Origin of the sequence: Flavobacterium branchiarum, assembly GCF_030409845.1 — a bacterium.
Taxonomy (GTDB): domain Bacteria; phylum Bacteroidota; class Bacteroidia; order Flavobacteriales; family Flavobacteriaceae; genus Flavobacterium; species Flavobacterium branchiarum.
The window spans coordinates 2,249,185-2,306,855 of the sequence record NZ_JAUFQQ010000005.1 but is presented as its reverse complement, the minus strand read 5'-3'; the positions used below and the strand labels follow the sequence as shown (position 1 = coordinate 2,306,855).

At 32.9% G+C, this 57,671-nt stretch carries 56 protein-coding genes and 1 pseudogene (2 of these 57 only partly in view); 20 read left to right on the top strand and 37 right to left on the bottom strand.

Features of this window, described 5'->3' with window-relative positions; translation table 11 throughout:
* Together QWY99_RS21985 and QWY99_RS21980 are read right to left on the bottom strand one after the other, a co-directional pair.
* A protein-coding gene (locus tag QWY99_RS21985) for a hypothetical protein (protein ID WP_290268184.1) crosses the window boundary here: on the bottom strand, positions 1–589 show its start. Its footprint begins 1,397 nt before the window's first position; the window shows 589 of its 1,986 coding nt (coding positions 1–589); its start codon is at positions 587–589; the stop codon falls past the left edge of the window.
* Between the two features lie 24 nt (positions 590–613).
* Positions 614–814 (bottom strand): hypothetical protein, encoded by a 201-nt coding sequence (locus QWY99_RS21980; RefSeq protein ID WP_290268182.1) that lies wholly within the window; start codon positions 812–814, stop codon positions 614–616.
* 62 nt (positions 815–876) lie between these two features.
* On the opposite strand from QWY99_RS21980, the gene QWY99_RS21975 reads away from it, so the two are divergent.
* Positions 877–1,623, top strand: a complete 747-nt coding sequence (locus QWY99_RS21975) for a S24 family peptidase (RefSeq protein ID WP_290268180.1) — start codon at positions 877–879, stop codon at positions 1,621–1,623.
* Between the two features lie 708 nt (positions 1,624–2,331).
* Here the strand turns inward: QWY99_RS21975 and dnaE are convergent.
* Positions 2,332–6,873 (bottom strand): DNA polymerase III subunit alpha, encoded by a 4,542-nt coding sequence (gene dnaE / locus QWY99_RS21970; protein ID WP_290268176.1) that lies wholly within the window; start codon positions 6,871–6,873, stop codon positions 2,332–2,334.
* 111 nt (positions 6,874–6,984) lie between these two features.
* Positions 6,985–7,404: a DUF417 family protein gene (locus tag QWY99_RS21965; RefSeq protein WP_290268174.1), complete on the bottom strand. Its 420-nt coding sequence runs from the start codon at positions 7,402–7,404 to the stop codon at positions 6,985–6,987.
* 550 nt (positions 7,405–7,954) lie between these two features.
* On the opposite strand from QWY99_RS21965, the gene leuC reads away from it, so the two are divergent.
* The 4 genes from leuC to leuB all read left to right on the top strand — a co-directional run bounded on the left by leuC (position 7,955) and on the right by leuB (position 12,860).
* Positions 7,955–9,349, top strand: coding sequence for a 3-isopropylmalate dehydratase large subunit (gene leuC, locus QWY99_RS21960; RefSeq protein ID WP_290268172.1), 1,395 nt, complete (start codon positions 7,955–7,957; stop codon positions 9,347–9,349).
* 87 nt (positions 9,350–9,436) lie between these two features.
* Entirely contained in the window at positions 9,437–10,033 is a 597-nt protein-coding gene (gene leuD / locus QWY99_RS21955) for a 3-isopropylmalate dehydratase small subunit (RefSeq protein WP_290268170.1), read from the top strand.
* A gap of 130 nt (positions 10,034–10,163) precedes the next feature.
* On the top strand, positions 10,164–11,684 hold the full coding sequence (locus QWY99_RS21950) for a hydroxymethylglutaryl-CoA lyase-like TIM-barrel protein (protein WP_290268168.1): 1,521 nt from the start codon (positions 10,164–10,166) through the stop codon (positions 11,682–11,684).
* A gap of 114 nt (positions 11,685–11,798) precedes the next feature.
* Positions 11,799–12,860 carry a 3-isopropylmalate dehydrogenase gene (gene leuB, locus QWY99_RS21945; RefSeq protein WP_290268166.1) on the top strand — a complete coding sequence of 354 codons (1,062 nt, stop codon included), beginning with the start codon at positions 11,799–11,801 and terminating at the stop codon, positions 12,858–12,860.
* A 124-nt stretch (positions 12,861–12,984) separates the two neighbouring features.
* Here the strand turns inward: leuB and rbp are convergent, their stop codons facing one another.
* The gene (gene rbp / locus QWY99_RS21940) at positions 12,985–13,341 is read right to left on the bottom strand and encodes an RNA-binding regulator (protein ID WP_229988829.1); all 357 of its coding nucleotides are present in this window, start codon (positions 13,339–13,341) and stop codon (positions 12,985–12,987) included.
* A gap of 139 nt (positions 13,342–13,480) precedes the next feature.
* Entirely contained in the window at positions 13,481–13,969 is a 489-nt protein-coding gene (locus QWY99_RS21935; protein ID WP_290268161.1) for a DUF6252 domain-containing protein, read from the bottom strand.
* A 200-nt stretch (positions 13,970–14,169) separates the two neighbouring features.
* On the opposite strand from QWY99_RS21935, the gene QWY99_RS21930 reads away from it, so the two are divergent.
* Genes QWY99_RS21930 through QWY99_RS21920 form a run of 3 tightly spaced genes read left to right on the top strand, consistent with a single transcriptional unit; the run spans position 14,170 to position 16,023 of the window.
* Positions 14,170–14,712 (top strand): 30S ribosomal protein S16, encoded by a 543-nt coding sequence (locus tag QWY99_RS21930; RefSeq protein WP_290268159.1) that lies wholly within the window; start codon positions 14,170–14,172, stop codon positions 14,710–14,712.
* 15 nt (positions 14,713–14,727) lie between these two features.
* On the top strand, positions 14,728–15,252 hold the full coding sequence (rimM, locus tag QWY99_RS21925) for a ribosome maturation factor RimM (protein ID WP_290268157.1): 525 nt from the start codon (positions 14,728–14,730) through the stop codon (positions 15,250–15,252).
* Between the two features lie 57 nt (positions 15,253–15,309).
* A complete protein-coding gene (locus QWY99_RS21920; RefSeq protein ID WP_290268154.1) occupies positions 15,310–16,023 on the top strand; it encodes a tRNA1(Val) (adenine(37)-N6)-methyltransferase in 714 nt (237 codons plus the stop codon).
* A gap of 46 nt (positions 16,024–16,069) precedes the next feature.
* On the opposite strand, the gene QWY99_RS21915 is transcribed toward QWY99_RS21920, so the two are convergent.
* The 10 genes from QWY99_RS21915 to mobA all read right to left on the bottom strand — a co-directional run bounded on the left by QWY99_RS21915 (position 16,070) and on the right by mobA (position 29,572).
* The gene (locus QWY99_RS21915) at positions 16,070–17,365 is read right to left on the bottom strand and encodes an HlyD family secretion protein (RefSeq protein WP_290268152.1); all 1,296 of its coding nucleotides are present in this window, start codon (positions 17,363–17,365) and stop codon (positions 16,070–16,072) included.
* Positions 17,366–17,368: 3 nt separating this feature from the next.
* Positions 17,369–19,315 (bottom strand): peptidase domain-containing ABC transporter, encoded by a 1,947-nt coding sequence (locus tag QWY99_RS21910; protein WP_290268279.1) that lies wholly within the window; start codon positions 19,313–19,315, stop codon positions 17,369–17,371.
* A gap of 245 nt (positions 19,316–19,560) precedes the next feature.
* Entirely contained in the window at positions 19,561–21,993 is a 2,433-nt protein-coding gene (locus tag QWY99_RS21905; protein WP_290268150.1) for an AAA family ATPase, read from the bottom strand.
* Positions 21,977–22,165: a hypothetical protein gene (locus QWY99_RS21900; RefSeq protein ID WP_139420202.1), complete on the bottom strand. Its 189-nt coding sequence runs from the start codon at positions 22,163–22,165 to the stop codon at positions 21,977–21,979. Before QWY99_RS21900 ends, QWY99_RS21905 begins: the two co-directional genes overlap by 17 nt.
* 8 nt (positions 22,166–22,173) lie before the next feature.
* On the bottom strand, positions 22,174–22,629 hold the full coding sequence (locus tag QWY99_RS21895; RefSeq protein ID WP_139420204.1) for a GIY-YIG nuclease family protein: 456 nt from the start codon (positions 22,627–22,629) through the stop codon (positions 22,174–22,176).
* Between the two features lie 4 nt (positions 22,630–22,633).
* Complete coding sequence (locus tag QWY99_RS21890) at positions 22,634–24,625, bottom strand: site-specific DNA-methyltransferase (protein ID WP_290268143.1); 1,992 nt, start codon at positions 24,623–24,625, stop codon at positions 22,634–22,636.
* Positions 24,625–27,342 carry a restriction endonuclease gene (locus QWY99_RS21885; RefSeq protein ID WP_290268141.1) on the bottom strand — a complete coding sequence of 906 codons (2,718 nt, stop codon included), beginning with the start codon at positions 27,340–27,342 and terminating at the stop codon, positions 24,625–24,627. The genes QWY99_RS21890 and QWY99_RS21885 overlap by 1 nt, the downstream gene beginning before the upstream one ends.
* A complete protein-coding gene (locus tag QWY99_RS21880) occupies positions 27,342–27,659 on the bottom strand; it encodes a helix-turn-helix domain-containing protein (RefSeq protein WP_290268138.1) in 318 nt (105 codons plus the stop codon). Before QWY99_RS21880 ends, QWY99_RS21885 begins: the two co-directional genes overlap by 1 nt.
* Before the next feature lie 205 nt (positions 27,660–27,864).
* Positions 27,865–29,133, bottom strand: a complete 1,269-nt coding sequence (mobB, locus tag QWY99_RS21875; protein ID WP_290268136.1) for a conjugal transfer protein MobB — start codon at positions 29,131–29,133, stop codon at positions 27,865–27,867.
* Between the two features lie 4 nt (positions 29,134–29,137).
* Positions 29,138–29,572: a conjugal transfer protein MobA gene (gene mobA / locus QWY99_RS21870; protein WP_290268134.1), complete on the bottom strand. Its 435-nt coding sequence runs from the start codon at positions 29,570–29,572 to the stop codon at positions 29,138–29,140.
* 539 nt (positions 29,573–30,111) lie between these two features.
* On the opposite strand from mobA, the gene QWY99_RS21865 reads away from it, so the two are divergent.
* The 4 genes from QWY99_RS21865 to QWY99_RS21850 all read left to right on the top strand — a co-directional run bounded on the left by QWY99_RS21865 (position 30,112) and on the right by QWY99_RS21850 (position 32,170).
* Positions 30,112–30,606: a DUF3408 domain-containing protein gene (locus tag QWY99_RS21865; protein ID WP_078677552.1), complete on the top strand. Its 495-nt coding sequence runs from the start codon at positions 30,112–30,114 to the stop codon at positions 30,604–30,606.
* Between the two features lie 508 nt (positions 30,607–31,114).
* On the top strand, positions 31,115–31,495 hold the full coding sequence (locus QWY99_RS21860) for a hypothetical protein (protein ID WP_290268129.1): 381 nt from the start codon (positions 31,115–31,117) through the stop codon (positions 31,493–31,495).
* A 100-nt stretch (positions 31,496–31,595) separates the two neighbouring features.
* A complete protein-coding gene (locus QWY99_RS21855; protein WP_031504736.1) occupies positions 31,596–31,892 on the top strand; it encodes a helix-turn-helix domain-containing protein in 297 nt (98 codons plus the stop codon).
* Positions 31,889–32,170 carry a helix-turn-helix domain-containing protein gene (locus QWY99_RS21850; protein WP_034979496.1) on the top strand — a complete coding sequence of 94 codons (282 nt, stop codon included), beginning with the start codon at positions 31,889–31,891 and terminating at the stop codon, positions 32,168–32,170. Before QWY99_RS21855 ends, QWY99_RS21850 begins: the two co-directional genes overlap by 4 nt.
* A 127-nt stretch (positions 32,171–32,297) precedes the next feature.
* Here the strand turns inward: QWY99_RS21850 and QWY99_RS21845 are convergent, their stop codons facing one another.
* From QWY99_RS21845 to QWY99_RS21830, 4 genes and pseudogenes are all read right to left on the bottom strand, one after another.
* Entirely contained in the window at positions 32,298–32,627 is a 330-nt protein-coding gene (locus tag QWY99_RS21845; protein ID WP_078677549.1) for a DMT family transporter, read from the bottom strand.
* Positions 32,628–32,687: 60 nt separating this feature from the next.
* Entirely contained in the window at positions 32,688–33,251 is a 564-nt protein-coding gene (locus tag QWY99_RS21840) for a Crp/Fnr family transcriptional regulator (protein WP_078677550.1), read from the bottom strand.
* A gap of 83 nt (positions 33,252–33,334) precedes the next feature.
* The gene (locus tag QWY99_RS21835) at positions 33,335–34,585 is read right to left on the bottom strand and encodes a site-specific integrase (RefSeq protein WP_078677551.1); all 1,251 of its coding nucleotides are present in this window, start codon (positions 34,583–34,585) and stop codon (positions 33,335–33,337) included.
* A 259-nt stretch (positions 34,586–34,844) separates the two neighbouring features.
* A pseudogene (locus tag QWY99_RS21830) lies at positions 34,845–35,129 on the bottom strand (cysteine peptidase family C39 domain-containing protein); the annotation flags it as partial.
* Positions 35,130–36,380: 1,251 nt separating this feature from the next.
* Here QWY99_RS21830 and QWY99_RS21825 point away from each other — a divergent pair.
* Positions 36,381–37,112 carry a peptidase associated/transthyretin-like domain-containing protein gene (locus tag QWY99_RS21825; RefSeq protein ID WP_290268118.1) on the top strand — a complete coding sequence of 244 codons (732 nt, stop codon included), beginning with the start codon at positions 36,381–36,383 and terminating at the stop codon, positions 37,110–37,112.
* A 344-nt stretch (positions 37,113–37,456) separates the two neighbouring features.
* On the opposite strand, the gene QWY99_RS21820 is transcribed toward QWY99_RS21825, so the two are convergent.
* The 9 genes from QWY99_RS21820 to QWY99_RS21780 form a co-directional block, all read right to left on the bottom strand.
* Complete coding sequence (locus tag QWY99_RS21820; RefSeq protein WP_290268116.1) at positions 37,457–37,627, bottom strand: hypothetical protein; 171 nt, start codon at positions 37,625–37,627, stop codon at positions 37,457–37,459.
* Positions 37,628–37,711: 84 nt separating this feature from the next.
* Positions 37,712–37,870: a hypothetical protein gene (locus QWY99_RS21815; protein ID WP_290268114.1), complete on the bottom strand. Its 159-nt coding sequence runs from the start codon at positions 37,868–37,870 to the stop codon at positions 37,712–37,714.
* Positions 37,871–37,904: 34 nt separating this feature from the next.
* A complete protein-coding gene (locus QWY99_RS21810; RefSeq protein ID WP_290268112.1) occupies positions 37,905–38,063 on the bottom strand; it encodes a hypothetical protein in 159 nt (52 codons plus the stop codon).
* Positions 38,064–38,135: 72 nt separating this feature from the next.
* Complete coding sequence (locus QWY99_RS21805; protein ID WP_290268110.1) at positions 38,136–38,282, bottom strand: hypothetical protein; 147 nt, start codon at positions 38,280–38,282, stop codon at positions 38,136–38,138.
* 54 nt (positions 38,283–38,336) lie between these two features.
* Positions 38,337–38,510: a hypothetical protein gene (locus QWY99_RS21800; protein WP_290268108.1), complete on the bottom strand. Its 174-nt coding sequence runs from the start codon at positions 38,508–38,510 to the stop codon at positions 38,337–38,339.
* A gap of 78 nt (positions 38,511–38,588) precedes the next feature.
* Positions 38,589–38,756: a hypothetical protein gene (locus QWY99_RS21795; protein ID WP_290268106.1), complete on the bottom strand. Its 168-nt coding sequence runs from the start codon at positions 38,754–38,756 to the stop codon at positions 38,589–38,591.
* A gap of 109 nt (positions 38,757–38,865) precedes the next feature.
* The gene (locus QWY99_RS21790) at positions 38,866–39,078 is read right to left on the bottom strand and encodes a hypothetical protein (protein ID WP_290268105.1); all 213 of its coding nucleotides are present in this window, start codon (positions 39,076–39,078) and stop codon (positions 38,866–38,868) included.
* A 70-nt stretch (positions 39,079–39,148) separates the two neighbouring features.
* A complete protein-coding gene (locus tag QWY99_RS21785; RefSeq protein ID WP_290268103.1) occupies positions 39,149–39,319 on the bottom strand; it encodes a hypothetical protein in 171 nt (56 codons plus the stop codon).
* 368 nt (positions 39,320–39,687) lie between these two features.
* Complete coding sequence (locus tag QWY99_RS21780) at positions 39,688–41,253, bottom strand: vitamin K epoxide reductase family protein (protein ID WP_290268101.1); 1,566 nt, start codon at positions 41,251–41,253, stop codon at positions 39,688–39,690.
* 252 nt (positions 41,254–41,505) lie between these two features.
* Here QWY99_RS21780 and QWY99_RS21775 point away from each other — a divergent pair, with 252 nt between their 5' ends.
* Positions 41,506–41,670 (top strand): hypothetical protein, encoded by a 165-nt coding sequence (locus QWY99_RS21775; RefSeq protein ID WP_290268099.1) that lies wholly within the window; start codon positions 41,506–41,508, stop codon positions 41,668–41,670.
* 35 nt (positions 41,671–41,705) lie between these two features.
* Here the strand turns inward: QWY99_RS21775 and QWY99_RS21770 are convergent, their stop codons facing one another.
* Positions 41,706–43,463, bottom strand: coding sequence for an AraC family transcriptional regulator (locus QWY99_RS21770; RefSeq protein ID WP_290268097.1), 1,758 nt, complete (start codon positions 43,461–43,463; stop codon positions 41,706–41,708).
* A 195-nt stretch (positions 43,464–43,658) separates the two neighbouring features.
* On the opposite strand from QWY99_RS21770, the gene QWY99_RS21765 reads away from it, so the two are divergent.
* The 3 genes from QWY99_RS21765 to QWY99_RS21755 all read left to right on the top strand — a co-directional run bounded on the left by QWY99_RS21765 (position 43,659) and on the right by QWY99_RS21755 (position 46,519).
* Positions 43,659–44,837 carry an acyl-CoA dehydrogenase family protein gene (locus QWY99_RS21765; RefSeq protein ID WP_290268095.1) on the top strand — a complete coding sequence of 393 codons (1,179 nt, stop codon included), beginning with the start codon at positions 43,659–43,661 and terminating at the stop codon, positions 44,835–44,837.
* Positions 44,838–44,925: 88 nt separating this feature from the next.
* Positions 44,926–45,708 carry a DUF3050 domain-containing protein gene (locus QWY99_RS21760; RefSeq protein WP_290268092.1) on the top strand — a complete coding sequence of 261 codons (783 nt, stop codon included), beginning with the start codon at positions 44,926–44,928 and terminating at the stop codon, positions 45,706–45,708.
* Positions 45,709–45,772: 64 nt separating this feature from the next.
* Positions 45,773–46,519: an SGNH/GDSL hydrolase family protein gene (locus QWY99_RS21755; RefSeq protein ID WP_290268090.1), complete on the top strand. Its 747-nt coding sequence runs from the start codon at positions 45,773–45,775 to the stop codon at positions 46,517–46,519.
* A 38-nt stretch (positions 46,520–46,557) separates the two neighbouring features.
* Here the strand turns inward: QWY99_RS21755 and QWY99_RS21750 are convergent, their stop codons facing one another.
* The 4 genes from QWY99_RS21750 to QWY99_RS21735 form a co-directional block, all read right to left on the bottom strand.
* The gene (locus tag QWY99_RS21750; RefSeq protein ID WP_129540061.1) at positions 46,558–46,875 is read right to left on the bottom strand and encodes a 2Fe-2S iron-sulfur cluster-binding family protein; all 318 of its coding nucleotides are present in this window, start codon (positions 46,873–46,875) and stop codon (positions 46,558–46,560) included.
* Between the two features lie 70 nt (positions 46,876–46,945).
* Positions 46,946–47,425, bottom strand: a complete 480-nt coding sequence (locus tag QWY99_RS21745) for a hypothetical protein (protein WP_290268087.1) — start codon at positions 47,423–47,425, stop codon at positions 46,946–46,948.
* A 316-nt stretch (positions 47,426–47,741) separates the two neighbouring features.
* The gene (locus QWY99_RS21740; RefSeq protein WP_290268085.1) at positions 47,742–47,981 is read right to left on the bottom strand and encodes a NifU family protein; all 240 of its coding nucleotides are present in this window, start codon (positions 47,979–47,981) and stop codon (positions 47,742–47,744) included.
* Positions 47,982–48,089: 108 nt separating this feature from the next.
* Entirely contained in the window at positions 48,090–49,220 is a 1,131-nt protein-coding gene (locus QWY99_RS21735; RefSeq protein WP_290268083.1) for an Mrp/NBP35 family ATP-binding protein, read from the bottom strand.
* 338 nt (positions 49,221–49,558) lie between these two features.
* Between QWY99_RS21735 and QWY99_RS21730 the strand changes: the two genes are divergently transcribed.
* Positions 49,559–51,172 (top strand): L,D-transpeptidase family protein, encoded by a 1,614-nt coding sequence (locus tag QWY99_RS21730; RefSeq protein WP_290268081.1) that lies wholly within the window; start codon positions 49,559–49,561, stop codon positions 51,170–51,172.
* Positions 51,173–51,327: 155 nt separating this feature from the next.
* Here the strand turns inward: QWY99_RS21730 and QWY99_RS21725 are convergent, their stop codons facing one another.
* The 3 genes from QWY99_RS21725 to QWY99_RS21715 form a co-directional block, all read right to left on the bottom strand.
* Positions 51,328–53,757, bottom strand: a complete 2,430-nt coding sequence (locus QWY99_RS21725) for an ABC transporter permease (RefSeq protein ID WP_290268079.1) — start codon at positions 53,755–53,757, stop codon at positions 51,328–51,330.
* Between the two features lie 127 nt (positions 53,758–53,884).
* On the bottom strand, positions 53,885–54,586 hold the full coding sequence (locus tag QWY99_RS21720) for an ABC transporter ATP-binding protein (protein WP_290268077.1): 702 nt from the start codon (positions 54,584–54,586) through the stop codon (positions 53,885–53,887).
* 67 nt (positions 54,587–54,653) lie between these two features.
* Positions 54,654–55,895 (bottom strand): efflux RND transporter periplasmic adaptor subunit, encoded by a 1,242-nt coding sequence (locus tag QWY99_RS21715; RefSeq protein WP_290268074.1) that lies wholly within the window; start codon positions 55,893–55,895, stop codon positions 54,654–54,656.
* A gap of 158 nt (positions 55,896–56,053) precedes the next feature.
* Here QWY99_RS21715 and QWY99_RS21710 point away from each other — a divergent pair, with 158 nt between their 5' ends.
* Together QWY99_RS21710 and QWY99_RS21705 are read left to right on the top strand one after the other, a co-directional pair.
* On the top strand, positions 56,054–57,403 hold the full coding sequence (locus QWY99_RS21710) for a sigma-54-dependent transcriptional regulator (protein WP_290268072.1): 1,350 nt from the start codon (positions 56,054–56,056) through the stop codon (positions 57,401–57,403).
* Positions 57,403–57,671: the beginning of a sensor histidine kinase gene (locus QWY99_RS21705; protein ID WP_290268070.1), read on the top strand. It continues 1,057 nt past the right edge of the window; only the first 269 of its 1,326 coding nucleotides appear in the window; it begins with the start codon at positions 57,403–57,405; its stop codon lies beyond the right edge, outside the window. The genes QWY99_RS21710 and QWY99_RS21705 overlap by 1 nt, the downstream gene beginning before the upstream one ends.

The following is a 57,671-nucleotide window of genomic DNA, read 5'->3' as shown; positions in this document are numbered from 1 at the left end:
CTTCTCCTTTATGAAGAAAAACTTCGTAACCATTTTTTAAATACTCATCGTATTTAGCTTTTAATCTTCTAGGATTCCCTGGTAATGAAAAACTCCATTTTTTTGGATTGATCGCATTTACTGCTTCGCTAATATTTTTCCAAATCTCAGTAGGCTTTCTGCCAAATGTTTTAGATTTCGCTAAACGATCATTAAGAACTATTCGAATGGCATTTAAAACTATCGCGTTCGTTGCTTTTACTCTCTGATCTTCAAGTGAAATTGATTTGCCACAGGGTTTGCGATGTTCTGCAAAAAACCTTATTGCTTTTACATCTGGAATAATGTAGTTTTCTAATTTATTGCGAACAACAACCTCTTTAGGATCTCCCAATCCTTCTATACATAGCTTCTTAAAATCTACACCTTTATGTACTGGTAAATCATGAAAACTTACGAACGGCTCATTACCTGGTCCACGCCCTTCTTTGGTGCGTACTAATTTTCCGCGGGTGCATAATTGTAGATAATTATTGTAAGTAACCAATCCCCAGTCTTCATAAAGAAGTTTGGCAGGAATTGAGAGTATATTATTGTGATATTCGTACATAATTTAAACGGTGTTTAAATAGTATTAAAGTTCATTTATTGCTTTGTTAATGGCTTTGGTCATCAGTTTATAATCTTCACAGATTTTTAAAGAACTATCACTAGTGCGGTCACCTCGAAGAGATGCATTAATAAACTGAGTAGTCATACCGTATTTTGTTTTTAATTTTTGGATAATTAGGGGGTTGTAACTTGCGTACTCCTTTTTTTGTTTATTTTTGTCCATGGTCTTATTTGTTTCAAATTGCTGTACAAATATAAAGACAAAATTTCATCATAAACAAATATATGGACAAAATTTCAGCACCAATTAAGCAAAGAATCATTAAATATATTGAATTTAAAGGCTTTGAGAAGTTAAAATATTTTGAAACCTTAGGCGTTGCCGCATCGAATTTCAGAAGTTCCAGCTTAAAAAGTGAGGTAGGTGGTGAATTAATTGCTAAAATTTTGTCTCTGAATAGTGATCTTTCCCCTGATTGGCTTCTAATTGGCAAAGAACCAATGATAAAAGATAAAAAAGACACTCTAAACGAATTCCAATCAACTTACGATCGTGAACAAAAAAAACTCATTCCTTTGTATGACGGTGTAGTAACAGCAGGGAATTATGAAACCGCAGTATTAGATCCAACGCGAGAACCTGTTGAAATGATTGATGCAGGAGATTGGTTTCGCGATGCTACTGCAGCTATGCGTGTTCATGGAGATAGTATGTATCCAGAATATAAGTCTGGTAGTATTGCAGCTTTACGAGAGGTTCAAAATAAACGTTTAGTTGTTTATGGTCAGGACTATCTAATAGAAACATCTGAGTACAGGGTTATTAAACGACTTCAAAAAAGTGATCTCCCGCAAAACTGGTTAGCGTGCTCGGTTAATGAAGAAAAATACGAGAGCACCGGGCGTTTAATTCATGAGCCCTTCGATGTGCATATTGATGACGTCACAAGACTCTATCAAGTACTAGGAAACGTGAAGAGAAACCAAAGTAGTACCGTCATACATACTAGCAAATCCAATAAAAACAACTAAAAACCCTTATAATCAGTTATTTACAAATGCAATAAGTACTATTCTTATGTATTTACACCCCTTAACTCAAAGTGTTTTTTAATACTAAATCGTTTATTTGTGTAGTTTCAATATTAATTCGAGCATTATTTTACCACTTTTTTGTCCACCTATTTGTCCACCTATTTGTCTATGTAATGTGTTTTTTACCTAAATAGATGTTTTTGGTGTATTTTAGGTTTAGGTATAAAAAAAGCCTGCCAGTATAGGCAAGCTTTGTTCTAAAATAAGCCATTTAAGACTTATAAACAGTGGTTTTATGTATATTTGTATCTCTTAGTAGTAGTTAGTACTTTATATGGTAATTAATAGCTGTTTCAATGGTAGTAAAGCGGTAGTTAATAGTACAATAATGTACATTTTATATTTTTCGACCTTTCTCCCTTTTTAGTTGTAAAGTACTGATTTTATTGATGTTTTCGACCTTTTTTATATTATGTATTTGAGTACAATTCATTTAATAGCCCTTAATAAAAAAAGATTCTTTTTCATAATTTTTTTCTTAAATAATATATTTAGTATAAAATAATTTAACAGAATGTTCTCTTTTGCTCTGGGGCAATGAGAGCGCAATCGTTGTAATTGAAAGCAATAATACTAAAAAATTACTATGCACGCATAATTTTACCGTTAAAAAAACGCATTATTTAAAATTTTAACTTTTTACATCTAATTTAACTTAAAGTTTATCTGCATTTTCTCTAATTCCTGCAATAACTCTGTACTTATTTTAATCTTCAACCTTCTACTTGGCATTGTCAACTTCGTAACCACGTTTACCTCCTCTACCTCAGTAACTTCAGTTGCCTTTGTACTCATAACATCATCGGCATCTTGATCTTCACCCTCATCTACAAAAACTGCATCTTCGGCTTCCTCAAACTCCGTTGTAGTTTCAACTTGGACTAAACGTTTGATTTTTTCCAATTCCATGATTTCAAAAGTCACCGTATTATCTCCTTTATTTTCGCTAAACAAATGACTTAACTTATGAATAAATTCTTCTTGTAAATCTTTTATATTCAACAACAAAATCAGTTTTTTAGCAAAAGCTTCTAAAATGTCTTGCAATTGCCTAATTTCTACAAACTGTAATCTGGGGTCGGATTTTTTACCTGTATCATGATTCACCCATCCATCTTTAATTAATATTTTCAAGAAGGCAAAATTATTCTGAATCAAGAAATGGCGGAACTTTAAGTATTCTTCACCAAAAATCTTGAACTCATAACTTTCATCATAGCCTTCTAAATTAAAGACAGCCCAACCTTTTCCATTCTTTGCTACACGATGTTGCACGTTATTTATAATTCCTGCAAAGTTTAAATTTTTACCCACATATTCATTCATGCTTTTCAGCGCTTCTAAACGGGCATTACAGAAATATTTCATCTCGAATCTAAAATCATCGAGCGGGTGCCCTGAAATATAAATCCCTACAACTTCTTTCTCTTTTGCCAATTTTTCCATTGTACTCCAATCTTCACAAGGAGGAACAACAGGTTCAGCAATTTGCACTTCACTCGCTTCACCAAACAAACTCACCTGAGACGAATTTTCATTTTCCTGAAATTTCGATCCGTAACGCATTGCTTTTTCGTAAAATGTAATTCCGTCTCCATCATCATGAAAATACTGCGCTCTTGTAGTTCCTTCAAAAGAATCAAACCCACCAGCAAGTGCTAAATTTTCGATTGCTTTTTTATTAGCGGCACGTAAATCAATTCGCTTAGCCAAATCAAAAATCGATTTATATCTTCCGTCTTTTCTTTTCTCAACAATTGTTGCCACAGCTCCAGAACCAACTCCTTTAATGGCTCCCATTCCAAAACGAACTGCATACTCGTCATTTACAGTAAACTTATAAAACGACTCGTTTACATCTGGGCCTAATACCTGTAATCCCATTCGTTTACATTCCTCCATAAAAAATGACACTTGTTTAATATCATTCATATTATTAGAAAGAACCGCCGCCATATATTCCGCAGGATAATGCGCTTTTAAATAAGCAGTCTGATACGCAATCCAAGCATAACAAGTGGAGTGCGATTTATTAAAGGCATAACTCGCAAAAGCTTCCCAGTCTTTCCAAATTTTCTCTAATACTTTCGCATCATGCCCTTTTGCGGCAGCTTGCTCCACAAACTTAGGTTTCATTTTATCAAGTACTTCCTTTTGTTTCTTACCCATCGCTTTACGTAAAACGTCGGCCTCACCTTTGGTAAAACCAGCTAACGATTGCGACAAAAGCATTACTTGTTCTTGGTAAACTGTAATCCCGTAAGTTTCTCCTAGGTATTCCTCACAAGCATCTAAATCGTATTTGATTTCCTCTTCTCCGTTTTTTCTTCTAACGAAAGACGGAATATACTCCAAAGGTCCTGGACGATATAATGCATTCATCGCAATTAAATCTCCAAAAACTGTTGGCTTCAGATCCTTCATGTATTTTTGCATTCCGGGTGATTCATATTGAAAAATACCAACCGTTTCTCCCCTTTGGAAAAGCGCATACGTTTCTTCATCGTCAATCGGGAATTCATCAGGATTTAAATCAACTCCATTTCTATATTTTACCAGCTTTACGGTATCTTTTATCAACGTAAGGGTCTTCAGACCCAAGAAGTCCATTTTAAGTAATCCTGCACTTTCTGCAACCGAGTTATCAAACTGTGTTACATATAAATCAGAATCTTTTGCCGTTGTAACTGGAACGAAATTCGTAATATCCGATGGCGTAATGATTACCCCACAGGCGTGAATTCCGGTATTTCGCATTGATCCTTCAAGGATTTTTGCTTGTTGAATTGTTTCTCCTGCCAAATCATCTTCATTGGCAATCGCAATTAATTCTTTTATATTATCGAACTCATCCGAACGAAGCGCTTTCTTAACATCTTCTTCGCTTTCTGAAATAAAACGCGCCAAATTCCATTTTGACGGCATCATTCCCGGAATCAGTTTAGCAATTCTATCAGCTTCAAACAACGGTAAATCTAGTACACGAGCCGTATCACGAATCGCCGACTTAGTCGCCATTTTACCATAAGTGATAATTTGTGCAACCTGATTTTTACCATATTTATTAATTACATATTCCATTACTCGACCACGACCTTCATCATCAAAATCGATATCAATATCGGGCATGGATACACGATCAGGATTAAGGAAACGCTCAAAAAGCAAATCGTACTTAATCGGGTCAATATTGGTAATCCCTAAACAATATGCTACTGCTGAACCCGCTGCAGATCCACGACCTGGCCCTACCGAAACATCCATATTTCTAGCTTCGGCGATGAAATCCTGACAAATCAAAAAGTAACCCGGATATCCAGAATTCGAAATCGTTAACAACTCAAAATCTAAACGTTCTTGAATGGATTCTGTAATTTCACCATATCGCCTTTTTGCCCCTGTCATGGTTAGGTGTCGCAAGTATTTATTTTCTCCACGAACGCCACCATCAGCCTCATCTTCTACCACCAAAAACTCTTCAGGAATATCAAACTTAGGAAGTAATACATCACGGTAAAGTGAGTAAATCTCAACCTTATCAACAATTTCTTGAATATTAATAATCGCATCAGGCAAGTCCGAAAAAAGCTTTTTCATCTCATCTTGCGACTTGTAATAATACTCTTGATTTGGTAATCCGTAGCGATACCCACGACCACGACCAATTGGCGTAGCTTGTTTTTCACCATCCTTTACACACAACAAAATATCGTGCGCATTGGCATCTTCTTTATTTAAATAATAGGTGTTATTAGTACCTATTAACTTGACATTATGTTTTCGAGCAAACTCAATCAACGTTTTGTTTACACGATTTTCATCTTCTTGATTATGACGCATGACTTCAAGATAGAAATCATCACCAAACTGTTCTTTCCACCAAATCAGAGCTTCTTCTGCTTGATGTTCTCCAATATTCAGAATTTTACTTGGAATCTCTCCGTATAAATTCCCAGACAAAACCATGATATCTTCCTTGTATTGCTCTACAATTTTTCGGTCAATTCTTGGAACATAATAAAATCCATCCGTAAAAGCTATCGACGACATTTTCGCCAAATTATGGTAGCCTTTTTTATTTTTAGCTAACAAGACAACTTGATTACCATTGTCTTTTTTACTTTTATCCAAGTGATTATCACAAACATTAAATTCGCAACCCACAATTGGTTTTATTTCTGTTTCTGTTGGTTCTTCACCACTTTCAACTAAAGCTTTATTTTTACCAGAAGCTGCTTTATTATGATTCATAACAGCACTCACAAAGTGAAAAGCCCCCATCATATTTCCTGTATCGGTCATCGCAACGGCTGGCATACCATTTTTAGCTGTAGCCGAAACAATATTACCAATTCCAATAGTCGATTGGAGAACAGAAAACTGAGTATGATTATGTAAATGCGAATATTTTGCTGCTTTAAAACCTTCAATATCTAATTCTGAAACCGTTTCTTGTTTATCATCAGATTCTAAAGCTCTTAATTGCTCTCTGATTTTATCAGAAGCCGCTTTTAAATTAATATGTTTTAGACCAATAAGCTTGATCTCTTGCGGGTTTTTATTTTGAAATTCTCCAAAATAATCCTTCTGAACATCTAATTCTTCTTTAGTAAAAACCTCTCTTCTTATCAACTCTAGAAAACAACGTGTCGTTGCTTCAACATCGGCAGTTGCGTTGTGCGCTTCTGAGAATGGTTTATTAAAAAGATAACTATGTAATTCGGTTAACGTAGGTAATTTAAATCTTCCTCCACGACCTCCTGGTAATTGTAATAATGAAGCAGTCACTTCCGTACAAGTATCAAGAACCGGCATGGTACTCATAGGCGAATCAACACTCATTCGGTGAAATTCGGCCCCCATAATATTAACATCAAAACCTAAATTTTGACCTACAATAAATTTAGTTTTGCTTAAAGCAATATTAAATTTCTCTAAAACTTCTTGCAATGAAATTCCATCGGCTTCAGCCAATTCTGTCGAAATCCCGTGAATACGTTCTGCATCATACGGAATATTAAATCCGTCTGGTTTAACCAAATAATCCTGATGTTCAATAAGCGTTCCCATCTCGTCATGCAACTGCCATGCGATTTGTATACAGCGAGGCCAGTTATTAGAATCAGTAATAGGCGCATCCCATCGCTTAGGAAGTCCAGTAGTTTCAGTATCGAATATTAAGTACATAATTGTAAATGAAGTGATTGCAATTTTATAAAATTACAAAAATTGAACTTCAAATTTAGTCTTTTTTTAGAGAAAGAAAAACGGATATTACATCTTATTCCAGAAGATTTTTTATTCTTTACTTTTAACATAAACTAGTAAGGAAATAGCCAAATATGGAATATCCTTAAGAATAAAGAAATCGGTAACAGGAAAATTATCGACTAACTTAAAAACTCCTGGAGTCGTAAATAAAAAACTTAATGTGGTAACAAAAATAACCATTGATGCCAAAGCCGAATACATCGCAATCTTTTTATTAAAAAATGACAACGCCAATCCTATTCCTGTAACAACCTCAAAAACTCCTATTATATTCGAAACCTGCTGAACGGACATTACTTTATACATCCAACCCATAGCAAAATGATTTTCGACTAGGCCTTTTATTGCATCTGCCTCCACAGCAGTAAACTTAAAAAGCCCCACCCAAAGTAAAATAATAACAGTTCCAAAAACACCAATTCTGTAAGCGATCTGATTCAAATTCATAATTTTTATTTTATTATTAGAAACTTCAAAATTAAGAGCTTATTCATAAAGCAAATGTCAGGTAGTTGTCATAACCAGTCATTTTGTATTTTACAACAACATTATCTTCAATTTTCATTCTAAAAAAAAGATTTTTTTTCTTTTGGATGCCGTAGTATTTGAACAAGAAATACACCCATAAAAACCTCCGTTTATTCATTCTAAAAAGACAACTTATCAGTAGTTGAAAACGAAAAATAAACTTATAATTATTACAATTCCATCTTGTCATTAATCCACAAAACACCTTAAAACCAACAAAATAGACTAAAATCACTAATTTATAAATATCAAAAACTATTAGAAATTTTTCGATTAAAAAAGTAAACAAAACAAGAGTATAAAACACCAGTACAAAACCAAAAAACAACAAAACTAATTGGCTAGCAATGAGTAAAACGGTTTGGGTATCGTATATAATCAAATATGCCAATTTTTGCACTTGTTTCTTTTTCTAATTTTGTTATCCTCTTATAATTACATGGAAATTACAATTAAAAAATAGTTAAAAATGAGTACTACATTATTCGACAAAGTATGGGATTCGCACGTAGTGCGCAAAATTGAAGATGGACCAGATGTGTTTTTCATTGACCGTCATTTCATTCATGAAGTTACAAGTCCTGTTGCTTTTTTAGGATTAAAATCCAGAGGCATCTCGGTTTTATACCCAGAACGCACTTTTGCAACTGCCGATCATAACACGCCAACTATAAATCAACATCTACCTGTACAAGATGCTTTATCTGCCAATCAGTTAAAAGCACTTGAAGATAATGCAGCTGAATATGGAATTTCTCACTGGGGACTAGGTCACCAAAAAAACGGAATTGTTCACGTTGTAGGTCCTGAAAACGGAATTACACTACCAGGCGCAACTATTGTTTGTGGAGATTCTCACACTTCTACTCACGGTGCCTTCGGAGCTATTGCTTTCGGAATCGGTACTTCTGAGGTTGAAATGGTTTTATCTACTCAATGTATCATGCAACCGAAGCCAAAGAAAATGCGTATCAATGTAAATGGCGAATTAAGTAAAGGCGTTGGTCCGAAAGATGTTGCTCTTTATATTATTGCTCAATTAACTACCTCAGGAGGTACAGGCTATTTTGTAGAATATGCTGGAGATGTTTTTGAAAACATGTCTATGGAAGGCCGTATGACTGTTTGTAATTTAAGTATCGAAATGGGTGCTCGTGGAGGAATGATTGCTCCTGACCAAAAAACTTTTGATTTTCTTGAAGGAAGGCTTTACGCACCAAAAGGGGAAGCTTGGACAAAAGCTGTTGAATACTGGAAAACTCTAAAAACGGATGCTGATGCTGTTTTTGATGCAGAACTAAACATCAAAGCATCGGACATTGAACCAATGATTACTTATGGTACTAATCCTGGAATGGGGATTGGTATTTCTAAAAATATTCCGAATGCCAATCAAGTTGAAGGTGGTGAGGAAACTTATAAAAAATCTTTAGCCTATATGGGCTTTCATGAAAATGACGTAATGATTGGAAAACCAATTGACTTTGTTTTCTTAGGAAGTTGTACTAATGGTCGAATTGAAGACTTTAGAGCCTTTACTGAAATTGTAAAAGGACGCAAAAAAGCTGACAATGTAACCGCTTGGTTAGTTCCAGGTTCTCATGTTGTTGAAGCACAAATTAAAGAAGAAGGTCTTTTAGATATTTTAACCGAAGCTGGTTTTGTATTACGTCAGCCAGGTTGTTCAGCATGTTTAGCAATGAACGATGATAAAGTTCCTGCTGGAAAATATGCAGTAAGTACATCTAATAGAAACTTTGAAGGTCGCCAAGGCCCTGGATCAAGAACGCTTTTGGCAAGCCCGATTATGGCTGCTGCTGCTGCCGTTACAGGTAAACTAACAGATCCTAGAGAGCTTTTTTAATCCAACAACAAAACATTTTTTAAATTTTAAGACAACTTCTTTTTAATAGAAAAGCTAAAAATCTAAAAAATCTAAAAATCTAAAATAATGGCATACGATAAATTTAATATACTTACCAGCAGTGCAGTGCCACTGCCAATTGAAAACGTAGATACCGATCAAATCATTCCTGCACGTTTCTTAAAAGCTACAAAACGCGAAGGTTTTGGAGACAATCTTTTTAGAGACTGGAGATACAACGGAGATGATTCTCCAAAAACAGATTTCGTTTTAAACAATGCTACTTACTCAGGAAAAATTCTTGTTGGAGGAAAAAACTTTGGCTCAGGATCATCAAGAGAACACGCAGCTTGGTCAGTTTACGATTATGGGTTTCGCGCTGTAGTTTCTAGTTTCTTTGCTGATATCTTTAAAGGAAACTGCTTAAACATTGGAGTATTACCAGTACAGGTTAGCCCTGAATTTGCTGATACTATCTTTAAAGCAATTGAAGCTGACCCTAAAACCGAATTAGAAATTAACTTACCTGAACAAACGATTACTTTATTGACTACTGGACAAAAAGAATCTTTTGACATCAATGGATACAAAAAAAACAATATGATTAATGGCTTTGATGACATTGATTACTTGCAAAACATTAAAGGAGATATCGTGACTTTTGCCGATAAACTTCCTTATTAATACTACAAATAAAAAGCAGTTACATAGACTTCCGCTTTAGTGCTGGGTTTAGTAACTGCTTTTATGATTTTTATTTCAAACCACTTATACGACTTCAAACAAAGAAATCCGTATTAGCACCCAGTTTATAATGAAAAAAAGAAAAATTGAAATAATGGATACGACACTTCGTGATGGCGAACAAACATCAGGAGTGTCTTTTTCTGCTGCAGAAAAATTAACCATTGCACAATTACTGTTAGAAGAATTAAACATTGATCGAATAGAAATTGCTTCGGCACGTGTGAGCGAAGGCGAATTTCAAGGCGTAAAAGGCATTATGTCTTGGGCAGAAGAAAAAGGATACACTAACAGAATCGAAGTTTTGACTTTTGTTGATGGCGGACTTTCTATTGAATGGATGAAAAAATCAGGAGCTAAAGTTCAGAACTTACTAACTAAAGGTTCTTTAAATCACCTGACGCATCAATTAAAAAAAACACCTGAACAGCATTTTTCCGAGATCGCAGAAACTATTGCACTCGCAAAAGAAAACAATATTGAAACTAATGTTTACTTAGAAGACTGGAGCAACGGAATGCGTAATTCTCCTGAATATGTATTTCAGTATTTAGATTTTCTAACACAACAACCTGTACAAAGAATCTTGCTTCCGGATACACTTGGCGTATTGATTCCATCAGAAGCTTTTGATTTTATTTCAAAAATTACAACTAAATATCCTCATATTCATTTTGATTTTCATGCGCACAATGACTACGATTTAAGCGTTGCCAACGTAATGGAAGCCATAAAAGGAGGAATATGCGGTCTTCACGTTACGGTAAACGGAATGGGAGAACGCGCCGGAAATGCTCCTCTTGAAAGTACAGTTGCCGTTATAAATGATTTTATGCCAGACTACTTCATCAATATCAAAGAAACCTCTTTATATTCTGTAAGTAAACTAGTTGAAACATTTACTGGATATAGAATCCCTGCTAACAAGCCTATTGTAGGAGACAATGTATTTACTCAAACTGCAGGAATTCATGCTGATGGCGACAATAAAAACAATTTATATTTTAATGATTTACTCCCAGAACGCTTTGGAAGAAAACGTAAATACGCACTCGGAAAAACTTCTGGAAAAGCTAATATCGAAAAAAATCTTCAGGAATTAGGATTAAAACTAAATCAACAAGATTTAAAATTGGTTACCCAACGTATTATTGAATTAGGTGACAAAAAAGAAACTGTTACTAAAGAAGATTTACCATACATCATTTCTGACGTTTTAAACAGTCACACCTATCAGGATAAAATCACCATTGACTCTTATATGCTTGTTCATTCTAAAGGAATGCGACCATCAACAACTTTATCTCTAAATTTAGATGGTGAACTCATAGAAGAAAGTGCACAAGGTGATGGCCAATTTGATGCCTTTATGAATGCCTTGACGAAAATCTATAAAAGCAAAAAATTGACTTTGCCAAAACTAATTGATTATGCCGTTCGAATCCCACCAGGAAGTAGTTCTGATGCATTATGCGAAACTATTATTACTTGGATTAATAACGGAAAAGAATTTAAAACAAGAGGATTGGATTCTGATCAAACAGTTGCCGCTATTATTGCCACTCAAAAAATGCTGAATGTAACTACTTAAATATAGCGACAAAGGCACAAAGTTCCAGAGAAAAAAAGACTAAAAAGCTTTCAATCCAACACCTTTGTGCCTTTGAACCCTAAACCTTTGAACCTTAAAAAATAAAAATAAATAATGAAATTTAACATAGCCCTTTTAGCAGGAGACGGAATTGGTCCTGAAGTAATTAATGAAGCTGTAAAATTATCTGATGCTATTGCAAAAAAATTCAATCACGAAATAACATGGACACCAGCACTTACAGGTGCTTGCGCAATTGACGCTGTTGGAATTCCTTATCCAGATGAAACTCACGAAATCTGCATGAAAGCAGATGCTGTTTTATTTGGAGCAATTGGTCACCCAAAATATGATAATGATCCAAGTGCTCCCGTTAGACCTGAGCAAGGTTTATTGCTGATGCGTAAAAAACTAGGGTTATTTGCTAATGTTCGACCAACATTTACTTTCCCTTCATTAATAGACAATTCGCCTTTAAAAAGAGAAAGAATTGAAGGAACTGACCTGGTTTTCTTAAGAGAATTAACTGGCGGAATTTACTTTGGAGAAAAAGGAAGAAAGGATGGTGGTGAAACTGCTTTTGACAATTGTGTTTACACCAGAGCCGAAGTACAACGTTTGGCTAAAAAAGGCTTTGAACTAGCAATGACACGTAGTAAAAAATTATGTTGCGTAGATAAAGCAAACGTATTAGAAACATCTCGTTTATGGAGAGAAACGGTACAAGCAATGGAAAAAGATTATCCAGAGGTTACTGTTTCTTATGAATTTGTAGATGCTGTTGCAATGCGATTAGTACAATGGCCAAACTCATATGATGTATTAATTACAGAAAACTTATTTGGAGATATCTTAACTGATGAAGCATCTGTAATTTCAGGTTCAATGGGATTAATGCCCTCTGCATCTGTTGGTGAACATACTTCATTGTACGAGCCAATTCATGGTTCTTACCCACAAGCAACAGGATTAAATATTGCTAATCCATTGGCTACTGTATTATCTGCAGCCATGATGTTTGAAGATGCTTTTGGACTAAAAGACGAAGCAGAAGCAATTAGAGCAGTTGTTAATAAATCACTTGAACAAGGAATTGTTACAGAAGATTTAGCCCCAAAAGGAACCAAAGCGTACAAAACCAGCGAAGTTGGAGATTGGCTAGTTGCAAACCTATAAAGTTTATTTTATGTTTCAGGTTTCACAACGTGGAACTTGAAACATAAAGACTTAAAACAAAATTCTATAACGCAAAAAAGGTGTCAATAAATTGACACCTTTTTTTATATCTTAGAAAAAAATATTAATATCCTCCTCTGTTTCCACCTCCACGGTTGTCTCCACCACGGTTGTTTCCACCATAACCACCACGGTTGTCTCCACCACGGTTGTTATTAAAACTTCTTCTTTCGCCTTCTGGTTTTGGCTCAGATTTGTTTACAACAATTGCACGTCCTTGAACAGTAGCTCCGTTCAATTCGTCAATCGCTTTTTGAGCCTCATCATCATTTGTCATTTCAACAAAACCGAATCCTTTACTTCTTCCAGTAAATTTATCAGTAATGATTTTAACTGAATCAACTGCTCCGTAAGCCTCGAAAGACTCTCTTAAATCTGCTTCCTCAATACTGAATGGAAGGCTTCCAACAAAAATATTCATATGTACTATTTTATAATATGCAACAAATGTAATCTTATTTTTTTCTAATCTACTATAAATTAGCTTATTTATGTTTTTATTATCAATAAAAAAAGTAAGAAGACTCACAAATACTTTTTTTTATATCATTTAAAATTTTCTAATCAGTCGAATTAGATAATGTAACTGGCACTTTATAAAAAACACCTTCTTTAAAACGAACCGATTTCTCAACTGCCATGATATCGCCTTCATTTGGTGCTACAAATGTAAAGGTTCCAGAAACAGTACTCGTTTCTTTATTAAACTGAGTAATAATTATCTGACCTCCCCCTAATTCCTTTCCTGTTTTATACAAAACTTCTTTTTTTAATAATGTACTTGTATAGGTGGCTGTCGAAATATTATCAATACCCAAAGCGTAACTTTGAACTTTTGCAAGAGCAGTTTGTAAAACAACGCTGTCATTACCCAACTTACCTATCACTGTAAGCTTACCAGCGCTATCAATATTAGCACTAAAACTCGTAGCTCTCCAAAAAACTTCATTATTTAAAGATTGAAAAGCAGGGTTATTAACCACCACCTCTTCTTTATCACAAGACACCAACAACACTAGTATAGACAACAAAAAGAACCATTTTCTCATAATTCTATTAAAATTTTGGCAAAATTAACAATTAAAAAAACAAAATCATCAGAATTCGCTCTTAAAAGAAGCATAAAATAATGGAGAATAGCCCCTTAAATATTTAATCACAAATAAGAAATTGTAATTCAGAATTTAAATTATATCTTTGCACCCTTAATTAATAGAGGTCGAGTACCTCAAAATTTAATCACACGATTATGTCAGTAAAAATTAGATTACAAAGACACGGTAAAAAAGGAAAACCTTTTTACTGGGTTGTAGCTGCAGATGCACGCGCAAAAAGAGATGGTAAATACTTAGAGAAAATCGGTACTTACAATCCAAACACAAACCCAGCAACTATCGACTTAAACCTTGATAGTGCAGTTAAATGGTTAAACAACGGTGCACAACCAACTGATACTGCTAAAGCAATTCTTTCTTACAAAGGAGCTTTGTTGAAACATCACCTAGAAGGTGGTATTCGCAAAGGTGCTTTAACTCAAGAACAAGCTGATGCAAAATTAGCTACTTGGTTAGAAGCTAAAACTGGAAAAGTTGATGCTAAGAAAGACGGTTTAACAAAAGCGCAAGCTGATGCTAAAGCTAAAGCTTTCAAAGCTGAACAAGATGTAAACGCAAAACGTTTAGCTGCTGCTGCAAAAGCTGAAGCTGACGCTATAGCTGCTGCTACACCTGCAGAAGAAGTTGCTGAAGAAGCTCCTGCTGCTGAAGAAAATAACGAAACAACTGAAGCATAATTATAATTAGCGGGAATGCGTAAAGAAGAATGTTTTTATTTAGGTAAAATCGCTAAAAAATTTAGTTTCAAAGGTGAAGTCTTGGCTTATTTAGACACGGACGAACCTGAGTTATACGAAAACTTGGAATCAGTGTTTGTCGAATGCGACAAACACTTGGTTCCTTTTTTTATTGAAACCAGCTCATTACATAAAAACGATTTCTTAAGAATTCGTTTTGAAGATATGACTACTGAGGAAGATGCCGATGCCATTATGGGTAACGCAATCTACCTACCTCTTAGCATGTTACCAAAACTTACTGGTAACAAATTTTATTTCCATGAAGTTATTGGATTTGAAATAGAAGACCAACGTTTAGGTATTTTCGGAAAAATAGCTTCTGTAAACGACACTACTGCACAACCTCTTTTTGAAGTTATTAATGGCGAAGTAGAAATGTTAATCCCAATGATTGATCATTTCTTGGTAAAAATAGATCGTGACAACAAAAAAGTTATCATGAATTTACCTGTAGGCTTAGTTGAAATGTATCTTTAAAGAAAGTCTCGGTAGCAGTTTTTCAATTCTTACTCCAGTAATTTTAATTCTTTAGCAATGTCTAAATTTACTTTCAAGCAATTTTCTATTCAACAAGATAAAACTGCAATGAAAGTTGGTACTGATGGTGTGTTATTAGGCGCTTGGACTCCTATAACAAATCATCCTTTTAGCATATTAGACATTGGAGCCGGAACTGGACTTATCGCTTTAATGCTAGCGCAAAGAACAACTGCCGAACAAATTGACGCTTTAGAAATTGATGAAACTGCTTACGAACAAGCAGTAGACAATTTTGAAAATGCTCCTTGGAATGACAGACTATTTTGCTATCATGCTGGACTAGACGAATTCATGGAGGAACCAGAAGATGAATATGATATTATTGTATCAAACCCACCTTTCTATAGTGAAGACTACAAAACAGATAATGAACAGAGAGATTTAGCACGCTTCCAAGATGCTATGCCTTTTGAAGACTTAATTGAAGCCGCTGATTTATTACTTTCAGAAAACGGTATTTTTTCGGTAATTATCCCGTTTAAAGAAGAAGAAAGATTCATTACTCTAGCCAAAGAATTTGAGTTATTCCCATTCAAAATTACACGAGTAAAAGGAACAGCTACAAGCGACACAAAACGCAGCTTACTGGCCTTTAATCGCATTGAAAACCCAACTGTTCTTATTGATGAATTAATTATAGAAATAGAAAGACATATTTACACTCCTGAATATATCGAATTAACTAAAGACTTCTATTTAAAGATGTAAATAAAAAGAGAGAAAGCGAACTTCCTCTCTAAACAAAACCTAAATTTTAATTCTGCCTAAAAAGACTTTTGAATTGATATAGTATTCTTTCTAGTAATCGAAGATCTTCGGTTACAATTTCGGCACTACCTTTCATTTCTTGCTGAAAAGGGATTTTCTTATTATAAGATGTTTCCAATCCTTTGGTAAGCGATATATCTAGCAATAAATTCCCATCTTTATCTGGAATAAGAGAAATATTCTCAACCTTACCTCTAATTACACCAAACTCTCTGTCTGGAAAATTAAATAATCGGATATTGACCTGTTGTCCTAATTTAATTTTTCCTGAGTTCTGAGCCTTTGCTTTGGCTTTACCAATATAACCTTTTTCGGTATCAGGAATAATAGAAAAAACATTTTCACCAGAAGTTATTGTCTGACTTTCTGTCCATACTTGTAAAAAAGTAACAGTACCAGGAATTGAAGATCTTAAACTATAAGCCAATTCCCAATCTTTAATTCCTTTCTTTAACTGATAATAAGACTGCATTAAGTTTCGCTCTAAATTAACTCCTTCTTTAGTTCCACTTATTCTCGTACCTTGACTTGATCTATTGTTTTCTATAAGTGCGGATTTTAACTGCGATATTGACGAAAGCAATCCTTTATAATTCTTATCCGCTTGAAGATAATTTAACTTTTTATTCTCTAAATCCTGCGTTGAGATAACTCCCTTTGTATATAAAGCCTCAAAACGATTGACATCATTTTTTTGAAGTTGTAATTCACTTTCATTGATACTTTTTTGCTGTTGCAAAATAGCCAATCGCTCTTTAATTTGAGTATGTTCTGAATTTTGGGCATTATTTTCAACTTGAAAAGGTTGCAAGTTTTCATTTAGTTTCCAAGCTGCATAATCCTTTTGAAATACTCCATAAGCACTTTCTAACTCACCAAACTGCATATTGTTTAATGAAGCAAAAGAAAACTCTTTATTTCTGTCGTTTATATTAAAACCATCTACTGTGTTTTTTAAAACAAAAACATCTTTATAATTTGCTGCATTTTCAATAATTGCAAGCGGTGTATTTTTTGATACTTTTGCTTTATCTTTTACTAAAATTACTTCGATTCTACCTGTCGTTTTTGCTACTAATTTTTCTGGTGGTATCGAGGTAGTTATACTTATTTCTGTACTTACTACATCCGGATATTTAAGAAACCAAGAAACAAAAAATAACATGCATATTATAGCAAAGATTAAAACTGTTCCCCACCGTATCATCCAATGTGGTACTCGAGTAAGGATATCTTGTACTTCTTCGCTTCTTAATTCAATTTTTGTATTGTCTTCTGCCATGTTCTAATTTCCTAATTGCAATTGATTACGAACCAATTCAAAATAATTTCCTTTTTGTTCTACTAATGCTGAGTGACTTCCGATTTCAATAATCTTTCCTTTATCTAAAACAACAATCTGATCAGCATTCATAACCGTGCTTAATCTGTGTGCAATTACAACAACAGTTTTATCTTTAAAGAAAATATCTAATTTCCCCATAATTGATTTTTCATTATTCGCATCTAATGCAGAAGTTGCTTCATCAAAAAACAACATTTCAGGGTTCTTATATACCGCTCTCGCAATTAATAACCGCTGTTTTTGTCCTGTACTCATACCAACACCCTCAGATCCTATTTTGGTATTATATCCCAATGGCAAGCCCGATATATACTCTTTTATATTCGCTACGTCTGTAGCATATGCCAATCGTTCTTTATCTATTTTATCAACTCCTATAGCTATATTATTCGCAATTGTGTCACTAAAAATAAATCCTTCTTGCATAACAGCTCCAATATTAGCACGCCATGCTTTTTGCGCAATATTCTTGAGTTGCGTATTTCCTATATTAATTTCTCCACTGTTTGGCTCATAGAACTTCAGTAACAACTTCATTAAAGTAGTTTTCCCACTTCCACTCACTCCCACAATTGCCGTTACTTTATGCGCTGGAATAATTAAATTCAAATCATCTAAAACTGGAATATCAGAACCTAAATAGCGATATGAAAGATCTTTGATAATTATATCACTATCCTGAGGAATATCTTGCGTTTGATGCTCTTCTTGTTGCACCTCATCTTCTTTATCATGAATTTCAGATAATCTTGCCAACGATATTTTGGCATCTTGTACTTCACGCACAAATTCAATAAGTTGTGTAATTGGCCCGTTTAAACTCCCAACAATAGAACTGATTGCCAGCATCATCCCAAGAGTAATCTGCCCATCGATTACTAATTTCGCCGAAAAGAAAATTATAAAAATATTCTTTAATTCATTAATTACCGACGACCCAATTGTTTGTGTTTGCTCTAAAACCAATCCTTTTATAGAAACCCGAAACAATCTTGCCTGAACATACTCCCATCCCCATCTTTTTTGCTTTTCGGCATTATGCAATTTTATTTCCTGCATTCCGTTTATAAGCTCCATCACTTTACTTTGCTCCTGGCTAACTTCTGAAAATCGCTTGTAATCAAGTTCTTCTCTTCGTTTTAAAAACAAGGTTATCCAACCAAAATAAAATATGCTTCCAGCAAAAAACACCAAGAATATCTGAACATTATAATAAGCTAAGACTCCTCCCATGATAATCATATTCATAACTGAGAACAGTACATTTAATGATGAAGTAGTAAGAATTCGTTCTATTCGGCGATGGTCATTTATACGTTGCATAATATCACCAGTCATTCTCACATCAAAAAATGAAATAGGTAAATTCATTAACTTGATGAAGAAATCTGAAATTAAGGAAATATTTATTCGTGTGGACAAATGCAGTAGTATCCAACTTCGTATTAGCTCCAATCCTGTCCTTCCCGCAAAAAGAAACAATTGTGCAAAGAGAATTAAATAAATAAAATGGATATTCTGATTTTGAATTCCAACATCGACAATACTCTGAGTAAGAAAAGGAAAAATAAGTTGCAACAAACTACTCGCTAGTAAGCTTATACTTAACTGAATTAAAAATGATTTATATCGCAAAACATACTGCGACAACAATCCAAATCCTAAGCCTTTTTTTTCTTCTTTGTCAAAATCTGACTGAAAAAATCGAGGTGTAGCTTCTAACAATAAAGCGATTCCTTCTTGCGTTGAATCATCAGCATTGTTACCTATCCAGAACTTAATAAAATCCTTTTGGCTATATTCTATTAAACCAAAAGCGGGGTCTGAAATATAATAAACGCCTTTTTTTATTTTAAAGTTTTCAGGAAAACGCCGTATCGGTTGAATACTAAGCTTTTATAGAGATAATCAAAGAAGTCAGGTAACGATTTGGTAACGGTGCTTATTGCTTTGCTTTTCAACGTGTTTCCGTTAGCTCATAGCAAATATATGGAAATTGAATTCACAATAAAAGTTTTAATATCAGATTTGTATTCTAAACTTAATAGATAATAAAACTGCATTAAAGCTATAAACGATAAAACAATAGTGCTATCCATTATTTTTATCGTTTATAGTTACATCAACTAACTCTATTTTTTCCAATCGTATTTAGTATGGTCACAGCCACATCTAATTTTCTTAGCGACTGTATCATAATTCTTCAACGAAACTCTTGGTCTTTTACATTCCAATTCTTGACAAATAAAAATATTTTCCAATTCCAATATGTCTGACCAAAATGCTTTTAAATCTCCTATTTTAGGATTAAATGGATTATCGTGAGAACAAATATTACCTAAAATAGAGGAACTTTCAATTCTATCAATAACTGGAAATTTAGATTTTAGATCAGTACTACATTTCTTAATCTCTGATTTAATTCCCATTATTAATTCATAAGGCATCCTGTGTTCATTAGAATCATTATACTGGAAACTTAATTTGGCTTCAATGCTTACGGCTACTTCTTTTAAAGAATGTTCAAGATATCTTCTAATAGGATTCCCTAAGTTTTCAATATTACTTTCAGATAAGCATTTTTCAATTTTTTCCCTTAAATCATTAGGCTGTTCATCAAAAAAAGTTCCATTATTTTCAGTCCATTTAATCTCGTTGATTAACCAGCCTTTCTTTTTTGCCAATGGGGTAACGAAATTTGTAAACCAATCTAATTCGTGAGTAAGAAGGATAATCTGATAACCTGAAAATTTTTCGAAGATTAATTCAGCAAATCGTTTTCTATGATTTGAGTCGAAACTCGAAATAACGTCATCAAGTACAAGAAACTCATTTATATTATTAAATGCTTTTACAGAAGCTAAAAAAAAGGAAATGCCAAAACAATTTAGATGAGATTCACTAAAATATTTTTGAGGTGGAGAAACCCACTTCCCGTTATATTTGTACTCAATTGTAATTCCGTTCAATTCATCTTCTTCACCTATTGTAACAATTTTAATTTCCTGAAAAGGTTCTCCAGGATTCATATATTGATAATATTCATTAATAGTCTCCGAAAATGTATTTATAAAGTTTTCTAAACCCTCTTTTTGAACTTTTACAAACTCATTATAGATTATTTCCAGTGTTTTACGCTGGCTTTCCAATTTTATTTTTTGCTTTTCAAATTGTTTAATCTTTAGAAAGGCATCTTTTGAGGCTGATATATTCGCAAATAATTCAGTTGAGTTATCTTTTTTAAGTGTTTCCTGAATAACTTTTATTCTGTCCGAAATCACAGTTTGAAAATCAAAATCGGATAGTAATAAATCAATTGTCTCTTTAGTAGGTATTTTATTTCCAGATGTTACCTTTTCAACACTTGCTTTTTGATATTCCTCTAATTTCTTCTTTATTGAACTAATACCAGTTTTTATCTTAGCATTACTATCGTCAATCATTAAACTTTCCAAAAGAAGATTATCTATCCGTTTTATCCTCTCGGTAGAAATAGAATCTGCTAATTGCTTAGCCCTATCAAAAGACGCCTTTTTCTTGGATGACTCTTCAATCGCTTTTAATCTTTTAGTTATATCACTTTGTAAATCCTCCCTGTTTTTCGGTTGTAAACATAATGGGCAACTGTCATCCTTGTGATATTTCTTTAAAACAGTTTCGCCTGTTTTTAATAATTCATTCAAGAAGGTCTGCATAATACTTTGAACATCGTTCGCTATTTTTTCAAATTCATCATAATAGTTTGAGTAAGTATTATTTATTAATTGTATTTCTGATTTAAGTGTGTTTAATATATTATTGTTTTTATCTAAAAATGAAAGTTCCTTATTGAGCTTGTCATTTGTCGACTTTTTCAAATGCTCCAAAACAGTATCAATATCAGCCAAGCTTTTCACTTCTATTCCTATTTTCAGGGGTTCTATTTTTTCATTTATTTTTTCAAATAAGTTTCTTTCCTGACTGATAGAAGCTCCTAATTTTGCAATCAAAACTCCTTTTTGAGTGTTTATTTGCGCTTCAAAATTTTGATTTTTAATTTCCGTGTTTATGGCTCTATAGCTCTTCCCTAAAACTTCTTTTTTCTTTGTAACTTCTGAAAAACCAATAATATCCGATAGATACTTTAGCTTATCACTTTTAGTATCATCAATAAAATCAGTCAAATATTGATATCTTAAAAGTAGGTTTTCCTCTTTTGAGTTATTAATGTAGTTTTTAAAATCATCAGAGTTATTTGACAACCCAATTTCCAATTTATCTCTTTTTGAAAATAGCGTTTTAGCTCCATCAAGAGTTGATTCTTTAACATACGAAATATTCACTTCTGAAATATCATCCTGATTTAAAGAAGCATTTCTAAGAGCATCCTTTAAATCAATTTCACTGTTGCTGGAAAGGTGTTCAACCCGATTTGTATAAAACCATTCGATTGCATCAGAAATACTGCTTTTTCCTGTGCCATTGTCACCGTATAATACAATTGACTTACCTTCTAAAGGTAAAACCAACTTATCCTTAATTCCTCTTACTCCCGAGATGTTTATGTTTTTAATTTTTACTTTCATCTTGTTCTCTCAACTTTTGGAGTTCGTTTTTAACATTGGTGTCAGTCAGTTTATCATCATTGTAGAGTTGAACTAACATTGATGCAATATTTTTATCAACATCTTTGATTTCTTCTATTCCTTTAAAAAAATCATCTAATATTTCCTTTCCTGATTTTACTTTTTCTCCCATAATCCTATTTAGTTAAAATATTCCCAATCAACTTTAAAACTGGTTGTCAATGTGTTATTTAAAATTTCAAATCCTGTTTTGTTATTGCATATCGGGTAAACTCCAAAATTCTTCACAAAATCCAAGATGAAATAACTCTCTAAATCCTCTATTCTAAATTGCCAGATATTCCTTAACATTTCAAAATTAATATAGGTAAATAACAATGGCTCAACTTTTCGATAGTTCGTTAAGCCAACGTTTTTAGACTTACCGTCAAAATGTCCAGATAGTCTACTACCTATACTATTTGTTTTTCGCTCGCTCATTCCAATATAGAGAAGTTTTGACTTCTTAAAAGGATACTGAATATCTAAAGACTGACTAAATATAAAATACAAGCCAGCAATACCATTTAGTGGTCTTATATTGTTTGGTTCAAATGGCATAGGGTTGTCAAAATATATAGATATTTCATTCTCCATTCTATTAAAACGCCTTAAATTTTTCTCCCATATAGTGCTTCAGATTCCATTTCTTGGTTGTGTCTAACGCACGTTCCAAGACAATAAGCTTTTGGTCTGTATGGGTTTTGAAATATTCTACTGTTTCGTCTGCCAACGAGCCGTCCAGACAAATCAATGTTTCTTTTTCTCCATCTGATGCTAAGAAAATTTCATTCTTCTTGAATTGCTCTTGTAGAATAGTTTTATAATTCAGCTTAAAGCCGTTTTTAATCAGTATTTCGGTAATCAGCTCATCGCGGTTGAAAGCGGTTATTAATTGTGATTCTTTATCGGCAATGTATTTTTTTAATGTTTCCACATTTTCCTCATCTGATTTTTCAGGGTCGGGAGCATATTCTACTCGTGGGAAGTTGGATTTAGTCAGTTTGAAAACTTTGAAGCCAAGTCCATTCAGCTGATTTTCTTCATCTTCTTTTTTGTTGAATAAATCAGGTTGTTCATTTTTATTTTCTTCAATGATTTTTTCAATAACTCGTTTATTTCGTTCTATCGTAATATCACTTATTTTTTTGAAGCCATTTTTTAATGCAATACTCTGTTCATTGCACTTCTCTGGTAATTGAACAAGAATAAATTTGATGTCTTTTTCAGAATCTTTATTTAACTGAAATACAGCTTGTCCCGTTGTTCCAGAACCTGCAAAAAAATCCAATACAGTGTCGTTTTTTTCTACAGTTAACTCAATACATCTTTTAACTAATTCAACAGGTTTTGGGAAATCAAATTCTCCTTCAAAACCTAAGTTTTTAACCTCAACTGTTCCTGTTTCAGTTAAGCAAGCGTTATCATCCCAAATTGACTTGGGTTTATATGTTGTTTTTCTGTATTTTTCATAAATACCAAAACTACCATCTGTTTTTGCTTTACCAACAATATTACTTATTAATGTATCTTCTTCTAGGTTATTAATAAGTTTTGATGTTCCCCAACGCCAACAAGATTCAATACCTTTTGAATTGAAAGGCTCAACTTTAACGTTAAATTCATTTGACTTTTCAAGCGAAACTGGATAAAAACCATCTTTGTCAATCAAACTAGTGTTGATGTATATAGGATAAAATAAATTCGGCCTGTTATGTTTCCCGAATTTAGGATTACGATTTCTCAATTCTCTGATATTAAAATTCCCTATATTATCTACTAAATTTAGGTCAGATTTATCATTGCTTTTCTCCAATTCTAATAAATCACCATCGATTGATTTTGTATAAACAAGAATATATTCGTGAGTTTTTGCAATTTGATTATACGTTTGCCCACGGCTATTTGAACGAACAATTATTGATGAATAGAAATTTTCTTCTCCAAAGACTTCATCACATAATTTTCTCAAATGATGAATTTCATTATCATCCAATGATATAAATACCACTCCATCTTCACGCAACAATTGTCTTGCAATAAGCAAACGACTATACATCATATTCAGCCAGTTGCTGTGAAAACGTCCGTCCGTTTCTATATTAGAATCAATTTTATAGCCATCCTCTGTTATTTCTGCATCTTCCCAATATTCTTTTCTGTCTTGGTTAAACTTATCAGAATATACAAAATCGTTCCCAGTGTTATATGGCGGATCTATATAGATACATTTAATCTGTTCCCGATAACTTTGACTCAATAGTTTCAAAACGGCTAAATTTTCGCCTTCAATAATCAGATTTTCGCTTTCGGTTGGGTTTACACTTCTGGCTTCGTCATAAATCAATGTAGCATCGGTAGGTGTGAATGCTTCACGTTTGGCGTTGCTCTTGCCAAACCAACGAAATTCATAGCGTTCCGTCTCGTTTATACTATTAGAGTCAATTACTTTTTTTAGTTCATTGATATTGAGTGTGCCATCATTGGTAAACAGGTCAGGCATCAACCTTTTAAGTTGTTCTAAACGTTCTTTATTCCAATCGTGAGATTGTACATTTTCCAATGGATTATTTATATATTCTTGATTGCTCATTATTTTTCTGTTATTGCGTTAATATCTTTTACAGATTCGTCTTTAAAAAACATATAGTCTTTTACTGGTGCTTTGTATTTTACGTCCACTCCCAATGCATTGAAATGTTTAACCGCACAAAGAATTTTATACACTTCGCTTTCTTTCAATGCTTTTTTATCATTGATGTCATTTGTTCCTTTAGTTTCAATGACAAAATAAAACTCACTTTCCTTGCCATCTTTCAATTGTTTTCGTTTCATCACAATACCAAAATCCGGTTCATATTCTCCAATTGGTGTCGGAATTTTATAATAGCTAGGGAGTTTTAAGAAACAAATCAGTTCGTCATCACGGTCTGCACCTACAGCAAACTTTCTTTCTACATCACTATCAATTAACATTTTGTCGAAAACTCCTTTTTGAGGTGTGTCCACGTAACCAGAATCATTAATATTCTTGACAAAATCATCAAATTCAAAAGGAAATGTTTCATTAGTAAGATGATAATCCAAACCACGTAGCATCTCTTCCAATTCGATATTCTTTATTAAGTTTGCTGATTGATGAATGTATTGTGGTGGATTCTTAGCAAAGTCTTCGTGATTGGTTAATTGTTTGACAATTTCAAAAAGAGAATTATAGGATAGACCAGTGTTTTCACTTAGCTCTTCCACTAAATCCAAAGGCGTATAGAAAGCTTTTAGTTTATAGGTTTCTTTTCCTGCAAATTCATCCTGAATACCACTTTCGCTAATATTCCCGATAGTTCTGCTTGATACTTCTGCCTGATAATCGGCTATTGAAATGGCGTTTAATGCTTCTATACTCCGTGCAATCAAAGCCTGTTCGTTAAAAGCAACCGAAAAGTTTGTTTTCCTAGCCAAAGCTTTCCAAAAACGCTTGAAAGCCTGATTAATAGTTTCATTTTGATTACGTTTAAAGCGAACCTCATTTTGTGGTTTGCCTTTATGCGTATGGCTCATTCCTGCTCCTGCTTGTGCTGTGCCATAAACTTCTTTAATTTCTTCTTGATATTGGGTCACAAAGGTTTCGTATGTTTCGTTCGGAATGACAGTTAATTGATTAACACGTTTTTCTTCTGCTACATCCAAGGCATCATAAACACGCTGTCCGTTTTGATTAACCGCAATACGCAAACCACGACCAATTTCCTGACGCTTTTTGATTTCGGAATATGAATTATTTAGCGTTGCGATGTTGAATATATTAGGATTATCCCAACCCACACCCAAGGCGGAATGGGAAAAAATAAACTCAATTTTATTCGCTACGGAATCTCCATAAGACAATAGCTCTTCTTTGTCTTTTAAAATAGCGTCAAAAACATCTGAATTTTTACGCATTGAAGTTTCATTGTCGGTAAATTCTCCTTTCCCTGTTTTAGCAAAGTAAAATCCCTGAATTCCTTCAATATGTTCATTTGATGGAATTTTTCCATCGTGAAATTCGGGATATAATGTTTTATACTTTTCTATGAACAAATTTTTAATAATAGGTTCATCACTTACGTAGTTAGCTACCTTATCTATAAAGATTAATGAAAGGCATTTAATATCCTGCACCTGTAATTTTTGCTTTTTGGTAAAATGACGGATAATCAGCCATTCCAATTGTAAAGCCCAAATACTCTCTATATTTCCTGAAGTTTGCTTCTCAAAAATTTGTGTTCCATTGGTAAAAGTTACTGACCATTTTTGTGTTCTTAAACTCTTATTGATTCGTTCAATGCGATATTTGAGATAACTTGGATTGTTGGTTATAGCTCCTAGGTTATCACCATCTTTCAACCACTTGGTTTCCTTGAATTCTATCTTACCATTAGCAGATTGATGCCACGCTTTAATTTTTGCCCTGATTGGATTTTTACCGTTTTGAATTTCAGTCAATTCTAATTTCAATGTAGCTTCATCGTTCTTTTCAGTGACAGTCAATACCTCAATCTTTTTTACCAAACCTTGTTTGTAACTATCGTAAGGAGTAAGACGGTAAATAAGGTTTTTAACAATTTTATGCGTAGCAGAATATCTTAATTTGAAAAGCGGATTGAGTTTAGCAATTTGTTTAACAGAATTAACCGTATCCATTCCTTCCTGTGGTTCGTCCATCACAATTATCGGGTTTGTTCTTCCGATCGCTTCGATAAACGGGACATTAGCAAATAAATCTTCACGTTTTGCCTGATTCAGGATTTTGTCTTCGGAGTTAAACGAGGCCAATGTCATAATCATAATTTGAGGATGTTGCTCCTCAATAAAATTTGTTACTTTACTCAGTTTTTTACTATTGTACTCAAATGATTTTGGAATAAAGCCGTAAATATCTTCCAATTGCTTATCAAATGTTTTTAATGTCTTTAAAACACCCTGACGGATGGCAACTGATGGTACTAGAATGATAAATTTTGTAAAAGCATAATGTTTATATAGCTCGCAAATGGTTTTAACATAGACTAGTGTTTTACCTGTCCCTGTTTCCATTTCAATTGTTAGCTCTCTGTCCTCCGAAATCTTTGCTGTATTTTCTTCGATTCCATTTTCTATTAAAACTTCCTTCTTATTCTCTAAAATCTGTTCATCAAGTAGGGTACAATTATTAGAGCGAATACCATCAAAACAAGCATTGTCAAATGTGTTTTTGATATTGCCATCAAATACTTTAACAATCGATTGAATGGCAACTTCCTGATACTTGAGTTCTTCTAATTTTATTTGCATTAATCGTTGTTATTGGTTTTATTGTTGTATTTAATTTTTTGTTCCGCTACTTTTAAAGCTTTTGTTCCCAAATCCTCATTCTTAATTTCATTTAGAATTTTGTCACTCAAATACTGAATTAAAAGGTCATCTCTATTTAAATCGAGAATTTCGGCAAGTTTTATGATTTGTTCTTTTGTCGCTTTTCGTTCGTTTCGTTCTATTTTGCTAAGTATGGCGGTATCCACGTCCAATTCTGCACATACGTGTCGTAAAAGTAATCCTTTACACTCCCTTGCTTCTCGGAGTATTTCACCTGTCGTTGTGTTTTTTTTCATTTGTCAAAAGACAATTTTAATTTATAACTTGACTTATTTTGTCAAATATAAGAGATTGTTACGAATATCTTATGATTAATAAATTAAAAATATCTTGTACTTAACCTTAATGGCTCTAATTCATATTAAGCATTTCAGATTTATACTGATATTTAAAATATCATACGCTTTAGTGATTGAATAGTTAATAAAATTCTAGATAATTCTAATGTCTTCTTTTCCGAGAATATTGCTTCTTTTTCATTTGATTAGCAAACTGTTCTTCTTCGTAATCCTCGCCTTGTGCATCGGATAACAGGCTAAACAATCCCAAATCGGTATTAGGCGAATGTTCCTGTGAGAGAAACTCAAAAAGGTCTTTTGTCGGTAGGTTGTCTATTTCATTTGTCTTAGAAACAGGGTTATCTTGTATCTTAAATTTGGGTTTATTTCCATTGTTCCACCAATCGTTAAATATATTTGCCGATAGGTTTCTGTCTAAAGCCGAAGCATTCCAAACGCTACGGCTTCCGTGGTCAATAAAGGTCATACCGTAAATTCGTCCTTCACTATTACGTCTTACAACTGTATTAATACCCTGCTCGGTCAACTGCTTTTTAAAATCTGTTTCGTTGCTTGTGGTATGTATGGCAAGCTCCACCGTATTTTTTAGAACAGACCTTGCAGGGTTGGCTTTCATTTTCTCTTTGGACTGCTCAAAGTGTTTTTGCAGATGTGCAACGCCTGCATCTTTCCCGAAAAGTGATGCTTTGAACGGATTGCTTACCTTGTTTCCCTTCTCGTCCAATGCCACATAAACCAAACCGTTTACGGTCTGACCGTTGCGCTCGCCTTTGACTTCTTCCGCTGTGATGTTGAAAAGTGATAGTAAAGCATTGTAACTACCCATAGTAGAAAAGTTATAATACTTTGGTAGATGCCGTACTACCGAAGCAATCTGACTTTTGATGTCTCCATTTTTATGATTTACAGGCTTGAAAACTTTATTTACTTGTTTCTGCTCTTGTTCCGTGGCTTTTTGCAGGTTGTATTTCATTTCCAAATCCCGACAAATAGCCATTGAGCGTGGATGGTCGTAATCATCGGGGATTTTCTTTCCTTCAATGCCCACACAAGTCGAAACGATGTGTATATGCGTTCGGTCAATATCCGTATGCTTAAAAACGATGTAAGGTTGATTGCCATACCCCATACGTTCCATATACTCCTGAGCCATTTCGGTAAACTGCTCATCGCTGACTTTATCTGAAGGATCTGGATTCAGCGATATATGCCGTACCGTCTTTTCCGTTTTGATGTTTACCGAAAGGTAAGGTTCAAAGCATTTATTGAAATATGCTACAGAATACCTGCCGTCCACGGTGTCGGGTATCTTGTTCAAGAGCAGAACCGCTCCGTTTTCCTTGTCCACTTTTTGCTGATTGTACAAAATCGCTCCGTACATATTGCTTCCTTTTCCAATTTTTGCAATCATAACTTTACTCTTTTTTCAGATACTTCTCTTCAAATTCCTGTGTCAAACGGATGACTTCCTTAGTGACCTTTACCAATTCTATGGTTTCCTTTTCCAATTTAAACAGGTATGTTCCTGCTTTTTTCTCCGAAAAATTGCGGTACAATATCTTCACTATCTGATTATAATTTGTTCCGATTGCTCGGAACTGACTAAAAAATCGGGTCAACTTTTCGTGATATTCTATTGCATCCATATCAATTTTAACGGTCTTTATCGTCTTTTGAAAGATGCAAGCTGTAATAAAATGAGCAATCACTTTCATTCCCGATTGGTCAAAGAGAGCAAGGAACTTGGAATTGTCTTCTGCATTCAGGTTAATTGAATACCGATTGACCGCAGGGTCGTTCTTTGGTTTTCTTCCTGTTTTCCTAATCTGTTTTCTGTCTTTCTCTTCCATAATAAATCCATTTTAATTTTTAACAAACGGGCGACTTCGGAGCCGTTTCCAGCCCCCTGCAAGGGCAAGTGCTTTTGAGGTGCAGAAATTCATTTCGAGTACCTCAAAAGATAACTTGCTCTGAACAGGAGTTCAGAAAAATCCGTTTTGCAAACGGATTGTAGTTAGCAGGGAAAACCCATAGCTTCCATTACAAATTTCGGTAAGACTATTTGAATAACAGCTATTTACAATCACGACAATGAACGCCAAATGCTACCTTTGAGTGCCACATCAACATAGACTGGAATTGCTTTCGCTTCCTTTGTACATGGTTAGCTGGCTGATTGGTTATAACCTTAACTATGTAGCCAATCAGCATAAATCCCGACAGCAAATCTGCGTGATTGAATGCAAACGAATTACAGATTTTTGAGTTAATGAATTAACCAATTAAGGGTATGCAGGTGCTTAGGTAGTTACATAAATACAACAGTATATACAGCTGATTGCTTAGTTAACCAAACAGCTAATTGGATATAATATTAAAAATGAGAGATATGATACACGAAGAAAACAAAAATCAGCAACCCGAAAAAGAGGATTTCTCTATTGAAAATTTCATAACTGATGAAAATAAACAATCTTTCACGGAACAACAGGCAGTAACACATCGGGAAGATTTTGTCAAACCCAAAGTAGATGAGGAAGCTATTATGCGTGTAATGGCAGGCGAAGAACCTTCGGAAACTGAAACGGAAAACACAAAAACACCTGAGAGTAATGCAAGAAGGATGACTTACAAGCCAAAGAAGCTGACCAAAGAGGACTACTGCGGACGGTTCTTCAAAATTCCTACGACAACGGCAAGCAGGGGGAAATCAGTATATGTACGGCAGGAACACCACGAGACATTTAACAGACTTACAAACATTATGGGCATCGACAAACTGACGATTTATGCGTATCTGGACAACATTATCGAATACCACTTTCAGGAGTTCGGGGAATTGATTAGCGAAATCTATAACGAGAAACACAAACCGTTGTTTTGATAACTATACGTGGTGGGAGGTACGTTTCTACCTCTTAAAATTATTTTCCAAAAGAAAAAAACAGAAAAAAAAGAAAGCCATTTTAACAAGGGGGACAGGCGGAAAAACCAAAAGGAAACGGAATAAGTCCCGAAGGGTGGCAGGGCACACAACAAACTCGGCGAAGCCACCATATTTGCCCTGCCATTATGCCGTAGTCTTTTGGTTGGGTGGTGCGGTGGCTGTCCGCCTTATCTTTGCTCCCTTTTTTATTCTTTTTTTAATCAATTCCAATCAAAGAAAGGGTACAAAAAACACGTAAGGGGTAAGGATAGGATGTTTTTGGTATGCTTTCCTTTATCCGTAGAAAACTCTTTAAATCCGTGAGGGCTTTGCAAGGAAAATTTAAAGTGTTTTGAGGATTACTTTCTATTCATATTGTGCCAATATAAGGCAAATACTGCCATATAATGCCAAAAGAAAACAATACATTCCATTGTGTTCTATATTGGGGGAAAATTTTGAACCTATGGCACAAAAAGTAATACCTGACAAAGAGCAGAAAAAGAAAGAACAAATCAGAAAAAAAGAACATAGTCCTTTGATACAGGTTGATAAGAACAGCGACCCGATTTCCAATTTCATCGCCAACTTTAAACGCCAATTCAAAGACACAAAGGGTTTAGGTCTGGGCAGGCTGTTCGGGGGCAAGAGTTATGAACCGCCAAAGCAGACTTCCGAACCTGAAAGCATAATAGGTGCGACAAAAACGCTTATCCGTTCGGACTTCAAAAATGAAGAAAAAAATCAGGCTATACAGACCAATAAAAAGCCTGCTTTAAAAATGGACAATACAATCATAACGCAACAGTCTCGTCCTAAAAGTAAGAAACCAAAGTTAGGATTATAGCCTAGTATTTGGCAACTGTACGCCAAATACCGCCATCGGATGCAACATTAAAATGACCTATGTGAATAGCTTTTATTTTAGAGGTTTAAATGATGCAGATATGGAAATAACAGTTTTAGACATTCAGATATTGAAAGCATTGCATAGGGAAGTTAAGGAAGTTTCCAATTTGATAGCGGAAATGACTACACCCTACAAAGCACTGCAACAGGCAACGAAATGGCTCGACCAACAGGAAGCCTGCCAATTGCTCAACATCAGCAAAAGAACGTTGCAGACGTATAGGGCAAAAGGCATTCTTGGAGCAACGCAAATTAATCGGAAAACGTATTTCAGATTATCCGAAGTGGAGTTACTTATGCAGGGAGAGCGGCCATTAAAAAAGCAAAAGAAATGAAACAGATTGGAAATTCAAACGAAGATATGCTTGCCTTGCTCGAAGCTGTGGTAGGCATCAAAAACGAACTGCTGTATATCAGGGAATATTTCCACCCACTCTTAAAAGGGGAAATCTACCTTTCGGGCGAACAGGTTTGCGAGATGTTGCATATCAGCAAACGGACGTTGCAACAGTACAGAGATGACGGACTGATACCTTTTATCAAGCTCGAACGGAAAATTTTGTTTCGTGAAAGCGATATTATTAAGGTGTTGGAAGATAACTATCAGCGTTAGCTGATTGTGTGAAACTGTAACTGTATCGGTCAATTAAAGAAACAGCCCACTGCTTAAGCAGTGGGCTGTTTTATTTTTTTAGATATCTGTTAACCCTGTTTTATTAATTTCAAATAACCCACATTTTTTAATGGGTTGCTGTTTTTGAAAAGAAGTTCATTACAAATACGCCTGATACTATCAATATAATTCCAATAATAGCAGGTAAGTCTAAAGATTGCTTAAATACCACAACAGAGATAATTGCAGTTAATACTATCCCTAAACCACCCCAAATAGCATAAGCAATTCCTAAGGGAATATGTTTTAATGCTTGTGATAAAAAGAAAAAACAGGCGATATACGCAATAATTGTAATGCTTGTTGGAATGATTTTAGTAAATCCGTTGGATGCTTTCATAAAACTTGAACCGATAACTTCAAGAATAATCGAAAGTGCTAAAAATAGATATTTCATTTTGTTTCTGATTTAGAACGCAAAATTACTTAACCATTTAATGCATTTTTTTGACTTACATCAAAATCGACTTCTTATTCTGCTTAAAGTTTCTTGAGTAATTCCAAGATAAGATGCAATATGTCCTAAATTAATTCTTTGCACTATTTCTGGGCTTTTGTGAATTAATGCCTTATATCTTTGTTCTGCGCTTTCGGTATGTAGTGCAATTATCCGTTCTTCTAAAATTTCACAAAGTTTTTCTGCAATTTTTCGCCCAATCAAATTTAATTCGGGGTATGTTTTGTACATATCGTTCAAGTCATCACTGGAGATAGAATAGATAATGCTGTCTTCCAAAAACTGGATATATTCAAAGGACGGTTGATTAAAATATAAAGGTAAAATAGAACCTATCAACTCATTTTCCATCCCAAACCGAGTATTCACTTCTTTATCTTCTTTTTTAAAAAATGCCCTAATCAATCCTTGTTCAATAACAAAAAGACTTGAATTGATTTGTCCTTGCTTTAAGAAGAAATCCCCTTTTCTTTTTTGAAAGAGTTTAACACGAATATTGAAATCGGATTCTATTTCAGATGATATATTCCCGTATGTTTTAAATTGAGTAATTAAAGGATTCATTTTTTAGCAGTTCTACTCGCTAAAGTACAAAAAAAAGCCAATTCAGTCTATAACATTGGCTTTCAATAATCACTTTGGTGGTTTCAGAGCTGTGAAATAAAAGACTGCTCCATACCCTTAAATTTGTGCGATACTTTTTGCATATCCTTTCCGACTTTCTCGTTAAGTATCTTGGCATAAATCTGTGTGGTAGCAATATTCTTATGTCCTAACATTTTGCTCAAACTTTCCAACGGAACGCCCTCGCTCAAAAACAACGTGGCAAACGTATGGCGTGCCAAATGAAAAGTTACTTTCTTTTCTTTCAGACAGTCAATCTGTTGGGATATTCCTTTTAATCTATCGTTACAGGAACTGTTAGACGGAACAGGAAAAACCCTGCCGTCCTTTGACAGCCCTGCATACTTTTCGATAATCATTTTGGGAATATCCAATAGCATTACATTAGACGATGTGGCTGTCTTTCTCCTGCGGACGATAATCCATTGATTGCCGTCAAAAAACTCCTGAATATTGCTGTTTTTAAGTCCTTTTATATCCGAATACGAAAGCCCTGTAAAGCAACTGAAAACAAACAGGTCTTTAACCAATTCGTCTTTCTTTTTTTCGCAGTTGAACGTTACAAGCTGTTCCAATTCGTTCCGTAGCAGATAGCCACGGTCTTTATCCTTTTTGGTATTCTTGTACTCGCTGAACGGATTAAAAGCAAGATGCTTTCTGCTCATTGCCAATCGGCAAAGCGTAGTAAATCCAATCATATACAGCCAAATGGTGTTGTGTGTTAAACTTTGGTCGTCACGCAGGTAGTAATCAAAGTCCTGCACAAAATCAGGTGTAAGGTCGTTAAAGGACACATCGGAATAGCCGTATTTTGTAAGTGCAAAATTTCGAAGATGTTTCAAAAGTATTTTGTATTTACTGCGTGTGCCATTTACCCGAAGTCCACTATTAACCTTTTTCTCATAGTCCAATAGGAACTGTTCATAGAATTTGAAAAAGGTCAGTTCTCCGCTTTCCATCCCAAGAACGGCATTTTTAAGTTTAGCACTGTTTACAGCCCCCTCATTCTTTAGAATTTTGGAATAGCATTCCTCAATACCCGAACGAATTTTGTCAAGTTTCTTGTTTGTGTCTTGTGCTTCTCGGCTTTTACCTAAAACCCTGCCGTACTTCAAATCCCAATTTGTTGCGGAAATATCCAGCTTTGTACTGAATGCAGACTGTTTGCCGTTTACGGTAATTCTGCACATAACCGTAACTTTTCCGTTTTTCTTTGGAGCGTTCTTTTTAAGATAGAACAATACCTTAAACGTTGATTTTTTTGTCGTTTCCATACTCACAATTCTTAATGATAAAATTAAACCTATGTGAGCTACTGAACAATATGAAAAACTATGCAGAAAGCTGAAATACAGTATTTTAAAACGATTGTTTCTAATATTTAAAAGTAACGTTTTAGTAACCTTACTTTTGCCAAACCTCGCTTTTTCCTGCTTTTTACCGCATTACCAAAAAATCACAAAACGGCTGTAAAGCCTTTATTTACAACCGTTTTGCCTGTTATTAATCTTTAATGTATTTTTACTGAAAATTTATTTTATAAAGTACAACATAATGTTCTTTGTTCCAATGCAAAACACAAGGTAGCGGTGCCTCTTCTAAACTTTGCACACTCAGCTTTACCCCCAAAGTTCGGAAACCAATTTTCTCTGCTGCATCGCTTAAGAATAATAAATTACTTCCTTCCCTAGTAGTCTCACTAAAATCACGTAATTCTTGAATGTTTATGGATTTACCATAATGCTTGGCTATAATTTTTAAACAGGTAGGCCCGCAGTCCTTAAAATCTGCTTGTATGTAATTGGGGAATTTTTTCAATTTGTCATTGGTTATTTATAATATTAAGAACAAGAGTAATTCAAAAAAAATAGAAAGAACGAAGCTGTTAGTTAGCAGCTATATATTGACATCAACACACCATTATTGTTTTACAATTTCCCTAACTAGATTATCTGGTTATTGATTATCGAATAATCCTCAACTGTTTCCAAAAAACTCATCAAGATTATTATCGTCTAGAATAAATTTCAATAAGATAAAAAAAAGACCCATCCCGTTTTACATCAAAATTAGATATGTCAAATTTGTTCCAGTCACTTATAGATTTTTGATTTAAACTATATTTTGTTTACTACTATTCACAAGGGGCAACTTCAGTTTTTCACCATGCTTAACTATAATTTATACATTAATTTTTGTTTTCAGACAGATAACTAAATTAACAATTAACAGCGACAATACTACTACTTTATACAATTTATTATCTTCATAACATGAAAATTTCACCCCATTCATTTGGCCTACAATTTAAATAGCTTAACAGAGATAATCCAATCCTAGGACATCCGTTTATTAAGCCATAATCACGAGAAAAAACATCTTATTATCTAAGATATTATATAAATTTAGCGATTCAATATTTTCTTTTAAACCGAGAATAGTTTATCAAGCCAATACTTTTCTACTCCCAAGAAATCTTCTATAATAAAATTTGTATTTAAAATATTAATCTCAAAGACGTACCATGCAAAATTCTTTATTACAAACTCCTGTTGCTAGGCTGTCTATTTTTCTAAACACACAATTTTAAGAATATCTAACCCATGACCTACAAAATAATTGCTGTTAATTATTTTGCCTAAAACAAAAAAAACACAACCAATAGTTAGATCACCATCACACCACGCAAGCCTAGTTGTACTGGAGAGCTTCTTACTTGCCTTTATTTAGGCCATCTAAATTAGTTAACATTGAAAATGATTTTATTCTCACACTTAAACTTCAGCAACCAGTTAACAGATTTAATCGCCATAATCTTCTGATAGCTAGTTTTTATTTACAGAATAAATTTTAATCAAAAAAGTTATTATTAAAGCTAAACCATGAGCCATTCCAATATTTATTTTATCTTTTCATCTAAAAACTAATACATAACACAACTATATTCTATCGAAATACTATTGGAGATGCTAATTGACTTAAATAATTCTGATACTATAACAAATTTCCACATCAGAGCTAAAGAAAATAATATCTTAATTTTAAAAAATGCCTAACCTCAATTTATAAATGAAAAAATTAAAGTTTTTATTTATGTTCCTTTTTTTTGCTAAAACACATTCACAGCAAGTTAGCAAAATAAGTGGGTACGTTTTGTTTGATAGTATTCCATTAGAAAAAGTCATTGTAAAAAACATTTCAAGAAATAATTATACACTCACAGACAATAATGGCTTTTTTTATATAAACTCAAATATTGGTGACACTTTAACAATATCTTATCTTGGAATGAAACCTGTAACGAAAATCATTGGCAATAATGAGACAATGAGTTCTTATGAAAGAATTTACATGGAAGAAAATTCAATTAAATTGAAAGAAATCATAATTGATAATAATCCTAAGATTAATGCTGTCTCCTTAGGAATTATTCCAAATGAGAGAAAAAAATTAAGTCCGAACGAGAGAAAATTAAAGACTGCTGGAGATTTTAAACCAATCCATTTACTATCAATCCTAGGAGGACAACTTAAAATAGACCCAATATTAAATGCAATAAATGGCAGAACAAAACAATTAAAAAAAAATATCCAGGTTGAGAAAAAAGAAAAAATGCTGAATTATCTTAGACTAAACTATCATAATTATATTGTTGAAAATTTGAAATTATCCAACGAAGAGATTAGTCAATTTTATTATTATGTAATCGAATTAGAAGGCACAGAAGAAAACATTAATAGCAATAATGATTTAAAAATAAAATTCTTTTTATCAAATGCATTGTTTGAATTTAAAAATTAGAAGACTAAACAACATGACTCGTAATTCTCCTATTTAAACTTATAAATTACGCAACCTAATGAATATTATTTACAATCAAATCTAAATAAATTCTTCGCTATAATTTTCAAACAAGCAAGACTGCACCCCTTAAAATCTGCCCGTATATAATTTGGGAATTTTTTCAATTTTAAATCTTGTTTTACAAGGACAATATAATATATTTTTCACAACCTTATATAAAATAATAAAGAGGAAATTACATCCTCTTTATCATCTTTACCAATAAGAATAAACTAACTTCTAACAAATTACAATTTTACATAAGAACATATTCTTATTAAAATATCGACCAAAACCTATAATTAAGGTTCTATCGGTGGTTGCATACCACATGGAGGCGCACAAGATTTATGATACCTTCTACATTCATTTGTAGAAGGATTAATACAATCGACTAAACCTCCTTGAATGCTTTTTTGCTCATTTTTTGTTAATTTCTGAGCCCCTTCTAAATTTAAAATAGCTTTTAACATAAACTTTTCTTTTAAAAAATTAATTAATATTTTAATTATAAAACTAACCAGACATCAGTTTGAACACACCCAAGATGCAAATAACTATCTAGAGCACTCAATGAAAGTACAATCTGGATATGCAATGTTATTATCTTCAGGACAACAAACAATAAAATCTCCAGGCCCATTACCTTTTATTTTTTTTTGCTCATTGCTTGTCAATTCTTGAGCACCATCTATTTTTGAAATATTTTTAAACATAATATCTTAATTATAATTGATTAAATAAATTTAATTAACAAGGCATACAACGCCATACCCATTTACCGTCAAGAAATCCGACTTCTGCACAAAATCTATCTTCGCAAAGTGGCGCACCACCTGCACTGATCATTTTTAGCTCATTTTTAGTTAGTTTATGAGCACCTTCTAAGTTTGAAATATTTTTTAACATGATATAAAGTTTTAAATTAATATTCACAATTACCCTATAATTATTTAGAATTAGATACTTTATTCTAATCAATTACAACATACATGCAGTTCCTCTTGGCACGCATACACATTCTGCATCTGGACAACAAAGAATAACACATGCGCCTCCATTAACAACTTTTTGCTCATCTTTAGTTAACTTTTGAGCACCTTTTAGATTTAAAATACTTTTCAACATAATTGATGTTTTTTATTTGATTATTAAAGAAAAAAATAGCAGTTTTCAACTGCTTTATTGCCCTTTACAAGGAACACAATGACTCATATCTACATTAGCCCAACAATATTCTATACCACCAACTGGCGCACAAGTATCCTTAGGCTTTACTGCTCCTCCTTTAATTTCCTTTTGTTCAATATTTTTTATTTTTTGAACTCCGCGGAGGTTTAAAATATCTTTTAACATAATTTATTTTTTTTGGGATTGGTTAGTACTTCGATTTCTATCAAAAAAACTGAAGCTACTTAATAGAAACTTAAAAAATTAAATACAAAGATCAGATGATTTTCTACATGGCCCACCTTCAAAATATTGACATGTACCCTTTGGACAAGACTTTCCAGGTTCAGGAATCCACCCTCCATTAATTTCTTTTTGCTCCTTTTTAGTTAATTCCTGAGCGCCTTTTAATTTTAAAATTGATTTTAACATAACTAATTTTTTAAAAAACTGATTAATACTTTACTAATTTTAAGCATAGTTTAATTAAGTAATTATTGAAAATTCACATTAATTAAACTATCTATTAAAAAACGATTCATTAACAAGGTGCCAACATAATTGAGCATTGTCTAGGTCCAATATAAACTGGTCTATAATAGGGATCATAATTAAGACAAGCTGTTTCGCTTAATGGAAGAATCTGATAAGTACCACATTCTCCATCTGGTGGAATTTTCCCTCCATTAATCTCTTTTTGTTCAATCTTTGTAACTTTTTGAACTCCTTCTAGATTTAAAATATTTTTTAACATAATTTGTTTTTTGATTGTTAATACACTAATTCGTTTTAAAACATTTGAAATTTAAGATTCTAATAAACTCCTAAATTGCCATGCAAACAGTATTTGGTGGAGCACATACACATATATTCTGATCTGGACAGCATACAATACTTTCTCCAGCTTGACATGCTTTAGCACCTCCATTAATAGATTTTTGCTCATTTGCAGTCAAAACTTGAGCTCCTTTTAATTTTAAAATTGATTTTAACATGATTTGGTTTTTTGATTTTGTTACTACTTCAATCATTTTAAGACACTTGAAGATTCTGTCTATATTTAGAAACTAAGACATAAAAAATTCTATGCCTAGTCTAGGATGATTAACACTCCTCGTAACTATTAGGCCTACAAATCTCATTGAACTTACAATCAGACACGCATTTACTTCCTGTTGGACACCAACCATCAAGATGACAAGTTTTACCTCCATGAACAGTTTTCTGTTCACTTCTTGTTAGCTCTTGTACTCCTACTATATTTAAAATATTTTTTAACATAATTTGTTTTTTTTGATTTGGTTAGTACTTCAATAGTTTCAAGGCAAAACAATCACCTCACTTCAAAGAATTCAACTTTTCTTTACATATATACTAAAGAATCCCTCTCTACCGCTTCATTGTCTTCTAAAACATCATTAATAAAATATTTTAATTCACTTAATTCATATTCACTTGGATATAATCTCGTGTTTAAAATTTTTACTGGCGTATAATTGAACTCATTTTTCGAACACCAATCATATTGCTTTTGAATTTGTTGATTAACTCTCATAGAAACCGAATCAACGTTCCATTTTTTTTGCCATAACTCCAATCCCATTTTCTTAATGTGCCAATCTGATATTGCCTCAACTATATTTTCTGGATTAACATCATTAATCATCAATAACCGCTCTACAACAACTTTATATGGATTTTGATTATTATCCGGATTAATATTAAAAAGTACATTCAAAGATATTTTCTCTGGAAATTTCCAAACTAACTCAAATGCATCTTCAAATGCTTTGTGGCAATGTCCACAACTCGGACTTAGTATAATAGAAATTTTTGCAGTAGCAGTACTATTCCCAAAGTGAATTCCTTCTAATTCATCAAATCCATCTGATGCAACAATCTCTTTAGACAAGAATTCAAACAGGGTAAAGTTTCTCCTAAACTTCGTTAAATCCTTTACCGATCCAGCAGCTTTTAATCCAGCCTCAATAACCGGTTTCATCACTGACCATAATGAAGAAACAAGAATCAGAGAAAATAAATATTGAAAAAGATTGGTCAATGTTAAGTTTAACCTAAAGCCTGATTCAAAAACCCATATTACTCCTTGAATTATCATTAAAACAGAAACAGACAAACACAATACGCACCATTTTTTTATTTGAAATTTTTGCACCCAAATAGAATATACAATCACCGGGACGGCCATTAAACTAAGAAAACCAACAAGGGAAGAGTTTGTTGATCCTATCAGCATTGCCAATACAGAAGTCATAAAAAAGAGTAATGGTAAATCTGAAAAACTAAACCAGTTATTAGACTTTTCGTTTTCAGATTTAATAACTGAATCACAAGAAGTAGTTGGATTAATATTACACAACTTAGAAACAATCTGATTATCGATACCAAATTTTTCTTGAACAATAAATACACTAATCAACAACCCCAATAAGGATGTAATCAAAAAACCATAGTCATATACACTATACTCATTATAGAAACTAGACAATACAATTAACACCAAGAATAAAATACCATATTTTAGCCACTTAGGACCTTCATTCATGACTTTCTCTTCTTGAACTTCATTTGCTTCAATTGCCAACACTACACCATTCCACCCCTCTGAGAAATCAGCAATCGTTAATTTAGTTTTCTTACCTTTCTCTGTCTCAATCACTACAGAAGATTCTGTTTTATCAACCAGAACTAGGTCATTATTAAAAATTGCGAGGAAAGAATTAGGTAATTCATGCAATTGTTCTTTTGGAACTTTTATAACAATATTATCTATCGATAATATATTTAACGAATCTGTAATAGCAAAAAGGCTCGGATAATTGGGATGGGAAAGAAAAAGATCCTCAAACTCCTTTTTAGCATTTAAAAAATTATTCAAATCTAGATACTTGTCAACTAATTTAATCATCGTGATAATCTTAATTATTACAAAAAAGGAACATCACAAATATTACTAATCTTTCAGATAAAAGAAGTTAAATTTTCAATTTTATAAAAGAAATGAATACATAATTTATAAATAGTTAGATACTTAAAAACAACACAACAAATTGATTACCAGTAAAATAAATAAATAAAAAACATGAAAATCCTTCAAAATCTGTAATTCAAATTATCACAATACCTTTTCCATAATTTTGACATTCTAACAAATAAACATATGAAAAAGTCCGCCCTAAAACTGAACGATTTTAAAAAAAATGAGCTTCCAAAAAAACATTGCAAAATGATTAACGGAGGCCAAGACCCAGCACTAGAAGAAAACATTGAAACATTGAAAGACCCACTCCCACCCGGAACAGTAAAACCTATAGGTCAAACTTAATAGACGATTAAGCTAGAAGCTACAATTTTATTTTCCTAAAATTTTGTAGCCTCTAGCTTTTTACTAAACTGAGTAGGCGTAACACCTGTCCTTTTACTAAATGATTTTGTAAAAGAAATAGCATTTTTAAAACCGACACTTTCGGCTAGCGCCTGAGTTGAATATTTTCGGTATTTGGAATTAGTTATTAATTCATTGATAACATAATTAATCTTTAATTCATTTGAATATTCACTAAAAGTCTTACCAAATCTCTTATTAACAACATATGATAAATAACTCGTGTTTGTTTTAATTTTTTTAGCGACAAGTTGCAGCGTAAAATCAGAATTTAAATAAAAATGCTTTTTTTCTAACTGCTTTAATTTTTCAACTATTTCCTCTTCCTTCTCTAGGTCTAAATTCATTTTTGGAGTCATTTTTGGAGTGTTCTCCGCAACTACGTCCTCGACATTTGCACTTTTAGTTGGCACATCATTAGATTCCAACTTTAACTTATACTCTTCAATTAAAGCATTAACCTTCTTGTTTGTTTCTCTTTTTTTCTTACTACTCTTTATATACAAAAAAACCAACATTAGCAATACAGCTATAAAAGCATAAATAATCAGATTCCAAATTCGAATTTTATTCAAGTTTTCAGCTTGAAGCTCCTCCATGTCTTTTTTAATATTCACATTACCAAGTCGGAAATTAACTTCCTGAACTTCACTATCAAGTTTTGATTGAATTTGTTCAAATTTATCAAAATATTTATCCGAATATTTCAAAGCCTCCCGAGGATCATCTTTGATGGTATAAATCTTAGCCAGATAATAATTGCAGGTTGTGTAGTACAAATCATTAACCTTATTCATTTGATAAATTGAATCAACTTTTTTAAAAAAATACAAGGATTTGTCGTAATCTTTTAGATTAAAAAACAAACTTCCTAAATTGTAACTAGCAATAAAAAGCTCTGCTTGCAAATTGTTTTCTTTACTATATAACAAAACATCATAATACACCTTCTCGGCATTAGGGAAATCTTTTTTCATATAATAAATATTCCCTAAACTCATCTTGGAGTTCAACCTTGTACTTATATAATTTTTAGAATACAAAATTGCCTTGGTATAATAATATTGTGCAGAATCTAAAAACTTAGAATTTGAATTGTTTTCACCGTAAGCTTTCTCAAAAGCCCTCCCTAAATTAAAATTAATATTACTCTTGTAGTTAGTATATTTTTCATCCGAAAATGAATATTTGATCTTATCGGTTACTTTATCTGACTTTTTGAGAGATAGTATCGCTGCTTTATAATTCCCTACCTCAACATTAATTAAGGAAATATTCATGTAGAATTTGACCATTCGTATCAAATCATTCTCCTTATTAACAATTCCTAATCCTTTTTCGAATTTATCAAAAGCGGCTTTTAGATTATTTTTTCTCCAATCTATAAGTCCACCATAATTTAACAAATCGCTATTCAATATATTCTTTTCTCTTGACGGCTTTACTTTTCCTAAAAACACAAAGGCCTGTTGATAACAGCGATTTGATTCAGTACTATCTCCATTAATTTGAAACAAATAGGCTTTCGCTCCACTTGCAAAGCCTTTATGCAAATAATTATCGGATTTTTCTATTTTATTTACATACACAAAAGCACTATCAGTATTAGAGTTAGAATACGATCTCACTTTATCCTGTAAAACATCATATTCTTTACTGCTTAGATCCGAATTTTCCTGAGAAAAAACTGCACTTGTAATAAAAAGAAACAGGAAGCATTTAACAAATTTCATTAACTTTTTAGTTTTGAATTATCCCAAATTTAGTGCAATAATACCAATAAGCAAATAATAATTTACACCAGAAAATGTAAAACAATCACAATTTTATTCTGATTATTATTTTCAAATCCTTAAAAAATATAACAATTTACTTTTGTTTTGTTATATTTATATTGTGTAAATTTGTTTTTGAAAAAAACTTAAATTATGAGACCAGACCTATTTCAAGCACCAGATTATTATAACCTAGATGACTTATTAAGCGACGAACATAAACTCGTAAGAGATTCAGCCCGAGCTTGGGTAAAAAGAGAAGTATCTCCTATTATTGAAGAGTTTGCTCAAAAAGCAGAATTTCCAAAACAAATCATAAAAGGTTTAGGAGAAATAGGAGGTTTTGGCCCTTATATACCTGTTGAATATGGTGGAGCAGGACTAGATCAAATTTCTTACGGCTTAATTATGCAAGAAATTGAACGTGGTGATTCAGGTGTTCGCTCAACTTCATCTGTTCAATCTTCATTAGTAATGTATCCTATTTGGAAATATGGAAATGAAGAACAAAGAATGAAATACTTACCTAAACTTGCCACAGGTGAATTTATTGGTTGTTTTGGATTAACAGAGCCTAATCATGGTTCTGATCCTGGAAGTATGATTACCAACTTCAAAGACATGGGAGACCATTACTTATTGAACGGAGCAAAAATGTGGATATCAAATGCACCATTTGCTGATATCGCTGTAGTTTGGGCCAAAAATGAGGAAGGCAGAATACATGGTTTGATTGTTGAACGTGGAATGGAAGGATTTACAACGCCAGAAACTCACAATAAATGGTCACTGCGTGCATCATCTACTGGAGAATTAATCTTTGACAATGTAAAAATTCCTAAAGAAAACCTATTACCAAATAAATCTGGATTAGGAGCTCCTTTAGGTTGCTTAGATTCGGCTCGTTACGGAATCGCTTGGGGTGCAATTGGTGCCGCAATGGATTGTTATGACACTGCGCTAAGATATGCTAAAGAAAGAGTTCAATTTGACAAACCTATTGCAGGGACACAATTGCAACAAAAAAAATTAGCCGAGATGATTACTGAAATCACAAAAGCACAATTATTAACTTGGCGTTTAGGAGTTTTAAGAAACGAAGGGAGAGCTACAACGGCTCAAATTTCGATGGCAAAAAGAAACAATGTCGACATGGCAATAAACATCGCTCGTGAAGCAAGACAAATATTAGGCGGAATGGGAATTACTGGCGAATACTCAATCATGCGTCACATGATGAACCTAGAAAGTGTTATCACTTACGAAGGAACTCATGATATCCATTTATTGATTACGGGAATGGATATTACTGGGATTCCAGCTTTTAAATAGAATTCATCTATTAAAAAATATATAAAAATAATTCAAAAGCTTCTTGGGAACAAGAAGCTTTTTTATATTTGTAAAAAAAATTTTCAGCATGAATATTGAGACTATAAACAATAGCATTCAACCTCAAAAAGACCTACTACTACAACATCCTTTATATAAAAAAATTCAAAGCATTGATGACTTACATTGCTTTTTAGAAACTCATGTATATGCCGTTTGGGATTTCATGTCATTACTAAAAGCATTACAATCAAAACTGACTTGTACAACAACACCTTGGTTCGCCAGCAAAAACCCTGAAACAAGATACTTGATTAATGAAATTGTTTTAGCTGAAGAAACAGATTTAAGTATTGATGGCCGTCACCTTAGTCATTACGAAATGTACCTTGAAGCGATGGAAGATTGTGGCGCAAGCACAAAAAATATCGAAGCATTTTTAAATGAAATAAACTCACTACAAAACATCTTTGTTGCAATAAAACAAAGCCAATTGCACCCTAATATCAAAGCTTTCTTAGACTTTACTTTTAGAGTGATTGAAGAAGGCAAACCACATGAAATCGCTGCCGCTTTTACCTTTGGAAGAGAAGATTTGATCCCAAATATGTTTACTGCGATTTTAAAAAATTTCCAAGAAAACTTTCCTGACACAGATTTAAGCAAACTTATATATTATTTTGAAAGACATATAGAACTTGACGCAGATGAACATGGTCCTATGGCAATGAAAATGATTACTGATTTATGTGAAAACGATCCGAAAAAATGGTCAGAAGTTCAAGAAATATCCATCCTCTCTCTTGAGAAAAGAATCGGATTATGGAATGCTATTGAAGAGGAAATTAGCATAAAAATCGAAATGGCATAAAACCAAAGTAGTATTTTAAGCGTAAGTATTATTAAGAAAACCACAAAATCTTAATAATCATATTATGAAAATTGGATTCAAAATAATACTTACGTTTTTATTTGTGACTTTTACAATTAACTGTGATTCTGAAAACGAAACACCTAAAGTAACTACAAATATTCTCCCCTCTGTTACCACTCCACCACCGCTGGTTTCAAAAACAATAAACTATTTAGCCCTTGGCGATAGCTATACTATTGGTCAAAGTGTATGCAAAACTTGCAACTATCCTGAACAATTACAGCGCACCCTATCAAATAAACACCCAACAACCTCTTTTTTACTAAAAATAATAGCAAAAACAGGTTGGACAACCTCCAATTTATTATCAGCCATTAAAACGGAGAATTTAAACGCAAATTATGATTTAGTAACGCTACTGATAGGTGTTAATAATCAATTTCAAAACACCTCCTTTTCTGTATACGAAAAGGAATTTCCTGAATTAGTAAACAAAGCCATTACCTTAGCTAAAGAAAAAAAATCGAATGTTATAGTTATTTCCATACCCGACTATGCTTACACTCCTTTCGGTCAATCACCTATGTATGATAACAAAAAAATCACAGCAGAAATAGACAAATACAATGCTTTTGCAGAAAGCTATTGCAAAGATAACAACATCCAATTTGTAAATATAACCGACATTTCACGACGAGGACTAACCAATCCAAATTTGGTTACTCAAGACGGATTACATCCATCAGAATTAGCATACTCCTTATTTGTAGAGCGTATATTAGCTAAAGCTAAACTTGCAATAAATTAAAAAGGCGAGAAAAAATTTTCTCGCCTTCTACTTATTTTTTAATATTCTGGAGCTAATTCTAACTCTAAACCTTCTAAACTTTCAGTTATTGGAATTTGACATCCCAAACGACTATTAGGCTTAACATAAAAAGCTTCTGAAAGCATCGCTTCCTCTTCATCTCCCATTTCTGGCAATTCTACATCATTTAATACATAGCACTGACAAGATGCACACATCGCCATGCCGCCACAAGTCCCTTCTACAGGAAGCTCATAAGCCTTACACAGCTCCATTACATTCATTGCCATATCAGTTGGAGCCTGAAGTTCATGAACAACTCCTTCTCTATCTTTGATCTTTATTAATACATCCATTTTTAAATTATCAGAATTTTGATTATTAACGCATTTTAAGAAAACAAAAATACATTATCTTTTCAAAATACTAATTGCTAGGTTTAAAAGAAAACGCATATTCTCTTGAATTATCCTTTAACTGCATTTTTAATCCTATAATATTGCCTTTATCAAGTATTGTAGCTAAAGCAACAACCGAAAAATAATCATTTCCATTTTGAAAAACAAGAGTACCTTCATAAGTAGCATTAACAATACCCTGTTTATCTGTTGTTGATCTTATTTTTCGAGGATGAGAAAACTCTGCACTTGTATAGCTTTGCTTGTTTCTAAATTTGGCTCTTCCCTCTGAGAGATTAAACAAAAAATCATAGCTAGTAATTCTAAAACTAGCTTCGTTAGGTTCAGCTGTAGGTGAAATTATTATCTGACCAGAAAATTTAAAATCCGACCATTCTTCATATTCATTGACCCAAGCTTTGTCAACATATAGGTTTTCACTGATTTTTTGCGCGTAAGTTGAAGAAGTAAAAATTAATAAAATTATTAGCTTAAAAAAATTGTTCATAGTAATCGTGTGGTTTGAGGTTATAGCGCAAATTTAAGTTAAATTTTTACTAAATACCACTAAAAAACCCCTAATTCTTAACACTTTTTTCTGCCAAAATTAATTTAATCTGTTATTAAAATGATTATTTCACAATTTAAACATTATTTTCTTATTAATAAGCATAGCGTTAAACTATAAATACGCTAAATTTTACATAAAAAACACTAGCTATTAAAAAACCATAAGTAAATGCTAAAATATTCAGGCAAGCTCTAGTAATTTCACAAGAAAACTCAAAAAATAAAAATCATTCTAACCACAGAAGCTACAGCAATTACATAACATTTACCACCGTTTCTATCTGTGGAGCAAACTTTTTAATAGTAGTTTCAACCCCTGCTTTAAGAGTCATTTGATTTACACTACAACTTGTACAAGCTCCTTCTAAACGAACCTTAACATGCTTATCATCTTCTATAGAAACCAATGTTATATCCCCACCATCAGAATTCAGGAATGGTCTGATTTCATCTAAAGCTCTTAAAACATTATTTGTTAATTCTTCTGTTGTCATATTTTTTTATATTCAATTAGAGTAGTAGAAAATTAGATAGCGGAACAAGTGGAAAATTTAAAACCTCCCGAACATTCTATTATCTAATTTTCTATTTATCTCAATTATCTAATTTTTCTTTACTGCAGAACATCCTGCCATTGTTGTGATTTTTATCGCTTCTGTTGCTGGTAAACCTTCATTACGACTTACCACTTCTTGCACTACGTTTCTAGTAATTTCTTCAAAAACAGTTTCAATTGCTGATCCCGTTTGTAGCGCTGCAGGACGTCCATAATCACCAGCCTCACGAATAGACTGTACAATTGGAACTTCTCCTAAGAAAGGAACGTCTAGATCTTCTGCTAAATTCTTAGCTCCTTCTTTTCCAAAGATATAATATTTATTATCAGGTAATTCCTCTGGTGTAAAATATGCCATATTTTCTATAATACCCAAAACTGGTACATTGATATTATCTTGCATAAACATTGAAACTCCTTTTTTCGCATCTGCTAAAGCTACTGCTTGAGGTGTACTTACTACAACCGCTCCAGTTATAGGAAGTGATTGCATGATTGAAAGATGAATATCTCCTGTTCCTGGAGGTAAATCAATTAACATAAAGTCTAATTCTCCCCAATCTGCATCAAAAATCATTTGATTTAAAGCTTTAGAAGCCATTGGACCTCTCCATATTACTGCTTGACTTGGTGCTGTAAAAAAACCAATAGAAAGCATTTTAACTTCATAACTTTCAATAGGCTTCATTTTTGACTTACCGTCAACTAAAATCGAAACTGGTTTTTCTGACTCAACATCAAACATAATTGGCATAGATGGACCGTAGACATCAGCATCTAAAACTCCAACCGAAAAACCCATCTTTGCTAATGTAACTGCTAAATTTGCCGTTACTGTCGATTTACCAACTCCACCTTTACCTGAAGCTACAGCAATAATATTTTTAATTCCCGGAATCGCACGACCTTTAATTTCGTTCTTTTCAGGAGTCTCAACTTTAATATTTACTTTAATTTTTGCATCTGCAGAAACTAAATCATGAATTGTCTTTTTAATATCGTCCTCTGCACGTTTTTTTATGTGCATAGCTGGTGTGTGTAAAACTAAGTCAACTACAACCTCATCACCAAATGTAATAACGTTTGCAACTGCTCCACTTTCAACCATATTCTTACCTTCTCCAGCTATAGTAATCGTCTCTAAAGCTTTAAGAATTTCTTTTCTGTCTAATTTCATTTTAACTTGCTATTTTCTATTGACAATAATCGCTTCAAAAACTATATTAATTTAAACCGATTTCGGATCACAAAGATAACTCATTAAGAGTTCTTATTCAAATGGTTTTAGATTGGATTTATTGATACGTTAATCGTTTGAACTTATTACTAAATCATTTTTTGATAAATTGATAAAATATTCAACCAACGAAGGTTTTGATTTTTCAGATCTCAAAAGAACTACTCAATAATATATAAAAATAATATTATTAAATATAGCATTCAAATTTTCCATACCTTTATTAAGACATTGAATATCAATATTTCTAAACTCGGTACTGTTTTAATCAAATAATTATGAGAAAAATTACTTTATTATCCACAATCCTCATGTTGGCTTTTACGTTGACTTCATTTAGCTCCAACAAAAAAAACATTAAATACAATGAATACCCATCATTTCAAACTATTCAGAAGAAAACGAATAGTAGTACAATACCCCTCGGAATCAACAATGCTACAATAACCACCTTCTTTAAAAACTATCCAAAATTCAACACTTATCAATCTGATGTAAATCAACTTTATAAAACTAGAAACTACAATATGATATGGTTCGAAAATGGCGAACTTATAGAATTTGCTCACTTACTATACCAAAAAGTAAACATGCTTGAAAAAGAGGGAGTAAAATCGACTGTACCTTACAGAGATCAAATTGATTTTATTTTTAACGAAACTGAAGCAAACAAACCTTCGCAATCTGATACAGAATTATTATTAACTTCATTATATGTCTTTTACACTAACAAAGTCTATGAAGGACTTGATGCTAAAAAAGTTCAGGATTTAGGATGGTTTTTACCTAAAAAAAGCATTTCTTATGACAAATTATTAGACTCGCTATTGGTTGATCCGAAGTTATTAGACAAAGGAAAAATAGGCCTATTTAGTCAATATTATAAATTGCGTGATGTTTTGGACAAATACCGACAAATTCAAAAAACTAATGATTGGGAACCAATAACTATGGATCCATCAATAGAAGTATTAAAACCATTGGACAGCTCTAAAGCCATTGGACAAATCAGACATCGCTTATTGGTACTTGGAGATATAAAACAAGACTCGAAAAGAAATGTATACGACCAAGAACTAATGGATGCTGTTTTAAATTATAAAAGAAAATATGGCTTAGCTTTAAATTACAAAATTGATGCAGAACAGATAAGTCAGATGAACGAACCTATCGAAGACCGAATAAGAACAATTATGCTTAATATGGAGCGTTGTCGATGGATTCCTGCAGAATTAGAAAAAGGAAAGGAGTATGTAATGGTAAACATTCCGTCTTACCGTTTATATTACGTAAAAGATGGAGCTAATGCATTAGTTTCGGATGTTTTTGTTGGATCTAGACTTAACAAGACTGTAATTTTTAGTAGTAAAATGGATCGAATCGTCTTTAGTCCTTATTGGACAGTTCCACAGAGTATTGTCAAAAATGAGCTAAAATCTTTAATAGCTTCTGATAAGAATTATTTAAAAGACCACAACATGGAGTGGTTCAATGGAACTATCAGACAAAAGCCAGGTCCTAACAATTCTTTGGGATTAGTAAAATTTTTATTTCCAAACCCAAATGACATCTACATGCACGACACTCCAGCCAAAAGCTTATTCTTGGCTCAAGATAGAGCATTTAGTCACGGTTGTATAAATGTTCAAAAGGCAAAAGAACTTGCTGTTACTATCCTAAAAGGCAATCCAGATTGGCCTATTGATCGTATTGATAACGCCATGAGTGGAGAAAAAGAAACAGTTTGTATGCTAAAAGATAAAATACCAGTTTACATTGGATACTTTACTGCTTGGGTTAATAACGAAGGTGAAATCAGTTTTTTCAAAGACGTATACGATAGAGACAAAAGTTTAGCTTCTTTATTATTTCCTGACAAAACAATAAACTAATTACACATCACTCTGATTTTCAAAACAAAACAACAGATAAACAACTACACTTCACCAGTTATTTTTAATTAATGGGTCCAAAAAAAGACCCGACCAGCAATTATGCTGTCGGGTCTGGGAACCAAAACTCAATTCTAATTAATTGCTCAGATTAATTATTCGTATTTAAGATATTTAAGAATATCTATTTTAGTTACTTGATATGCTTTTGCCAAAACAATTAGCAAAGTTAAAAGAAGTAATACAATTAATGCAACGATAAACGGTAAAATAGGAACATCAATTCTAAAAGCAAAATTCTCTAGCCATTTACTAAGAAAGAAATAGGCAGGAAATATACCAACTACAAAACCCAATAAACAAAAACCTATATATTGTTTTGACAATTCTCTAAGCAAAGCATCGGTTTCTGCACCGAGAGTCTTTCTTATTGCGATTTCTTTCAACCTTCTTTCCATCGAAAAAGATGCCAAAGCAAACAATCCAAAAATAGCAATTACAATCACAATAACATTAAGTACAAAGAACAAATTCTTTTGCTTAACCTGTTCCTTATATGTTTTTGCAAATGTTTTATCTACAAATTGATAATTAAAAGGATAATCAGAATTAACATTCTTTTTCCAATAAGCCTCTAATGAAGCTAGCGTTTCAGTCAGGTTTTCTGGTGAAACTTTTATATATATGTTATCAAAGTTATTCCATTTTAGGGTTTTAACGCTAACAAAAATCATGGGCGGAACTTTACTTTGAAGCCCACTAACATGAAAATCTTTTACTACACCCACAATTTTAAATTTCATATTCCCTTCACTATTTCCCCAACCAGAACTAATGATTGTGTTTATCGGATTTTTAAGATTTAAAGCCTTAGCACAAGTTTCGTTTATCAACCAATTGCTTATTGTATCAGATGCGTATTGAGATGACAAATCCCTACCTTTCAGTATTTTAATTTTCATCATTTCAAGAAAACCAAAATCCATTTCGATATTTCTTGGTTGCACAAAAATACCGTTATGTGTAAATCCAGAACTAGAATTCGTCCCATTACCAAAACTACCTGCAAAGGTCGAAACGTTTTGCACACCATTCATTTTCATTAATTCTTGTTTGGTCGTAAAATACTTCTCTAATCGTCTATCACGGTCTTGATAATTAAACGAAACACTAATAACTTGATCTCCGCTAAAACCTAAATCTTTATTCATCATGTAATTAACCTGAAAATAAACGATAAGCGCCCCAACAATAAAAAAGGTTGCGATAACAAACTGAAAAACAAGCATTGCATTTCGTACCCATATCCCACTTTTACTTCTTGAAAAATTTCCCTTTAAAACTTTTAGGGTTTCAAAATTTGAAATATAAATCGCTGGAAATATACCAGCAAGAAGTATTACCAATACAAAAATCATAATAATTTCTAAATAAAACTCACTACCGTTCATCGTCAAGTTTTTACCCAAAAAGTCATTATAAAACGGCAAAGACAATTCTACTATTGCTAAAGCAAAAAGAATAGCCAAAACAACAATTATGGCTGTTTCGAATATAAACTGTAATACGATTTGAGATTTATTTGCTCCAACAATTTTTCGGACTCCAACTTCTTTGGCTCTTTTAATTGCAGATGCTGTTGCCAAATTAATATAGTTCACCAAAGACAACGCTAGAATAAGCACAGACAAACCTACCATTATATACAATAACTGAAGATTACCTCTCCCTTCAGGAAAATTCATTGGAGCACTTGATTTTGTACCATGAAGTCGTGCCGTTTTTAATTGGTCTAGAATAACTTCGGTTTCTCCATTTTCTTTCACATATTGCTCAACTGTCTGCCCGCTTTCTTTAGCATCTTTTAGTGTTCGATTTACAAAATTTACATTTTGCATTTTCTTTAAAACACTTCCGGCGTCGGCACCCTTTTTCAACTTTACGCACAATGTATAGTTGAAGTTTCCCCAACTATCCATGTCATGTTCTTTCAAAAGGCCTCCAAAAACATAATTAGGCTCAATAGAAGACGGTCTAATGATTTTATAAACAGCTTTTACGATAAAAATTTTACCATCATTAGTAATCGTTTTCCCAATTGGATCTTCATTCTTGAAAACTACTTTAGCCTCATCTTCTGAAATTGCAACACTATTTTTTTCTTTCAGGATATCTTTCTTAGCTCCTTTGATAATCGGAAACGGAAAGGCATCAAAAAAATCATAATCAGCAACTATAATTTTTTTTCCCATCCATTTTTGATTCTCATATTTAAGTATGTCTTCATAATACCAGCCATCAAAGAAACAGATCGATTCGATTTCTGGAATTGTAGCCTTACAGGTTTTCCCAAACGGAATAGAACTAGAAGCCCAAATGTCACCAGTTGCACCTAACTTATTAAGAACTTGAAATACATTCTCCTTTTCTGGATTCCATTGATCATATGAATTCTCATTATTCCAGTATAGTATTGCAAAAATAACTCCTGCAATTCCTATGCTTAATCCTAATACATTTAAAAACGAAAACAGTTTGTTTTGCTTTAAATGGTAAACAAATATTTTTATCCAGTTAAGTATCATTTTTGTTATTTATGATTTAGTTTGATTGATTCTTTGATTGATTAGTCTACAAAAATTTATAAAAACAACGTTTTACAAAATTCTAGCACTACTATAATTACCATTGTTATTAATTTTATCACGATTTCTATACTTTAAAAACATCTACATTTCTTTGATTTAATCTTTCCGAAAAAATAACCCCATCTTTCATGTGGATTGTTTTTTGCGAAAAAGAAGCGTCGTAATCTGAATGCGTCACCATAAGTATTGTTGCTCCTTTGGCATGCAAATCAGTTAAAAGTTCCATAACTTCATTACCATTTTTACTATCTAAATTCCCTGTTGGCTCATCGGCCAAAATTATCTTAGGATCATTTACTAAAGCTCTAGCAACTGCAACGCGTTGTTGTTGTCCTCCTGAAAGTTGTTGCGGAAAATGCTTTAACCGATGAGAGATATTCAACTTCTCTGCAATCGCTTCCACCTTTTGTTTTCTATCAGATGACTTCACATTATTATAAATTAAAGGCAACTCTATATTATCATAAACTGAAAGCTCATCAATCAGGTTGAAGTTTTGAAAAATAAATCCAATATTTTCTTTACGAACAGCAGCTCTTCCTTTCTCTTTAAGACCAATCATTTCGTTATCTAATAGTTTATAACTACCACCACTTGCACTATCCAAAAGCCCGATTATGTTCAACAAAGTAGACTTCCCACAGCCCGAAGGTCCCATGATAGTTAAAAAATCTCCTTTTTTTATTTTCAAATTAATCCCGCTTAATGCTGCTGTTTCTACTTCTTCTGTTCTAAAAACCCTGGTTAAATCTTGTATTGTTATCATATTTTTTAAAATAATTAGTTGTGTTGATTGTGTTTTTTGATTGATGATTGAACGCTATTTTTATTACTTATTTTTTTATTGAAAGCTCCTCTATATCCTTATAATCCGAATAAGAAGAAGTTATTACTTTATCACCTTCTTTTAATCCGCTTAAAACTTCATAATACGAAGGATTTTCTCTACCCAATTTAATTGCTCTTCTCTCCGCTTTATTCCCATTTACAACAAAAATCCATTTTCCTGCTGTTTCCTGATTAAAGCTTCCTTTTTGCAAAACAAGAATTTTATTTCTTTCTGATAAAATTAATTTTATTCCAAAACTTAATCCATCCTGCAAAGCAATTTGATCTTTAGAAACGAAATTTAATTCAACCGAAAAATGACCACTTTTAACCTCTGGAATTACTTTTGTCACAATTACCTCTAAAGTTTTTCCTTGATAATCGACTTGTCCTTTTAGCCCTTCGCGCATTTTTTCTAAATAAAATTCATCTACTTCTGCTACCAATTTATAACCTTGTCTAGAATCTATTCTACCAATACTTTCTCCTGCTTGAAAAGTCTTTCCTAAAACAGGCTGAAATGAAGTTAACCTTCCTGATTCTGGTGCTGTTATTAAGAAGTTCTTTTTATTATTTCTCAAAATATCCAAACTCATTTCCATTGTTTGAATCGAACGATTGATTTGTGAAATCTGTAATTGATTTGTTTGCTTCTCTTTCTGAATGCTTTGCTGAATTGTTTTTCTTCGTTCATCCTGAAAACGTAAACTTTCCTTAAATGCATTCCAATCATTTCTAGAAATCACGTCCTTTTCATATAATTTCGAATTCATATCGTACAAACGCTTTGCATCATTATAATCATGTTCGATAGAAACTAAATCTTTTGTCAAGTTCAATTCTTGATTTCTGATATTCAATTTCCCTGTATTCAGATTATTAATCTGCTCAATAATTGCTGTTTCTTGTGTAAGGTAATTAAGTTCCGTGTTTGGATTATACAATCGAGCCAGTGATTGCCCTTTCGTAACTGTTGCTCCATTTTCAACAAATATTTCTTTAACAGATCCACCTTCGGTTACGTTAACCAACATAACATTTAAAGGCTCCACTTTTGCTTGAAAGACCATAAAATCTTCGAAGAAATCTCTTTCAACAGTTTTTACAATCAATTCACCTTCCTTAACATTGAGGCTTCTTTTTTTGTTAAAAGAAAAAAAGACTATTACTGCTAATGCTAAAAAAGCACTGATTCCTATTGCCAGATACCTAATTTTTTTACTTTTACGAGGAATTACTTTGTCCATGTTGTTTAATAGTTTACTGATTACCAATAGGTAAATACTGTGCCAAAAGAATTATGTTTTGTAAAGCCTTGATTTGCATAGCCATTTTGAATTTACAAAAAAACTTACTGTTCGATAATGAACAGTTGACCGTTCACAACCGAACAAAATAACATACCATGCGAAAAAAACAAGCCAATATATTAGTTGTCGATGATCAGGAAGAAATTCTTTTTTCGGTAAAAATGATCTTGAAAAAACAGTTTGAATCCATTTTTACGACGAATGACCCAAAAAAAATCATCTCGCTGTTATCCGAAAACCCAATTGATGTGGTTTTATTAGACATGAACTATCGCATTGGTTTTGAAGATGGACGCGAAGGAATTCATTGGCTTAAAGAAATCAAACTATTATCACCGCAAACAGTTGTTATCTTAATGACTGGTTTCGGAAAGATTGAAACTGCTGTAGAAGGCATAAAAATAGGTGCTTTTGATTATGTTTTAAAACCTTGGAACAACGAAAAACTACTGACAACAATTGACAATGCAGTAAATGAAAGTCGAAAAAAATCAAAGAAGCAACTAGTAAAACCAGAAGAAAAAAAGTATTTCACTGGATCTTCTGATAAAATAAAACGAGCCTATACAATTGCTGATAAAGTTGCAAAAACGGATGCTAATGTGCTTATTTTAGGAGAAAACGGAACTGGTAAATTTGTTTTCGCACAGCATATACATCAAAATTCACAACGAAAAGATAAGCCATTCGTCCATGTTGATTTAGGTTCGTTAAGTGATAATTTATTCGAAAGCGAACTATTTGGCTATGCCAAAGGTGCATTTACAGATGCCCAAACAGATACTCCTGGACGATTTGAAACTGCTTCTGACGGAACTATTTTTCTTGACGAAATAGGAAACATCCCTTTGCATCTACAAGCAAAACTATTACATGTTTTACAAACCAAATCGGTTATTCGCTTAGGTGAAAGTAAAGTCAGACCTTTAAACGTGCGCATAATAGCCGCAACTAATAGCGACATAAAAGCCGAAGTAAACGACAAAACATTTCGTGAAGATTTATTGTATCGAATTAATACAATGGAAATTACCTTGCCGGCTTTGCGTGAACGAAAAGATGATATCGCACCAATGGCCGAGCATCTTCTTAATGAAATTAAAGAGAAATACAATCAACCCGATATTGTTTTCGACACTAATATTGCTAAACATCTAGAGAATTATCCTTGGAAGGGAAATGTCCGAGAAATGGAAAACAAAATAGAAAGAGCCTTAATACTATCCGAAAATAATATTATTACTGTAAATGATTTAGACATTCTTGATTTTGATGAATTCTTGATTGATGACGAAAATCCTTTATCTGAAATGGAGAAAAATGCTATTGAAAAATCTTTACTTAAGAACAACAGAAACATTAGTAAAACTGCCGAAGAATTAGGATTATCAAGAGCTTCTCTCTACCGAAGAATTGAAAAATATGGTTTAAAAAATATCGAATAATGAAAAACTGGAAATTTTACAATCTCTTATTTTTACGGGTTTTTATTGTTATAATAATCCTTTTTGCATCGTTATATCTTGTACAAAAAGAATTCTACTATAACAGCATTTTGGTAGCTGTTGCGCTTATTATTGCTTTGATAGAAATGTATTCTTTTATCAAAGCAAAGACTAATTTTTACGACAAGACAATCCTTTCTATTCTTCAAAATGATTATTCAACTAATTTTCCTGAAGAAGAAAAAAAAGGTAGTTTTAAAAATCTCGC

What these genes read in the sequence shown, in the direction of transcription:
- QWY99_RS21980 (WP_290268182.1), bottom strand. Translation starts at nt 814, where the DNA reads ATGGACAAAAATAAACAAAAAAAGGAGTACGCAAGTTACAACCCCCTA.
- QWY99_RS21975 (WP_290268180.1), top strand. Translation starts at nt 877, where the DNA reads ATGGACAAAATTTCAGCACCAATTAAGCAAAGAATCATTAAATATATT.
- dnaE (WP_290268176.1), bottom strand. Translation starts at nt 6,873, where the DNA reads ATGTACTTAATATTCGATACTGAAACTACTGGACTTCCTAAGCGATGG.
- QWY99_RS21965 (WP_290268174.1), bottom strand. Translation starts at nt 7,404, where the DNA reads ATGAATTTGAATCAGATCGCTTACAGAATTGGTGTTTTTGGAACTGTT.
- leuC (WP_290268172.1), top strand. Translation starts at nt 7,955, where the DNA reads ATGAGTACTACATTATTCGACAAAGTATGGGATTCGCACGTAGTGCGC.
- leuD (WP_290268170.1), top strand. Translation starts at nt 9,437, where the DNA reads ATGGCATACGATAAATTTAATATACTTACCAGCAGTGCAGTGCCACTG.
- QWY99_RS21950 (WP_290268168.1), top strand. Translation starts at nt 10,164, where the DNA reads ATGAAAAAAAGAAAAATTGAAATAATGGATACGACACTTCGTGATGGC.
- leuB (WP_290268166.1), top strand. Translation starts at nt 11,799, where the DNA reads ATGAAATTTAACATAGCCCTTTTAGCAGGAGACGGAATTGGTCCTGAA.
- rbp (WP_229988829.1), bottom strand. Translation starts at nt 13,341, where the DNA reads ATGAATATTTTTGTTGGAAGCCTTCCATTCAGTATTGAGGAAGCAGAT.
- QWY99_RS21935 (WP_290268161.1), bottom strand. Translation starts at nt 13,969, where the DNA reads ATGAGAAAATGGTTCTTTTTGTTGTCTATACTAGTGTTGTTGGTGTCT.
- QWY99_RS21930 (WP_290268159.1), top strand. Translation starts at nt 14,170, where the DNA reads ATGTCAGTAAAAATTAGATTACAAAGACACGGTAAAAAAGGAAAACCT.
- rimM (WP_290268157.1), top strand. Translation starts at nt 14,728, where the DNA reads ATGCGTAAAGAAGAATGTTTTTATTTAGGTAAAATCGCTAAAAAATTT.
- QWY99_RS21920 (WP_290268154.1), top strand. Translation starts at nt 15,310, where the DNA reads ATGTCTAAATTTACTTTCAAGCAATTTTCTATTCAACAAGATAAAACT.
- QWY99_RS21915 (WP_290268152.1), bottom strand. Translation starts at nt 17,365, where the DNA reads ATGGCAGAAGACAATACAAAAATTGAATTAAGAAGCGAAGAAGTACAA.
- QWY99_RS21905 (WP_290268150.1), bottom strand. Translation starts at nt 21,993, where the DNA reads ATGAAAGTAAAAATTAAAAACATAAACATCTCGGGAGTAAGAGGAATT.
- QWY99_RS21900 (WP_139420202.1), bottom strand. Translation starts at nt 22,165, where the DNA reads ATGGGAGAAAAAGTAAAATCAGGAAAGGAAATATTAGATGATTTTTTT.
- QWY99_RS21895 (WP_139420204.1), bottom strand. Translation starts at nt 22,629, where the DNA reads ATGGAGAATGAAATATCTATATATTTTGACAACCCTATGCCATTTGAA.
- QWY99_RS21890 (WP_290268143.1), bottom strand. Translation starts at nt 24,625, where the DNA reads ATGAGCAATCAAGAATATATAAATAATCCATTGGAAAATGTACAATCT.
- QWY99_RS21885 (WP_290268141.1), bottom strand. Translation starts at nt 27,342, where the DNA reads ATGCAAATAAAATTAGAAGAACTCAAGTATCAGGAAGTTGCCATTCAA.
- QWY99_RS21880 (WP_290268138.1), bottom strand. Translation starts at nt 27,659, where the DNA reads ATGAAAAAAAACACAACGACAGGTGAAATACTCCGAGAAGCAAGGGAG.
- mobB (WP_290268136.1), bottom strand. Translation starts at nt 29,133, where the DNA reads ATGATTGCAAAAATTGGAAAAGGAAGCAATATGTACGGAGCGATTTTG.
- mobA (WP_290268134.1), bottom strand. Translation starts at nt 29,572, where the DNA reads ATGGAAGAGAAAGACAGAAAACAGATTAGGAAAACAGGAAGAAAACCA.
- QWY99_RS21865 (WP_078677552.1), top strand. Translation starts at nt 30,112, where the DNA reads ATGATACACGAAGAAAACAAAAATCAGCAACCCGAAAAAGAGGATTTC.
- QWY99_RS21860 (WP_290268129.1), top strand. Translation starts at nt 31,115, where the DNA reads ATGGCACAAAAAGTAATACCTGACAAAGAGCAGAAAAAGAAAGAACAA.
- QWY99_RS21855 (WP_031504736.1), top strand. Translation starts at nt 31,596, where the DNA reads ATGGAAATAACAGTTTTAGACATTCAGATATTGAAAGCATTGCATAGG.
- QWY99_RS21850 (WP_034979496.1), top strand. Translation starts at nt 31,889, where the DNA reads ATGAAACAGATTGGAAATTCAAACGAAGATATGCTTGCCTTGCTCGAA.
- QWY99_RS21845 (WP_078677549.1), bottom strand. Translation starts at nt 32,627, where the DNA reads ATGAAATATCTATTTTTAGCACTTTCGATTATTCTTGAAGTTATCGGT.
- QWY99_RS21840 (WP_078677550.1), bottom strand. Translation starts at nt 33,251, where the DNA reads ATGAATCCTTTAATTACTCAATTTAAAACATACGGGAATATATCATCT.
- QWY99_RS21835 (WP_078677551.1), bottom strand. Translation starts at nt 34,585, where the DNA reads ATGGAAACGACAAAAAAATCAACGTTTAAGGTATTGTTCTATCTTAAA.
- QWY99_RS21825 (WP_290268118.1), top strand. Translation starts at nt 36,381, where the DNA reads ATGAAAAAATTAAAGTTTTTATTTATGTTCCTTTTTTTTGCTAAAACA.
- QWY99_RS21820 (WP_290268116.1), bottom strand. Translation starts at nt 37,627, where the DNA reads ATGTTAAAAGCTATTTTAAATTTAGAAGGGGCTCAGAAATTAACAAAA.
- QWY99_RS21815 (WP_290268114.1), bottom strand. Translation starts at nt 37,870, where the DNA reads ATGTTTAAAAATATTTCAAAAATAGATGGTGCTCAAGAATTGACAAGC.
- QWY99_RS21810 (WP_290268112.1), bottom strand. Translation starts at nt 38,063, where the DNA reads ATGTTAAAAAATATTTCAAACTTAGAAGGTGCTCATAAACTAACTAAA.
- QWY99_RS21805 (WP_290268110.1), bottom strand. Translation starts at nt 38,282, where the DNA reads ATGTTGAAAAGTATTTTAAATCTAAAAGGTGCTCAAAAGTTAACTAAA.
- QWY99_RS21800 (WP_290268108.1), bottom strand. Translation starts at nt 38,510, where the DNA reads ATGTTAAAAGATATTTTAAACCTCCGCGGAGTTCAAAAAATAAAAAAT.
- QWY99_RS21795 (WP_290268106.1), bottom strand. Translation starts at nt 38,756, where the DNA reads ATGTTAAAATCAATTTTAAAATTAAAAGGCGCTCAGGAATTAACTAAA.
- QWY99_RS21790 (WP_290268105.1), bottom strand. Translation starts at nt 39,078, where the DNA reads ATGTTAAAAAATATTTTAAATCTAGAAGGAGTTCAAAAAGTTACAAAG.
- QWY99_RS21785 (WP_290268103.1), bottom strand. Translation starts at nt 39,319, where the DNA reads ATGTTAAAATCAATTTTAAAATTAAAAGGAGCTCAAGTTTTGACTGCA.
- QWY99_RS21780 (WP_290268101.1), bottom strand. Translation starts at nt 41,253, where the DNA reads ATGATTAAATTAGTTGACAAGTATCTAGATTTGAATAATTTTTTAAAT.
- QWY99_RS21775 (WP_290268099.1), top strand. Translation starts at nt 41,506, where the DNA reads ATGAAAAAGTCCGCCCTAAAACTGAACGATTTTAAAAAAAATGAGCTT.
- QWY99_RS21770 (WP_290268097.1), bottom strand. Translation starts at nt 43,463, where the DNA reads ATGAAATTTGTTAAATGCTTCCTGTTTCTTTTTATTACAAGTGCAGTT.
- QWY99_RS21765 (WP_290268095.1), top strand. Translation starts at nt 43,659, where the DNA reads ATGAGACCAGACCTATTTCAAGCACCAGATTATTATAACCTAGATGAC.
- QWY99_RS21760 (WP_290268092.1), top strand. Translation starts at nt 44,926, where the DNA reads ATGAATATTGAGACTATAAACAATAGCATTCAACCTCAAAAAGACCTA.
- QWY99_RS21755 (WP_290268090.1), top strand. Translation starts at nt 45,773, where the DNA reads ATGAAAATTGGATTCAAAATAATACTTACGTTTTTATTTGTGACTTTT.
- QWY99_RS21750 (WP_129540061.1), bottom strand. Translation starts at nt 46,875, where the DNA reads ATGGATGTATTAATAAAGATCAAAGATAGAGAAGGAGTTGTTCATGAA.
- QWY99_RS21745 (WP_290268087.1), bottom strand. Translation starts at nt 47,425, where the DNA reads ATGAACAATTTTTTTAAGCTAATAATTTTATTAATTTTTACTTCTTCA.
- QWY99_RS21740 (WP_290268085.1), bottom strand. Translation starts at nt 47,981, where the DNA reads ATGACAACAGAAGAATTAACAAATAATGTTTTAAGAGCTTTAGATGAA.
- QWY99_RS21735 (WP_290268083.1), bottom strand. Translation starts at nt 49,220, where the DNA reads ATGAAATTAGACAGAAAAGAAATTCTTAAAGCTTTAGAGACGATTACT.
- QWY99_RS21730 (WP_290268081.1), top strand. Translation starts at nt 49,559, where the DNA reads ATGAGAAAAATTACTTTATTATCCACAATCCTCATGTTGGCTTTTACG.
- QWY99_RS21725 (WP_290268079.1), bottom strand. Translation starts at nt 53,757, where the DNA reads ATGATACTTAACTGGATAAAAATATTTGTTTACCATTTAAAGCAAAAC.
- QWY99_RS21720 (WP_290268077.1), bottom strand. Translation starts at nt 54,586, where the DNA reads ATGATAACAATACAAGATTTAACCAGGGTTTTTAGAACAGAAGAAGTA.
- QWY99_RS21715 (WP_290268074.1), bottom strand. Translation starts at nt 55,895, where the DNA reads ATGGACAAAGTAATTCCTCGTAAAAGTAAAAAAATTAGGTATCTGGCA.
- QWY99_RS21710 (WP_290268072.1), top strand. Translation starts at nt 56,054, where the DNA reads ATGCGAAAAAAACAAGCCAATATATTAGTTGTCGATGATCAGGAAGAA.